This is a genomic window from Bacillus sp. ISL-47, assembly GCF_018613175.1.
Classification (GTDB): Bacteria; Bacillota; Bacilli; order Bacillales; family Cytobacillaceae; genus Cytobacillus.
The window spans coordinates 1-42,312 of record NZ_JAGGQS010000028.1; the positions used below are offsets into that span (position 1 = coordinate 1).

Genomic DNA, 42,312 nt, shown 5'->3' on the forward strand with positions numbered 1-42,312 from the left:
TAAAAAAGGTGCGAATTATGGTGCTAAAATACCATTACATTTATAAAAAGCCTTAATATTCAACAAAAAAGATGCAGTCCAATTCAGTTGCGAATTGGACTGCTAATTTGTTTGCTAATTAAGTTTTTGTACTCGAAAACCGAACCCGTTAATTAGAGAGTCTGGCGTTTTTTTCTTTTGCCTGTATTAAAGCTTACAGTTCAATTTAGACCATGTTGATTGGAGCGAATGGCCCGAGATTCCTTTGGCTTTCCCCATGGAAGGGAGCTCATGCATCGGAAATCAACAGGCTAATGTAACATAGCTTACTTTTTAAAGCTTTCTGCAGCTGTTAGCGGTCTTTCTCTTTTCGCCATGGAAAGTGCAGCCGTTCCAAGGGCGATGACAATAAAGACACTTCCGGCAGCTGCATTGAGTTCGACGGAAGTTGATTCAATCATGATTCCACCGATCATGCTGCCGAATGCCATTCCCATGTGAACAGCAGAGTTGTTCAAAGTTTGCTGAATATCTGATGTTTGCGGAGATACTTCAATCAGATAGCTGTGTATGGCTGGTGTAATAGCCCAGCTTAGCATGCTCCAGATGATGACGACTATCAGGAAGAGCGGTAATGAAAAGGCTGCGAACGGCAACGAAAAAATGGTTACTCCGAACAGCGCAATTAACGTTAAGATGACAGGCTTTGCACCAAAACGATCAGCCATCAATCCGCCAATTCCTCCTCCAATTACGGCCGCAATCCCAAAGATTAAGTACACGATGCTGACCCAATTGCCATCGAGCCCCATTTTCATTTTTAGAAATGGTGTTAAATACCCATAAAAAGTTAAATGGCCGGCCATCAATAAGAAAGACGTAGTCTGTGTAAGCGCAATTTTACGGCTTTTCAGCGTCCGAAGCTGTTCACCAATCGGCACTGCAGGCTTTGGAGCTACTTTTCCCATGAAGAAATAAACGCCTGCCATAGATAATACTGTCAATACAGAAATAAGGACAAAGGGTGCACGCCATCCGAACGCATTTCCAAGCATAAGTCCGATCGGCACACCCAGTACAAGGGAGGCACTGATTCCCATAAACACAATCCCAATTGCACGTGCACGGTATTGTTCAGTTACGATATAAGATGCCATTGTCATACATAAAGCTATCAACAGCGAACCGCTTGCGGCTGCCAGAATTCGTCCAACTAATAAAACACTATAGAATGGACTGAAAACAGCCACGATATTCCCCGCTAAAAACACGACTAAGGAAATCATCATTAAGCGGCTACGCTCCATTTTAACAGTTAAGGTAAGCAATATAGGCGCTGCTATGGCAAAAGCAAGTGAAAAGACAGTTATCAGAAGACCGGCCTGTCCAAGGCTGATACCAAGATCGTCAGCAACAAGGTCCAGCAGACCTCCAATAATCAGTTCCACCATACCAACAACAAACGAAATAATCGCCAATAAATAGATGCGTTTATCCAAGCTGAACTTCCTCTCTAGAAATCTATTTAATATCTTTAAGTAAGTGTTAAAATAAAATAATATCTTAACATATTGAAAGGGATAAGTTCAAAGAAGTGAATAGTCAAAAAACAGCAAAAAAAGTCTGCTAAAGCAGGCAGACTTTTCTCATTTATTCTTATTTAGCTCGTCCAACAGCGCAGGACGCCTAACATATTCCTTCTTTAACTTTGTTATTAAAGCTTCAGCATGTCCATCACCCATTATTTTCTTATAGTTCTTAATAATCTTGCAGGATTGCTTGTATAGACGCCTTTCGTTGGCATTTCGGACACTATTTTCAATATAGCCCGAATATATTTCATTAACTTCTTCAAAATACTCGTCAATCAGGTAAGGGTAGAGCTTTTCAATCATAGAAGGATGTGTTCGGCAATAATTCAATAAATCCTCGTTTAAGTCTTCATGTATCATGATTTCTTCATATACCATTGAAGTATAAGGACTCTTTTCAAATTTGGAAATGATCTCTTGCAGTACTGGTATCCATTCATCAGCTGAATAAAGCTTTTTCAATTTATAGAAGTATTCTGCACCTTCGTTGTAAACCAGTTGAAGCCCCAATTCTTTCTGACTATCAAGGTCACCTGACATTTCATATGTCTTATAAAGGTACTTTTTCCACTTGCTTATAAGCCCAGGATATTGATGATCTTTTTTTTCGCCTTCAATACAAAGGGAAATAGCTTTATCATACTCCCTATTCTCTAGAGCAAGTTTTACCGCTTTTTCTCTAAAATCGCTGTAATTAATGTTTTGAAATATGAAATCCTCAATCTCTTCTTCACTGTCATTCATGGCAATGAGATCAAATTGCAGGAGCTTAATTTCTTTATTGTGGTATTCAGCTCTCCACGGCACTGGGTTACTATGGTCTAATAGCTGTTCCAGCTGTTTTTCCAGCTTGTCGCGCAGTTCTTTTCTGTTAGTAAAATAAGAGCATGCTCTTAAAAGACTATATCTCCAATCTTCCAAGCCATCGTAGCGTTTTAGCATTGCTTCTTTAAGTATCATTTTAAAAATGGAATTCAGTTCTTTTTCATCGCTTTTGGATCCGGCATGTCTGGCTGCCTCTTCTATTTGGGATAAACTTTCGTGGATAACATCTCCTACAGATCCGTTGGAATCATCTGTGTAGCCAATGATTCCAACTACAATTGATAAAATGGCTATGTTTAGCCCGATTGCGCCCTGCAGATCACCTTGATCCAATTTCTTTTTGGCCTTTCCAAGTGTAATATTTGCTCCCTGGAGAGCATAATCGACATCCCGCCAATGGATGAATCCGCTTCTTTTAGCAGAATTAATATACTCTCGGATCAGTTTTTTGCTTGCTGCAGCTTCATCCTCCACCGGTGCATACTTGAATATGATTTCCTTCTTAATTTGAGGATTCTCTTCTGATATTTTTAAAATGATTGAAGCTAATTCTTCCTTTTGCAAACCAGCCAAAATCGTTTCCAATTCCGGCTCTTTTGATTTCCCTGCTTTAAATGCTTTTCTTTTTGGCTGCTTTTGAGCCGATTTACGATCTCTTAAGGCAAAAAGAGCAGCTCCAATGTGCTTGCAATAGAGTGACATATCATACGGACAATCACAACCAGCCGTGATGATTTTATCATTGTCATCCAGTTTTACAGTAACTGTGTATAAATCCGTCCCTTTTATAGTGACAATATATTGATTTTCTCCAGCCTTCTTCATCTCTAATACACGGCCTTTATTAAAGTAATCTTTCCCGCGCTTCAGAATGACATCCTTCATTTGGTTTTCGAATTTTGCCAAATTCATCATTTCGCCCCCCAGCCAAATTTCCCATCTATAATGTATACATTAATAACATAAAATCTCCTGCTATGGGAATGATAAAAATATCTCCCTTAAACAACTTCCAAAAATTACATGTTTGAATATATGTAATAAATAGGAAATAAAAAAACAAATATTGTAAAGGAGTTGATGATCTTGTTGGATAGCCGAGAAAAAAATGAACGCAGTCAAACTCCCCCAATAACTTCTGTGAATGAGGAAATGAATACCGCCGGGACAACTCCTAATTCTTCAAATGCCATGCAAAGCCTGGAGCCTGAATTTGACATAACAGGAACAGTGTTAAATGATTATAGCTGATTTTCTTTATTAAAATCCCCAGCGCAGTCAGCGCAGGGATTTTTTTATGGAAAGTTTGTCCCATTTGCAGCATACGATTGTAGTATTCCTTGTGCTTCACTTGGAAAATAACCAATTGGAGATAGATAATGATTATTGGTTTACTGGTTATTTTCATTGTCGTCCTGCTGCTGCCGTTTATCTCGGATCATGTGGAAAAAAACCTCGAGATGTTTCTGTTCGTGATGGGTCTGTCTGCTGCTTTTGCAAGCGGTGTGATGAATGACACACTCTTTTTAAAAGCAGCTTATGACCCTATAAATATTACAGCTGCCGTTTTTGTAGCCGGCTTGCTTTTTAAATGGTTTCAGGTAAAGCTGGAAAGCTGCATACTTTCAGTGAGCCGCAGGCTGCCCTTTCGCTTATTTGCAGCTTTGGTAGTCATTTTGCTTGGCTTAATCTCGAGCATCATTACAGCAATAATTGCCGCGTTAGTGTTAGTTCTAGTTGTCAGTGCCCTTCGCCTTGATCGGGCGTCTGAAATACGACTTACAGTCCTCGCTTGTTTTTCAATCGGGCTCGGAGCTGCTCTGACACCGATCGGAGAGCCGCTTTCCACCATTGCCATCAGCAAATTAAATGAAGACTTTTTCTTTTTGCTGGAGTTGGTGGGATCACAGATTGGGATAGCATTACTTTTTTTCGGGATTTTGGCAGCCCATTTTGTAAAACGGCCTGTGTCAGGAAGAGGGTCTTTCAGCAAAAAGCCAGCTGGTGAGAGCTATGAAGAGATTCTTGTTCGTGCCCTGAAGATTTATTTTTTCGTAATGGGATTGACTTTTTTGGGTGCAGGATTTGAAACGCTGATTAATCATTTCCTGATTGGTTTAAACCCGTTGCTGCTGTACTGGATCAATATGATTTCAGCCGTTTTGGATAATGCAACGCTCGCAGCCGCCGAAATCAGTCCATCTATGGATCATTTTACTGTAAAATCGATTCTGCTCGGACTTCTCATAAGCGGGGGTATGCTAATCCCCGGTAATATTCCGAATATAATTGCAGCAGGCAAGCTGCAAATTACAAGCAAAGAATGGGCAGCTTTTGGCGTTCCGGTAGCATTGTTGACAATGGGGGCTTATTTTATTTTTATGGTGGTTTGGGGACAATAAAAAGGACTGAAATTCAGTCCTTTTTATTTATTCTTCCGTAATTTCCCATGTGTTTTCCAGGTTTATTGCCCCCTTAAGAGTCTGTGCAACAGGACAGGCTTTTTCGAAGACATTTAGGGCCCGCTCTGCTGCTTCTTTTTTTCCTTTAGGAATTAGCAGCTTGAATTTTGTGCGTATAGTGGTAATTTTCAAGACTCCTTCTGGTGCCTCAATTACACCCTGTACGTCAGCCTGCAATTTTTCTCTCGTAATTGGAATTTCACGCGCCTCCAGCGCGCCTGCTAATGTTCCAACCAGTCAGCCGCCTGCAGCTGCAACAATATGGTCAAGTGTAGAGGGATACTCCACTTCCGGTTCAACACCATAAAATTGCTTGACGCCGCCGTGGACACCAAAATAAACAGGCTGCTGAAAGCCGCTTATGTACGCGCTTTTCACCTTATTCGCTGTATCTTCCGGATAAATAGTCATTTTGGTTAATTCAATGGGATCCTTTGACATTGGCTTCTCTCCTTTTAGCTGCATCCCTCTGGTCCGCATGCGAAACCATTGGAATCAGATTTACCATTTTTCCGAATCATCTCTTCTTCGATCGCCTTTTCAATCATTTCCTTTTGGCGTGCACCTGACAATATCGTATTTCCTATCTTAAAGGTTGGCACAGCCTGAATTTCCGCTTCATTATAGGCATGTCTGAGTGCTTCTTTATGGACATCCTTATATTTTCTTGTTTCCAGCGATACCTGAAAAGCATTCTGGTCCAAGCTCAATTCGGCGGCTACTTTTGTCAGGACCTCAATATTCCCTATATCCAGCTCATCCTGGAAAAAGGCTGTGAACATTCGATGGTTGTACTCATTACCCTTTCCATGTTCTTTGGCGAATTGAAAGCCTTCGAAAGCCAGGTGGGTATGGGGCTGCGGCGATACGTGCGGCAAAACTATTTTTACGCCGAACTGATCGGCCATAGGATAAACAAAGTTTTTCCAGGTAGATTGCAGGTAATCCCCTTCAGGCTTCAGCGTTTCATTCGGATATGGCCTTAACTCATAAGGCATCCATTCCACTTCCACATCTTTGCCTTTAATCGCTTCATTCAGCGGAACCTCCGCTATAAAACAAAATGGTCAAACATAATCAGAATAAACTCGAATTTTTAATGTCATGGAATAGCTCCTTTTGTAGTGGTCGTTGATACTTTTTCCTTAAAAAGAGGTATTCAAACGCAGAATGGCAGAATTGAGCGTTTTTCTTCCTGAGAAATTCCGTTGCAGGTTGAATTTTATAAAATTGCTGTTTCGCAAAAATTATTGCTTTTTAAACAATAGTGAGGAGAGGTTGATTTCNNACCTGTCCCACTCCTCCCGCTGGAGTCCCGCACCTTACGCTCCAATCAACCAACCTTATTTATCATTGTTTTATTAACAAATCTATTTAAAAACAAAATAACATTCTTTTTTATAAAACAACCTAAGATTTAGTTAGAATAAGCTAATGAACGTCTTGAGCAATCCTCTTTTCTGCGAAAATGTGGATACAATCCCGAAACAGCAAATTAAGCTAGATATTAGGAGCACCCTCTTGGTTTACATAATATATTTATCGTATATCCAAAATGATCTTTCCGGTACTCAGCCTGCTTTCTATTAATTGATGGGCAGCTGCTGCTTCTTTCAATGGAAAGGTGTGGCCAATTTTTACGTTTAGCTTGCCGTTTTTTAAATATTCCATCACCTGATTCGCCGTTTCCCTCAATGTTTCCGGCCGTTTTTTCCTTGTAGTACCCAGGCTGTAGCCTAAAACAGAGCGGCAGCTTTTATGAAGATCATTCGTTTTAATAACGCCAGTTTCACCAGTTGAATTACCAAACTGGATCATCCGTCCATAATCGGCAAGGCAGTCGAAGCTTTGCTGTGTAATGGGTCCGGCTAATGAATCCAAAATAATATCTGCACCCTTGCCTTCTGTAAGACTATTGACCAGATCAGCAAAATTTTCTTTTTCATAAACCACCACATGATCCGCTCCTGCCTCCAGAGCAACAGGAACTTTTGCTTCCCTGCCAACCGTTCCGATTACTTTTCCTGCACCTAAGATTTTCGCCATTTGGATTGCTGTGGTTCCAACTCCCCCGGCTGCAGAATGAACCAGAACGGTTTCGCCTTTTTCAAGACGGGCAATATCAGCGAGCATCTTATAGGATAAAAAAGAAACCGTCGGACAGGCAGCGGCCGTTTCAAAACTGACTTCATCCGGAATCGAAAATGTCAAATTCTCATCCGCAGCCACGTATTCTGCATACGAGCCCTCGGCGGGAAACGCAATGACACGGTCACCCTTTTGAAACCTTGAAATTTCTGTACCCGTTTCAACAATTACTCCTGCCGCATCCAAACCTGGAATAAAAGGAAAACGGCCGTTTCCGCCTTGTCCATATCTGGATTTCACATCAGCATAATTGACGCTTGTTTTTTCAACTTGAATCAATACCTGATTCGGTTTGATTTTTGGAATATCTATATCCATGTAAGTTAGTACCTCTGGCTTGCCGTATTCTGGAACAATAATTGCTTTCATTCACATAGCCTCCAATTAAATATTCTTTACAAACATATTCTCTTTGGATCCTGTCTACGCCTTTTTTTCTGCAAAAAAAGAAGCTGCACTTCGCAGCTTCCCACCTAAAATCTTATTTACCCATTTTCAAAGTAGCCGCGATGTTTCTAGCCGCTCTTTCCATGTAAACTGCTGCATGTTCAAACGCATCAGGCAGCGAAATAACGCCTGGCACAATACTGAAAAGCGAATCAATCCCATGTTCATGGACGATGTGGTTATCATCCGATAATGAACCGGCAAGGCCGATTACAGATACCCCGTATTTTTTAGCTGCTTTTGCCACACCGATCGGCGTTTTTCCGTAAATGGTTTGGCTGTCAATCCGCCCTTCGCCAGTAATGACCAAGTCAGCATCTTGAACTTCAGCTTCGAAATTTACTGCGTTAAGGACAATATCAATGCCTCTTTTTAAATCAGCATTCAAAAAGGCGAGTAAGCTTGCACCAAGTCCCCCTGCAGCGCCTGCACCCTCTAAATCGCGAAAGGATTTGCCGAGCGCTTTTTCTACCACATCCGCATAATGGGCAAGGTTATCATCCAGCAATGTTACCATTTCAGGTGTGGCACCTTTTTGCGGTCCGAAAATCGCAGATGCACCTCTTGGTCCGGTTAACGGGTTATCCACGTCACAGGCTACTTCGATATGAACGTCTTTCAATCTAACATCAAGATCGGATAAATCTACTAAAGAAAGTTGAGAGAGAGAACCGCCGCCAGGGCCAATTTCTTTGCCTGCTTCATCTAGAAGCTTTCCTCCCAATGCCTGGACCATTCCGGCCCCGCCATCATTTGTAGCGCTTCCGCCAATTCCGATGATAATATGTTTGACGCCTAAATCCAATGCAGCTGATATTAACTCGCCTGTTCCTCTGGTCGAAGTGATTAGCGGGTTCCTTTTTTCAGCAGGAACGAGATGCAAACCGGAAGCTGCTGCCATTTCAATGACCGCTGTTTTTCCATCTCCCATTAAACCAAAGAATGCTTTAACCGGTTCTCCCAGCGGTCCCGACACAGTCCGTTCCTCGATTGCTCCATTCGTGGCATCAACCAGGGATTGGACTGTACCTTCTCCACCGTCTGCCATAGGCATTTTCATGTACTCGGCATGAGGAAAAATGGCTCTGAATCCTCTTTCAATTGCATTAGCCGCCTCGAGAGCCGATAAACTTTCTTTAAAGGAGTCAGGCGCGATTACTATTTTCATAATTGAACATCTCCCTTTCTATTAACCTGCGTTAACGGCAGTGCAGCTCCGTTACAAGCTTTCAAAGACAATTTGTTTCACCTTATCCAAAAAGCTTAAAGACTCCAAATACGATAATTGAGATGATTGCGAGTGTCAGACCGACAAGAGACTCGTATGGCATCAGTTTTAAGCGTTCTTTTATGTCCATATTGACACTGCCTGCTGTTGCGTGGAAAAAGCTTCCGTGGGGCAAGTGATCAAGTACGGTGGCACCAGCATGGATCATGGCAGCTCCAGCCAATGCAGATACGCCCAATCCTAAAATCGTGCTTCCAAAGACTCCGCTCGCTACAGCTGTACCAGCCGTTGTTGAAGCGGTTGCAGCAGACATGAAAATACCGGAAGCAGGAGCCAGCAGATAAGCTGGAAGACCTGATGAGCTTAATGCGTTAATAATGACATCTTTTAACGCTGAGTTGGCAATGATGCCGGCCAATGTTCCAGTTCCCAATAACATAATGGCAACGCCGGACATTTTGCTTAGCCCGGAAACAGCATAGTCATTGATTTTTCTAGTTTTTCTCATGGCAATGGCACCCGCAATACCTCCGGCAGGGAGAGCAACCATGGGGTCAATATTTATTTCAAATAATGGGCGCAGCGACAAAAGAAAAATCGTAACCAGCGGTGCAATCATAGCTGTGAAGAATAATGGAAGCTTCGTGTTATCTGTGATTTCCACATCTTCAGTCATCACGGCCGAGCCTTTATTTACGAGTTTCTTGGCAATAAAGTACGTAACAGCCAGTCCAAAAATAGCTGGAATGATTCCCGCAGCCATGACGGAAGTAAGTGAAACACCAAATGCATCTGAGGCTGCAATGGCATTTGGATTTGGTGACATAATGTTCCCTGCTTTACCGCCGCCGATCATCGCAAGCAGGATGGCCATTTTTGAAAGCTTAGCTCTTTTGGCAATGGCCAGAGCGATTGGTGATACAGTTATGACGGCTACGTCTACGAAAACGCCAACCATTGTTAAGATCATCGTCGCCACTGCCAGCGCAAGCAGCGCACGCGTTTCTCCGAATTTTTTTACGATGGTTTCAGCAATGGAAGATGCTGCACCTGATTCAATCAGGACACCTGCCAGAATACCTGCAGCCAGAATTCTTAGGACTGCCGGGATAATTCCTTTGGCGCCTTCCATCATTAGATTCACTGTATTCGTAATATCAACGCCGCCTATCAGCCCGCCGATTAATGCACCGGCAACCATCCCATACGCAGGCGGCACTTTTTTCAAGATTAATAGAATAGCAATAACCAAGGCACTAATGGCCCCTAAAGCGCTTACAGTAACATCCATATGAAAACCTCCCCAGGTGCTTGTTTGCTTATGAATTTATTGTAAGCGTTTTCGTTGCTTTTTACATTGTGTATGCTGCTAAATTTTAAGCAGTGAATTTTCTATAAATTGTGCATCTGCACAATCAGCGAAGATCATTTATTAATTTTGCCATATACAACTCAATTAGATTTTTAATATTTCTTGGGTCCTTTCCTGTCAGTTCTGTGACTTTATCCAGCCGGTATCTGAGGGTATTGCGATGAATAAATAGGCTCTCCGCAATTTTGTTCAGTTCTCCGCCTTCTTTTATGTAAAGATCCAGGGTATGCGCCAGCTCCCCCTTTTTATCCTGCTCAAGCAGCCGGTCGTAAAAAGAGAAAGCATTCTCAGGCTGCCCAGTTTGTGCCAGTTTCGATAGCATAACTTCCAATCGGTACTCCTCGTAACGGTAAAAACCTGCATCTGGGTTAAGCTTTTGTCCAACAGCGAGAGTTAGTTGTGCCAAATGAAATGATGTCTTGATTTCATTGATGGTTTCAGACATATTGCCGATTCCAATAACGATCTTCTCCTTTGGAGCGTTTACCAGACGTCTTACAAATGCAGTACATTCAGATGGAGATCCCGCTTTAAGAATCACAACTTCATTATTAAAGGTTACACCAATTAGATCTTGTTTTTCGAGTTCAAAATGAATGGCGCTTATGAGCTTTTGTATGGCTGCTTCAGGACGCCTGCACTGTTTAAGTATGATAGCTGCTCTCGGCTGTTCAAGATCGATGCCAAGAAATCCTGCACGCTCTTTTATCCAGGCTTCATTTAGATGTTCATCAGATATAAGCTGATTAACAATCTCGCTTTGCAGACGCTGCTTCCATTGCACTCTCTCCAGCAAAAAAGATTGCTCTAACACGAGTTCTGCCGCCATTTTAACAAGCTCTGCATAATTGCGGATTTGTTCCGGCTCGCCCGTTATGCCGACTACTCCAACGATTTGGCTATTAAAACGAATAGGCAAATTGATTCCGGGCTTCGACCCTTTTAGCTTTGAAGCCTTTGGTTCATCAATTTCGACACTTTCCGCTTTTTTCAGGACAAGCAAAGCACCGTCATGAAGCTGATTAATCCTTTTGCGATCGCCCGATCCAATGATAATGCCTTCCTCATTCATCACGTTTATATTTTTATTTAGAATTTTCATTGTCCGCTCCACTATTTCCTGTGCAAGCTCATGAGTTAAAAGCTCCATCTATCTGCCGCCTTCCTGCTTCATTGGTTTTAATGTACCATAGTGTATATGCACAATAAAACAAAATAAAAAACCGTGTGCGAAACACACGGTTTTTGCATCAATTAGCTAAGTTGTAATGATTGCAGATGGTTCCATTTTTCCTGGCGGATATCTTCATGGACACGATAGCGGTCATCAAGCAATTCTGCCAGAAGCTTATTTTTTTCATCGGAAGAGATTGGAAGCTTTCGGATATACTCGCGGCATTCTGCCAAAAAACCAGTATATCCGGTCCAGCTATCATTAAATTGCTCCTCCAATTCTTTTTTCAGCTTGCGGGTAAGCTTGGGGCTGGCACCGTTTGAAGTGACAGCAACCTGCAGATGGCCTCGGCGGACAGTAGCCGGAAATGTGACATTCCCATCGCCGGATTCATCTACAACACACACGAGCTGTGCAGGGGCAAGTGATTGGGCCAGGGCCTGGTTTATTTTCCGATTATTGGTGGCCAGGATGGTGAGGAATGCATCCTCAAAGTCTTCTGGATATGCTTCACGGTGAACAAGATCATACCCTCTCTGATTGGCAAGCCCAATGACATCTTTTGAAAAATCAGGCGCGATAAATATAATATCTGCCTGTTCTGTATCCAGCACTTTCGCTTTACGGAAGGCTATCCTGCCTCCGCCTGCGATAACAATTTTTTTATCAGTTAAATTAATGACTAGCGGCTGCACTCGCATTCTCCTTTCCGTTAGCTTTTTCGATGACAATATTCTGTATAACCTGCTGGCTTCCCAAAGCATCCGTTAGTAAAATCGAGTGTCCCCTGTTCTTCTTCTTTTCTACTTCCCTCTTAATCTCATTCAATAGAAGACCTGCAAATAAAAGATATGGGATAACAATGATTCTGCCTTTTGCTTTTTCACATATGGAATCCAGACTTTCTTTGAAAGATGGGGACGCTGCAGCCAAATAACACACACGAACCTCATTTAAGCCAAGCCGCTGGCTGATTCCTTGTGCGATTGAGTCGAATGATTCTTGTATAGATGGGTCGCTGCTCCCTCTGCCGACGATAAGGATGGAATCATGAGTGTTAACTGGGTGAGCTACCGTGGTTACCAGCTCAGCAATAGCGTCTAAAATCCGGTGTTGTACACCGAAAGGATCTGCTGTTGTTACGTTTATAGTAGGGTGTTTTTTTATTAAAGGGTCAAGTGCGTCAGGAATATCCTGCTTAATATGGCCTGCTGCCAGCAGAAATAGAGGAACTATTGTTATGTCGGTAGCTCCTTTAAGGACACAGTGCTCAAACCCTTGTTCTATGGACGGTTCTGTGAGTTCGAGAAAGCTCAGCTGCTGAATGGGATGTTCAACCTTTTTCATGACATTTTCTATAAAAAGTTTTGCTTCCGCAGCCCCCTGTTTTGAACGGGTTCCATGGCCGATATATAAGATCGCTTTCATATGGGTCCTCCTTTCCTGGAAGATAGAGATTAATAAGAGACGTTGGTAATTATTTTAAATTAGCAAAAAAGAGTGCGTAGTTTAGAAGAACTTAGTCTGCAAATACTTTCCTTGTTGAACGGCAAAAACATAACCTTAGAGCTGCCCCTCAAATGGCTCATTCCCGCGCCAATATACTTAAATAGCGCACATACTTCCAGTCTAGCCGCGCCTAACCTGATTTTAGCGAATTAAGAGAGAGCTGCACACGAAACAGCTCCCTCTCTCCTATACCACAAACACCTTAACTTAACTCCTGCATAACCGGCAAATTCGGTAAAACTTCTTCTTCAAACCAATTAATTCTATCGTGGAGCTTAACGACATCACCAATAATAATCATACTGGGGTTTGCGATATGAGCCTCTTTTACATTTTTTTCAATGCTGGTAAGAGTACCTGTTACAGTCCGCTGTTCTCCAAGGGTTCCCCAGTGTACTAGTGCAATGGGAGTCTGCGGGGATTTTCCATTGTTCAGTAAATTTTTCACGATGTTTGGCAAATGCGATACACCCATGTAGACACAAATGGTATCTACCGCATGAGCCAAATGGCCCCATTGGTGCTCGGCTTCTTCATTTCCGGCTTGGTGGCCGGTGACAAATGCGAAGCTCTTGCTCAAGGTTCGGTGTGTGACAGGAATACCTGCATAGGCTGCAGCTGCAATTCCAGCAGTAATACCCGGGACGATTTCAAACGTGACGCCATTTTTTACGCATTCTTCTGCTTCTTCACCGCCTCTGCCGAAAACAAAGGGATCTCCGCCTTTTAAGCGGCAAACCTGCAGGCCCTTTTTAGCATATTTCACGAGAAGATGGTTAATCGTTTCCTGCTTCATAACGTGATGATTTGGAAGCTTTCCACAGTATACGAGCTGCGCTTCTTTTTTTGCATGCTTTAAAAGTTCCGGGTTCACGAGACGATCATAAAGAACAACATCTGCCTCCTGAAGGCAGCGCATTCCTTTGACAGTCATTAAATCGGGATCTCCAGGACCTGCACCCACTAAATAAACTTTTCCCGTCATTTTCATGACCGCCCTTTCTAAAATGTTTTTATGTTTTGGCTGTTTTCTCATTGATTCTTGTATAGTTTGTAAATGATGCCCGTTGATTTCCGCTGCGGGCACGCAGCGAACCCGCGGGGAGGAATGAGAGCCTCCTCGGCTTCGCCTGTGGGGTCTCTCACCCCCTCTCCTCCCGCAGGACATTGGAAAAGCATCCTTGAGTAAACATCGTACGAAGAAAATGCGAATGCATTTTCGAGGAGTCAAGTGCCCTCCGCTCCAATCAACTCAGAGGCTATACTCAGTTAACCACCCAAAAGCAACAAACTATACGAAAACAGTTTTTGTTTTTATATATGCTTATACAGTCATTTATTAAGCTATTATTCTAATTGATTTTTATAATACCATTTTTCGGAGTGAAATAGTAGGAATTATTTTAGAAAAGGAGCCTCTTCTGTAAAAGAGACTCCTGCATTTTTATAAAATATTATTTTCGCGCAGATAAGTTAAAATCTGTTCCACCGCTTCTTCTACTGTGAATTGATCAGAGCGAATGGTTACTTCTGGATGATCTGGTGCTTCGTAAGGGGAATCAATTCCTGTAAAATCCTTGATTTCCCCGCGGCGCGCTTTTACATAAAGCTGCTTTGGATCGCGGCGTTCGCACTCTTCCAAGGGGCAGTCGATGAATACCTCAACAAATTCCCCTTCTTCAAAAAGCGCTCGCACGCCGTCTCTGTCAGAACGGAATGGGGAGATAAAGGCTGTTGTGACAATTTTTCCGCTGTCGACAAACAGCTTGGCGACTTCCCCAATTCGGCGGATATTTTCATTCCTGTCACTTTCTGAAAAGCCAAGATCCTTATTTAATCCATGGCGGACATTATCTCCATCAAGGACATATTCATTGATTCCCTGGCGAAAAAGTTCATGTGATACAGCATTGGCAATGGTCGATTTTCCTGAGCCGGATAGGCCTGTGAACCAAAGCACGACACTGCCATGGCCGTTTTGTGCGCGTCTCTCTTCCTTAGATATAGTGGCATCATGCCAGGTTATGTTTGTTGCTTTTGTCATTTTGCTGCCTCCTCAAACGGTTTCTTTCTCTCTCATGCCTTCGATTAATACCTCAACAACCTCTTTCCGGCTAAAAGTGGATGGCGGCAATTCACCGTTCCGCAGCATTTCCCTTACTTTTGTACCCGAAAGAATCACGCGGTCTTCTTTGCTGTGAGGGCATGTTTTATCTGAAGCCATGCCTTCGCATTTGCTGCAATAGAAGCTATGTTCAAAGAATAGAGGCTTAATGCCAAGCTCCTCTTCGGTAAAGTTGCTGAAGATATGCTGTGCATCATAAGTACCATAGTAATCTCCTACACCGGCATGGTCCCTTCCCACAATGAAATGCGTGCATCCGAAGTTTTTACGGGCAATCGCATGGAAAATGGCTTCGCGTGGGCCAGCGTATCTCATTGCAGCCGGATACACAGCCAGCTGGGTACGATCCTTGGGATAATAATTTTCCAAAAGGACGCGATAGCTCTTCAGGCGCACATCCGCCGGGATGTCATCTGATTTTGTTTCACCGACAAGCGGGTTCAGGAAAAGTCCATCTACAGTTTCCAGCGCTGCCTTTTGGATGTATTCATGGGCACGGTGCACGGGATTTCTTGTTTGGAAGCCAACAACGGTTTTCCAGCCTTTTTCTTCAAATAACGCTCTAGTTTTTTGAGGCTCAAACCAAACATCTTCTGCTACACCCTTACCAGGCTTTTTAACAAGCGTTACTTCACCAGCCACATACACCGGTCCGCGATCAAACAGCCTTTTTACACCGGGATGCGCAAGTTCTTCAGTCTTGTAGACTTCTCGTGCTTCTTTGCTTAAGTCCGGTTCAAACCACTCGGAAACCGTAATCACTCCATATACAATACCATCATTTACAAGCTTGAATGTCTCTCCAGCTGTAAGCTCTTCTGCTTTTTCATGTGATACAGGGAGCGTAACAGGGATTGACCAAACGGTTCCGTCTGCTAATCTCATTTTTTCCACAACAGATTCATAGTCCGCTTTTCCAAGGAACCCTGTCAGAGGACTGAATAATCCAACGCCGATCAGCTCTAGATCACTCAGTGCGATGGCATCAATCGTGATTTCTTTTTCAATTCCTGCAAGATTGTAATTGGAGTCAAAAGCTTGAACTAGTTTTCCCCCATGAGGTTTCGGTAAAGCCATTTTTTCATCAACCTTTCTTGTTTGAATTTACTTTTTTTCAGTTAGCGGCCTTGCACTTGATGGTGCCTGTGTCATTAAAAATTTCACTCCGAAAACGGAGATGAGTACACCCAGCATCGCAATGACCGGATACACATTCTGCTCAATCACCAGCTGGATGAATGTGTAGGAAAGAACCATGGATAACACTGGTGAAACAACCCATACAACCAATAGCTGGACAACAATATCCTTTTTTAGGACGGAGCGGCCTTGTTTGGCAAATCCGATTCCGATAATGGATGAGGTCGTGATTTGTGTTAACGGGACCGGAATTCCAAAAAGAGATGCTGCCATGACGATTCCGGCACCTGTACCCGAAATGACACAGCCTTCTTCCAGCCGGATACTGGTAATCTTTTTGCCATTCGTTTCCAGAACCTTTTTTCCGAGAAAAATCGCTCCTATTGCAACGAATAATCCTCCCCAGAAGATTCCGTTAGAAGTGCTCATGATTCCTGCGCCAACCAGCGGTCCAACAGCATTCGCGACATTATTCATGCCAGCAGAGAAGGCTTCAAACACGCCCATAAAAATGACAAGGACCGTTAATATCGGGATTGACTTTGGAGTGCTGACCCATTTTTGCATGAAGGGCTTCTTCAACAGTGTTGCTGCTAAAATAGCAATAATAAAGGCAACAACTGGTGTAAGGAGCCAAAACATGACAATCCATGCCAGCTTTCCTGCGAATACCGATTGATACACGATTCCTGCTCCGACTACTGCACCGACTGTTACTTCGCTGGTTGACAGCGGAATCCCAAATACATTAGCCAGAAACAGGGACAGTGCTGCAGAGGCGATGACAATGAGGGCAATCGCCTCTGTGAATGTACTCTGCGGTACAATTCCGCTTCCCATCGTCTTCACAACTTCCCCTCCACCCAGCCATGCCCCCAAAAAAACGGCCATTCCGCAAAGGATGAGTGCCAGGATCCGGTTTTTAATAACACCTGAGCCATAAGCGATCCCCATTGAAGCTGCTGCTCCGCTGGCACCGATATTCATGGCAAAAAACAAACCAACAGTGACCGCTATAATCGTGAGCATGGTATCCCTCTCCTTTTAGCGGGTATGAAGTCCGCATTCAGTCTTGCCGCTTCCTGACCATCGGCCGGCACGGGAATCCCCCTTTTCACCGACTGCCTGTGTACAGGGGAAGCACCCAATGCTTGGATAGCCGTGATCATGGAGTGTGTTATAAGGAAGATCCTTTTCCTTGATATAGGCCCAAACCTCATCCCAGGTCCAGTGAATCAGCGGGCAGATTTTGATATTTCTGAACTTTTCGTCCCTGTTGAGAAATTCCGTATTGGCTCTCGTAGGCGATTGCTCCCGGCGGAGACCTGAAATCCACGCATCCTTTGGTGTTAGTGCTTCTCTTAAAGGGATAACCTTGCGGATCTGACAGCATTGGTTCGGTTCCCTTTTCCATAGGGCGGAACCGAATTCTGCTGCTTGCTGGTCCAGTGTTAACGCTGGCTCCTTCCGTTCAATTTGAAGCTTTGGGAATCGGGCTTCAATCTTTTCAATCACTTCATACGTTTCAGGAAAATGCAGCCCAGTATCCAAAAATACTATGTGTGCATCAGGCTGAATTTCTTGTATTAAATCAACTAGGACAATTGCTTCGGCTCCAAAGCTGGAAGCATAGACGATTTTATCTTGCGCGTAGTTTTTGTATGCCCATTCAAGTACATTTCGGGCGCCTTTCAGTTTATCATCGAAGGCAAATGTTTCAGATATCTGTTTCCAATTTTCATATGTTACCGCAGTGCTCATCTTGCAGTACTCCTTTCATCCTGTAAAAATCTTGCCTATTCTTCAACCAAAAAAGGCCGCCTTTTCGCCTGAGATTTGTTTCAGGTAAAAAGACCGCCTCTAGTTTGTCTAGTCAGCGCGCTTATTCGGTTGAAGACGAACCTTTTCGTTCTTCTCAAGTTGTATCACTTTGCCATCCTGGACGACCAATGTGATCGATCCGTATTTGATGCTCTGCAGCATCTGCTTCAAATGAGCAGATAATTCTTCCCAGTCAGCCTGTTTCAGTGCGGCTCGCCTCCTTTTCATAGTCTAGGAAAATACATATTAGGGTTGGGTTTTAACTTAATTTTATATTATGTTGAGATTAATCCTACCATACCTATAGGAATTGTCAACAAGTTATTGGAAGAAAATTTTAAAAATCTGATAAATGGGCTTTTCTTCACTAACGCGGACTATGAAAATACTTTTTGAATAAGAAAATGGAATGATTTTTTCATTAATAAGAGGAGTTTTGTGATGAATGAGGACTTATTTTATAAATTATTCGATTTTCTGATACAAAGGAGCAAACAGAGTTCTAAATTAACTGCAGCTTTGCTCCGTAGCCGCAAGTTTTATTTTAGCTTTTTCACAAAAAAACATCCCCGACCAAAGTCACGGATGACAATCATTTTATTCGTCTGCTTCCTCACCTTGTCTGTTTTTCTGTTCAGGCAATGTGTCCCAGAAGCTAGTGTCAGCAGTTTCAATGGAACCGTCTGCAATCGCTCTTGCAGTGGCATCAAGAGTAGTGATCGTCTGTTTAATTAGGTAGCCATTACTCTTTTGGCCAAGTGCATAATCTTCTCTGGAATGGTCGGACATTCCACGCATTTCAAAAAGAAGTGTAGAGATATCGTATCGGACTGCAGCGCCGTTTCGGCCGATATTTTTACCAGTTCCGCCCACATATTTGCCGATATGGCCCCAGCCTGTATCATGTAAGGCATTGAACACCACAGACCCTAATTTTTTGGAACCTTCCAGCACTTCAGGAGCAACGTTTGGATTTGTTGGATAAAGAATTGAACCGGATACAAGCTGTCCTTCTGTTTCACTTAAAGTACCCTGATGATGAAGGTCGATCATGTAGTCGATATCATATTTCATAAATACATTTTCATGAAGAGCACGTGCTTCCTGCTCCATTTCGCTAGTTTTTTATCATGTTCACGATTAAATTCTGTCCCATTGAAATTGTAACTTAATCGTGTTAATAGAGTAAGATGCCTAGTCTTCTGACAAATTTCGTATAGCAAAATAAGTATAAAGGTCGGAGTTTAAAAAGATAAAAGTCAGGTTTGTGAATGTAAAATTAATCTAAAATCCCCAAAGGGCTCATTATATTACAAAAAAACCCAATATATCCAGGTGTAATAGGATCTACACATAAAAAAAGACCAAACATTGAATGCTTGGTCCTTTACTCTTATTTTTGATCAGCCGGATAGACAACACCAATTTGCCTGCGGGCTTCCTCGGTAATCTCCATGGCAATCATCGAGTTGGCAAAAGAATTTATATTAGATTCAGTCTTTCCGGACTTAATCAAATCGATAAATTCTTTTGCTTCGTAATACATACTGTCGCTCATTTGCTCCTTAGTCAGATCTTCTCGATCACCGTTGCGATAATGGATTTCAACCTTCTCAGGAGTATTTATTTTATCTATAAAGATGTTGCCATCTTCACCTTGGATTTCTGATGGCAGATTTGAATTGGCTATTTTACTGTACATGACTACTGCATCTTTGTCTGGATATTTCAGGACAATGCTTCCTTCTCCGTCAACACCCGATTCGAGCATATAGCCTGTTGCCTTAACCTCTTCCGGTTTTCCGAAAAGCGCGACAAGCGGGTAAACGCAGTATATGCCAATGTCCATTAGCGAGCCATTTGAAAATTTAGGGTCAAATGCATTTAACACTGTACCCTGCCTGTATGCATCATAGCGGGAAGAGTATTGACAATAGCTAGCGAAATATCTGCGGACTTGGCCAATTTTATGTAAATTCTCCTGGACTGCCTTAAAGTTTGGCAGGAAGGTAGACTTAAGCGCCTCCATTAGCAGGACATTATTTTCTTTGGCCGAATGAATCATTCTTTGAAGTTCCTTAGTATTAGATGCAATTGGCTTTTCGCATAATACATGGACCTTATGCTCCATGAAAATGACCGCCTGCTCTGCATGCAAGGAGTTTGGACTCGCAATATAGACGGCATCTATATCACCGCTGCATGCCATTGCTTCTAAATCCGTATAAATTTTATTTACACCATATTTACCGGCAAATTCTTTTGCCTTTTCTTCTGTACGCGAATATACAGCTGATAATTGAAAATCTTCTATCTGATCTGCTGCTTTTAAAAATGCTTCTGTAATCCAATTGGTGCCTACAACGCCGAAACGAACCAAAATAATTTCCTCCGTTTTCTTATGTAAAAATATTATTTTTTAATGATGAAGGAGATTTCAGTAAAAAGCAACCATTATCCTTTTTAAAAATAGGCTGTGTTGAAGCTCATTTATGACTTTAGCAGCCCTTTGATTGGAGCAGAAGGCTTGGGACATCCAGTGTTAGGAATGTAAAAAGTGTCAGATATAATTTTCATGATTTCTTAGCTCTTTACTGCATCTTTTATATATGGAATTGTCAATGGTCCAAGTGGAAGGACAGCAATCCTTGTATTCTCTCCGTTTTTTTCTATAAGTTCTTCAACTGTTTTTTCGATGGAGTCCGTCGGCAGGAACATGGCATTTTCAATGTCCTCATTTGAGAGGGTGGAATAAACATAGACATCTGCCCACACTTGGATAAGGGCCTGTTTTTGTACCTGCCATTGATCAAATATCGAAAACTCAGGATTATCGATCATTTCTAAAATCTCTTGAGGTGTTGGTTTCATTTTTAAAATTTCAGCATAGTTGCCATGGTTCGGAAGTCCATCACTGCACTCTGCCGCACAAATAATGGCGCCCCCTTTTCTCACGATCTTTTGGGCCGCACTCATTCCTTTTACAGCCTGGTATAAATTTTGATCCAAAGGGTAGCCGCTATTACTGGTGATCACAATATCGAATGGTTCTTCACAAGCCGCCATCGAATGTTCCCTGACATATTCACAGCCTGCCCTATGGGCTTTGATGACATCTCCTGCAAAGTAATTTGTAATTTCCTTATCACCGTTTAAAGTTACATTCAACATGAAATCCGGTTTTGCCATTAACGCGGCTTCTGTTGCTTCACCTTGTACAGGGTTCCCCTCAATTTTTCCCCAGGTGCTGTTTTGATCGCCAATCATTCTGGCGTTGTGAAAATGCATAATGGTATCGATACCGGCTATGCCTGGCATGATCCCCTTTGGCCCTCCGCTAAATCCGGCAAAAAAATGCGGTTCGATAAATCCTGTGACAATTTTAATGTCACTTTCACAATACTCCTTATTCAAATAAACCTCTGCACCATATGATGTAGTCCCCAAATAGCTTTGAGTACTTTTGTCAAAAGCATTGTTATTAATAATGCGGACGCTATTTACCACCTCTTCGCCGAGCATTTGGATGAGCTCTTCCCGGGTATTATCCCGATGGCTCCCGGTGCCGTTGATAATGACAAACTGTTCTTTTGGGACGTGGTTTAATTCCTCCAAAATCCAGGGTACAAGCTTGTGATTAGGTGTTGGCCTCGTCAAATCACTAATGACAATGGAGACTTTATCTGTTGTTTTAACCATTTCTTTTAATGGTCCGGTTCCGATCGGATTTCGCATGGCCTCAAAGGCCTTTTCCTTTTCATTTGCCAATCCGGGAATATGTACTGGTTCAATCACTGCTGTGCTGTTAGGAAGGTTGACGTGCAGGCCTTCCTTTCCGTATGCCAATTTTACTCTCAATGGTCTTTCCTCCTTCGATTTATCATGTGCCTGCTTTCATCGTTTCTTGCTGCGATTTGACGCGGATCCATGGCCGTTTATTTTCCCATTCCAAAGAAACAGGGACTTTAAAGGTCTCTGCCAGCAATGGCTCTGTCACCGTTGCCTTTTTGCTTCCCTGGGCGATCACTTTTCCTTCCTTCAGCAAAAACGCATGTGAGATGGAAGGGACAATTTCCTCAATATGATGGGTTACATAAAGAACAGTGGGACCATCTGACTGTGTCATCATCTTCTCAATCGAAGTTAATAATTCTTCCTTGGAGTAGATATCCAAGCCGTTGCAAGGTTCATCCAATATCAATAATTTTGGGGATGCCATTAAAGCTCTGGCAATCATGGCTTTTCTTTTTTCTCCCTGCGAGAGGGACGCCACTGTTTGATTTTCCACATGGCGGATATTGAATTTCTCCATTAATTCAATGGCTTGATCTAAATCCTTTTGCTTGATGTCCTCATACAAACCAATGGAAGCAAATTTGCCGCTCAAGACAATCTCAAGGGCTGTATCGGAAGGGCGAAACTGGAATTTGTCATCCAAAGAAGTGCTTACCCATCCTATGGACCTTCTCAATTCAGGAATATTTGTTTTCCCGTAAAGATTCCCTAACACAGATACCTGTCCTCCATTTGGCCACTCATATCCAGTAATCATCTTAAGCAGAGTGGTTTTACCGGACCCATTCAAACCTAGAATAGCCCAATGCTGGCCCTTCTCCACTTCCCAGGAAACATGATGTAGAATATCTTTTCCGTTCCTTATCCAGCTGATGTTATCTAAGCAGATAACATGGCTGGCATCTGCTTGATTCATGGCCATCACTCCTTCTGATCTTCATAAAGTTGACTATTATTACCATATTAGTTATTTAAAAATGAAAGAAACAGTATTAATTGATTCCATATCATTGCCATGAAATCCTGTGTTTTAGCTCATTCTTTTTCTTCTGCCTTGTTTTTCACATAGAATGATAAAGCAAATTCTATTCCTGTGAGTTGGATGGTGGATAAGAAGTATTAGTGTTAGATTTGAAGACGAAATAATTCAGGATTGGATATATGATCGTCATTGATGAAGACGAAATCCTTTGATGGAGCGGATGTATGGTCGTCATAGTGCACTTATGAAGACCAATTCCTTCAATGGAGCGAATATTTAGTCGTCATAGAGCTCTTATGGAGACGAAATCTTTCAATGGAGCGGGTATATGGTCGTCATAGAGCTTTCATGAAGACGAAATCCTTCGATGAAGCTGATATATGGTCGTCATAGAGCTTTTATGAAGACGAAATCCTTCGATGGAGCTGATATATGGTCGTCATAGAGCTTTTATGAAGACGAAATCCTTCGATGGAGCTGATATATGGTCATCATAGAGCGTTCATGAAGACGAAATCCTTCGATGGACCGGATATTTGGTCGTCATAGAGCGTTCATGAAGACGAAATCCTTCGATGGAGCTGTTATATGGTCGTCATAGAGCTCTTTTGAAGACGAAACCCTTCGATGGAGCTGTTATATGGTCGGCATAGAGCTTTCATGAAGACGAAATCCTTCGGATGCAGTGGTTAAATGGTCGTCATAGAACTCTTATGAAGACCAAATCCTTCGATGGAGCGGATAAATGGTCGTCATAGAGCTCTTTTGAAGACGAATACCTTCAATGGAGCGGATTCTTGGTCGTCATAGAGCTCTTATGAAGACGAAATCCTTCAATGGTGCGGAAATATGGTCGCCATTGTGCCTTTATGAAGACGAAATCTTTCAATGGAGCGGAAATATGGTCGCCATAGAGCTCTTATGAAGACGAAATCTTTCGATGCAGTGGATAAATGGTCGTCATAGAGCTCTTATGAAGACGAAATCCTTCAATGTAGCTCAAATATGGTCTAATAGTGCCTTCATGAAGTCGGAATCCATCTATCCAACGGAAATATGAACACCAAAAAGCTTGTTTTCATATAATTGGTTTTAATTCTTTTCCTAAAACAACAAAAGGCAGCCCCGTTCTTTGGAACAGGCTGCCTTTTTACACATTCAATTGTCGGCTAATTACGAAATCTTTTTTAATTCATCTGTTAGGCGGATAAATTCATCCTTGTTTCGGTTCGTGAGAGCTTCATCAATTTTTTCGCGAAGCTTCTCTTTGCGGTATTCCATAAGAGCTTGATTTAGGACCTGTTCTGCTAACTGTGACACATTTTCCTCAGACTGTTGCGGCGAGTTAAGTAGACGTTTTTCCATTTGAAATCAACCCCTTGACCTTTTTTCTATTATAACAAAAGTTTTCTGATAATTCAAACCATTATTTTCTGGAAATTATTTAGCAGCTGCTAAGCTTGTATCTTCAATGTACCCGGTCAAGGCGAGGTTTAAACAAAAGGTTAGCAATTAATGGGTAAACATCCCTTCAGCCACCCTGCCTTTCCGCCCTTTCGTTGTCTTCGCCTGGGATAGCGAATTAAGAATGGCTTCTTCGGATGCTTCAGCTGCTCCTTGAAAAAGCTGGTTCATAATGGGGTGGTCGTCTCTGATATATTCAGCAGTTTCGATCATTTCTTTGCTTTGGTGGGAGACTTTATTAGCGGTTGAAAAGGCAATGACAATGTCGCCGCTGCCGTTGCTGAAGTGGCTTCCCGTCCTGCCGAGGCCGATTCCGCATCTTTTTGCCAGTCTTTTTAGCTGTCTGTCACTGACGGGGGCGTTTGTTGCCAGGACGATCATGATGGATCCATCCGGCGTTTCCTTAACCTCTTTTATTTTCTCTGGAGACAGCCCATATTTACTGAATGGGAATTCGTCTTTATTGCCAAAATTGGAGACTACCAGACACCCGATTAAGAATTCTGCCGATTTTTCCCCCTCGCTAATGACGCGTGAGGCTGTTCCGACGCCACCTTTATAACCAAAGCAGATCATTCCTTTGCCAGCGCCCACTGCCCCTTCTTCAGCCTTGTCCTCTTTTGCATTTTCGATAGCTTCAATGGCATGCTCTGGTTTAACAGGGAATTCCCTTATGGAATTTAAGTACCCGTCATTACATTCTCCAACGACTATATTGATGGTTCCGGTTGTATCGCCAATTTCGGGAGTGTTTCTGAGCATATATTGCAAAGTACCTTGAGTGACAGCCGGAACGCCAAATGTATTGGTCAGCATAATGGGTGATTCAAGCAGACCTAATTCTTCTACCTGTACCAAACCTGTTGTTTTGCCAAAGCCATTTAGGACATAGCTGGCTGCAGGGATTTTTTCATGAAAAAGATTTCCGCCATGCGGCAAAATCGCGGTCACTCCTGTGCAGGCATATTCGCCTTCACCCTTGAGGGGATAATCCAAGGTGAGATGTCCTACCCGGACTCCATCAATATCTGTAATACAATTCTTCCTCCCTGGCAGCAGTCTTCCTATTTTAATTCCTCTTTCTCTTATTTTCATATGTATCCTCCAAACTAAATGATTGATTCAAACCCGAATACCTGGGTATTTTATTTAAAGAGATCCAAAAATTAGAATTTCCATATGTTTTCCTTTATAATAGGTGGATATTTAGGTTTCCTAATTACTTTATGATGGTTTACAGAGATTTTGGGAGGATTTTATTATGAGTCAGTCTATAGCAAAAGAGGCTCGCAAGCAACATGAGGCTTCCGAAAAAATATGGTCACGGGATTTCGTACTGATTCTGATGTCCAATTTCTTTATTTTTCTCGGATTTCAAATGACACTACCAACCATCCCCCTGTTCGTTGAAGAATTGGGCGGAAATGATCAGCTGATTGGTATCGTGGTAGGAATTTTTACTTTTTCTGCCCTTCTTTTGCGTCCTTACGCAGGTCATGCCCTTGAGTCAAAGGGCAGGCGTTTTGTCTATTTACTTGGTTTGGCTATTTTCGTTGTGTCTGTAGGCTCTTTCGGTTTTGTGAACAGCTTGATTTTCCTATTTCTTTTAAGGGTTGTCCAGGGATTTGGCTGGGGTTTCTCCACAACTGCCTCAGGCACAATTGCCACTGATTTGATCCCTGCAAAACGGCGCGGGGAAGGCATGGGCTATTTTGGACTTTCGGGAAATATTGCCCTTGCCTTCGGGCCAACCCTGGGACTCGCTTTAACTGGGATTATTTCTTTTAAGCTCTTATTCTTATTTTGCGCACTCCTGGGATTGGCCGCCCTTTTGCTATCTTCTAGAATACAATATAAACAAGTTGAAAAGCAGGCTGTGCCTATGAAAAGATGGGATATTTATGAAGAGGGTGCTTTAAAACCATCGCTTCTCTTATTTTTTATCACTGTTTCTTTTGGCGGTATCGCTTCTTTTCTGCCGATTTATTCAGCTCAAAAGGGAATAGGCGGAATACACTGGTACTTCCTTTTATTTGCCATTGCACTAATGATTTCCCGGACATTTGCTGGGAGATTATATGACCAAAGAGGACATCAGGCAGTATTTATCCCTGGCGCTGTTTTAATTTTAATAGCAATGATATTGCTGGCCTGGCTTCCGAACAGCAATGTTATGTACTCAGCAGCCATCCTCTATGGTCTCGGTTTCGGCTCCGTCCAGCCCGCACTGCAGGCATGGTCAGTAAAAGAGGCTCCTGCTAATCGCCGAGGCATGGCAAATGCAACGTTTTTCTCCTTTTTTGATCTTGGTGTAGGGATTGGTGCGATTGTTTTCGGACAAATTGCTCACCTATTTGGCTACAGTACCATTTACCTGGCAGCAGGAGGATCGGTTTTCATTTCAATCCTTCTTTATATAGGCATTCTGGTAACAAAACGGGGCTAAAAAAAAGACGATTTCCTTTCTCAGGGAAATCGTCTTTTTTTATGTAAGGCCTCGTTAAACTGGCCTGTTGATTTCTGCTCCTGATCCTCAGCGGGCCAACAGGCGAACGAAGCAGATTTGCGCATCCGGGGTCTCCCTTTGACACGCTCCTCTGGCTGGAGGTTGAATCACCACCTCGAATGACCACCGCACGAAGGAAATGTGAATGCAATTTCGAGGTCTCTCGCCTTCCACAAAATCAACAATAAGCATTAACACAGCCTTTTGTAAAAGCTTATAATGCCTTCACCATGCCGCCATCCACAAGTATGGAGCTTCCGGTAACATAACTGCTTGCATCAGATGCAAGGAAGGTAACCACATTTGCAAACTCTTCCGGTGTTCCGTATCTGCGCAATGGAATCATGCTTTTTGCTCGTTCAACAATTTCTTCCTTGGAGACGTTCTGTTTATCGGCATTGTGCTGGTCCAGATAATCTACCCGGTCTGTAGCAATGCGTCCCGGAGCTACAGTATTGATTAGAATATTATATGGTGCCAGTTCTTCTGACAATGTTTTGGTCATACCAACGATTCCTAAACGGAATGTATTGGATAAAAGAAGGCCTGGGATCGGCTGCTTAATGGAAGAAGAGGCAATATTAATAATTCTGCCGCCATTTTTCTTTAATTCAGGAAGAGCTTCACGAATTAGTCTTACGTAACTTAACAGATTTAATTGAAAAGCTTTTTCCCAATCTTCGTCTGTAAAGGTTTCGAATGTACCCCCAGGAGGGCCGCCTGCGTTATTGACAAGAATGTCAATTCCCCCAAGTGTTTCACTTGTATGCTTGACTAGCTGTTTAATATCTTCCGGATTGGTGATATCCGCTCTAAAATATTCAACCTCAATACCACTTTCACGGAATTCTGTTTGAACGGACTGCAATTTTTCTTCATCACGGCTTGTCATCATCACCCTGGCGCCTTCATTTGCCAATTGAGCAGCCACTGCTTTTCCAAGGCCCTGACTTGAAGCAATAACAAGGGCGTTTTTATTTTTAAGATTAAGATCCATTTTCCGTTCCTCCTAATTTTTTTGACAGAGAGCCATCCACTCATCAACCATTAATGATTGAACCTGGCCATCTTTTAGTGTGACATTAAAATAATTATGGGCGTGTTGTTTTGCTTGTAAAATAAAATCCTCCACAGATTTTATTTGCTCATTGCTCTCAGTTGTTCTCCTCACCCATGTGGGGAATTCGTATGTTTTCTTTCTGCCTTTTGAGCATGTTTCCTGTAACCCTGAATCCGCAAATAATGTTCTCCATTCTTTGATCGAAAGGCATTTGAAATGACTATCATCCCGCAGTTTCTCCACCGTGTTTATAAAATCACCGAGTTCTCTTTCTTCAGGAGCGACGTTATCAATCAGGAGAAAATGTCCGCCTGGCTTTAATACCCTCTCCGCTTCTTTAATGAATTTTTCCGGATTTGGAAAGTGATGAGGTGCGATCCTGCAGGTGACCGCATCAAACGAACCATCCAGAAAAGGCAAAGCCTCAGCATCAGCGACCACGTACCAGATATTTTTAAAATCCTTTAAATGCCGCGCTGTGTTTGCTAACATGCCTTTTGTTAAATCTGTTGCAAAAACTTGTGCTGCATGGGGAGAAAGGCTTTTTGCAACATGTCCGCCGCCTGTTGCGATATCAAGAACCACCCAATTTTTGTTTGGTTTCAGCCATTGCACAAGCTGGTTCAGTTCGCTTGCATCAGCATGTATCTTGCTTTGAACATACTTTTCAGCGTTTTTTCCAAAAGTATTAATGACCTTTTGCTTTATTTCTTCCTTCTCCAAACAGACTCACCTCAGCTTATTTGAACTCTGCTTCTCTTTTCTCCAAAAAAGCTGAAATCCCTTCCTTGCCTTCCGGACTCTTCGCCCTGTCCGCAAGGAAATCAGTTTCCATGGCCATTTGGGATTCAAGCGTTTCATGCAAAGAATGATAGAATAGCTTTTTAGTAGCCCCAAAAGCATTCATTGGCCCTTTTGCGAGATTTTCAGCCAGGCTGATGACAGCCGGCATCAGTTCTTCTTCAGGAAGAACTTGGTTGACAATCCCCCACTCTTCAGCTTCTTTCGCCTTTAACATTCGGTTTGTATACATCAGCTCAAGTGCCCGTTTCATGCCAACTGCTCTCGGTAAAAAGTAGCTGCCTGAGCCATCGGGAGTTAAACCGATTTTATTATAAGCCATTACAAATTTTGACCCTTCAGCCGCATAAACAAGATCGCAGGAAAGAGCGAGGCTCATCCCTGCACCAGCAGCCACACCATTTACCGCTCCAATAAAAGGCTTGTTCATTCTGGCAAAATGCGAGACAGCCCCATGCAAGTAAGCGGTTACCATTTTTAAATGAGCAGGCATCTCCTCCCCTTCACTTGAAAAGCTCTTCAAATCGCCGCCGACAGAAAACTTATTTCCTGAACCTGTTATGACAACTGTCCGTATCTCCTCTTTTTCAGAACAGATAATAGCCGTGTCCATCAGTTCTTTTGCAAGCTGCAAATCAATGCCATTGCCTGCATGCGGACGGTTTAATGTCACAATCCCAACGTTATTTTCGATGGTTAAAAGCACATTTTTATTTTCCAATTTCTATCCTCCTCAATAAATGCTCCTAATAAATTCTATTTTATACGCCTGTATTCCTGTATGTTTTATTGGAAAAATAAAATAAGCCCGCCATTTGTATATGGCAGGCTTCCTATTACCTTGTTGGTTCCAGGATCAATTTTCCCTTTGTTTTTCGCGCCTGCATGAGTGTGTGAACCTTTGCGGCATCCTCCAAAGGGTGAACTTCGCCGATTGTAAGCTTTAGTTTCCCTTCAGCCACAAAGGTCATCAATTCTTTCATACTAGGCTGCACAAGTTCAGGCTTTCTCATAATTTGCGGAAGGAAAAAGCCGATAACAGACTGGTTCCTTGCCATTAAGGATGATGGATAAAATCTGCTTTGCTCTCCGCTTGCTACGCCATAAATGACAAGCCGGCCAAAAGTGGCAAGGCACTTTACTGTTTTATTAAAAATCTCTCCGCCGGCCATTTCGAGTGCAACATTGACACCTCTTCCGCCAGTGGCTTCGAGAACTTCGTTTTCCCAGCCTTCTTTCGTATAGTTAACAAGCACATCTGCTCCCATCTCTTTTGCGAGCTGAAGCTTTTCCTCTGAGCTGGCAGTGGCAATTACTTTTCCTGCCCCAAAGAGTTTGGCAAGCTGGACTGCTATGGTTCCCACCCCGCCTGCTGCTGCATGGACAAGAACGCTTTCCCCTTTTTCAAGCCTGCCCATCGTTTTTAAAATATGATACGCACTCAAGCCCTGCAGCGGAAGTCCAGCGGCAAGCTTGAAATCCAAACCTTCCGGCAGCGGAATCAGTCCTCTTTCATCCGCTGTCACATATTCAGAATAACCACCGGATTCGATTAAGGTAACCACTCTTGTTCCTGGTGTGATGCTCGCTTTTTCACCAGCGGCTGCGACTATGCCTGCCACTTCCGCTCCCGGTATAAAAGGCAGCGGAGTCGGAACTACATATTGCCCTTCTCTTCTGGCTGTATCGGCATAATTCACGCCAATTGCATGGACTTCAATTAAAACTTCATGTCCTGTTGGGACTGGTTTCTCTTTTTCTATTACGTTAAGAACTTCCGGTCCTCCGTATTCTTTTAGCTGAATGGCTTTCATTTTTGTACACTCCTTTTTATAATGGCTCCTTAAACTGTTTCACTGATAAAATGAGAATTTAGGGGATATTATTTTTTTACGGATAAAATGAATTTTTTGCAGTTACATTATCCTGGTTACTTAAAAATTTACGCTAAAAAATAGCTATGAATCTGTATTCGATATCGATTTACCACTGCAAAACTAGCAAGTATACTCCGCACGGTCGTAAAGCTTCTCAGCAATGCTTCTATTTCTTGCAATTCCCTTTCCAAAAGAGCCAAATCGGCTGCATTCGCGAATAACCAAGCCCAGCAGCTGATCTCTCTTGTCCTCAGACGCCAGTTCTATGGCCAGCTGGCGGGAAAGGCGTTCTGTACCCCAGATGGCGCCCTCAAGAAAGGTCCTAGTTAAATAAATCTTCAACTCTTCTTTTTCTTCACCATTTTTCTGAATCGCTTTAAAAGTCCGGTAGACAGCCGATTCTGCGGCAAAGAGCGCAATTGCCAGGTCGGCGAGCTTCATTAGTGTTTCCTGTTCATGAACGAGTGAGCTGCCGAATGCTTCATAAGCGAGTCCGGCGTTTAATAAGAATAGGTTTCTCATCGTGTCGATGGCTGCTTTTTCTTTTTCAAAAATTGTGTTCTCGGCTTTTTCCGGTTTGCTTAACTGAATGACCGCTTCCTCAACTCTTGCTGCCAGGCTGATTTCGCCTTTCATTGCTTTTCTGAATAGATGTGTCGGGATCAGCAATCGATTAATCTCATTGGTTCCTTCGAAGATGCGGTTAATACGTGAGTCGCGGTACATTTGTTCAACACCGTATTCCTTGATGAATCCGGCTCCGCCATGCAGCTGCAGCGTTTCATCTGCCACATAATCCAGCGTTTCGGAACCAAACACCTTACAGATGGCACATTCTGTAGCATATTCGCTCATCCTTTTTCCGATCAGCTTTAAATCAGAAGTATCGTTTAAATCGCCCAGAGAGTCTTCCAGCAAACTGGCAGTTCGGTATTGAAGCGATTCGGCCGCATAGATTCGGGCTGCCATCTTAGCGACCTTTTCCTTCGTCGCTGGAAAATCAGCAATTGCCTTTCCAAATTGTTTTCTCTCCTGCGTAAATTCCAGAGCTTTTTTCAATCCGGTTTTAGAAGCTCCCATACAGGCTGAACCTAAATTGAAACGTCCCAGATTTAAAACATTTAGGGCAATCACATGTCCTTTTCCCACTTCGCCCAGCAGGTTTTCAGCAGGTACCGGAGAATCTTCAAATATCACTGAGCGGGTGGAAGAACCTTTGATGCCCATTTTATTTTCCTCAGGACCGAAAGATAATCCTGGTGTATTTCGCTCCACAATAAAGGCAGAAAAATACTGGCCATCCACTTTGGCATAAACGATAAAAGTATCCGAAAAAATGGCATTGGTAATATAGATTTTTGTGCCATTTAAAATGTAGTGTGAGCCTTCCTTATTCAATACAGCTGTTGATTGTGAAGAAAGAGCATCAGAACCGGCGTTAGGCTCAGTCAGGCAGTAAGCACCGATATACTCGCCTGACGCAAGCTTCGGCAAGTATTTTTCTTTTTGCTCCGGCGATCCAAAATAAGTAATCGGCAAAGTGGCAATACAAGTATGATTGGAATGAGCGACACCGTAACCGCCTGATGACGCAATGTTTTCGCCGACGATTCCCTTGCTGATTTTATCAAAGCCAAGGCCGCCGTATGCTTCAGGAATGCTGTGGGCAAGCAAGCCTAAATCCCCGGCTTTTCTGAGCAATTCCGTCACAAGCTCAAAATCCTGGTTTTCTATACGCTCCTTTTCAGGAAGTACATTTTTTTCAACAAATTGCTTTGCTGTTCTTCCGATCATGATGTGCTCATCTGATAATTCCTCGGGTGTAAAAAGAGTTTCGAAATCCAGTTTGGAGAATAAAAAACTGGATCCGTTATTGGCTGTGTTCACTTTTTCCATAAAAAGGCCACTCTCCTTTATGCGTGCTTGCAGGCTGATGGATCACCACTCTGCCATCTTTCAGTACCGGAACAACGGAAGACGTACCAGCTCCTGCAGCAAACTTTAATTCTTCCAAAAATCCATGCAGATAAAATAACTGCCCTACACGGGACTCAGATAATATTTCAAAGGCACTTCCCTGTGCTCCGCGGTAAAAATGAAGGGCTGCTTTTGCCGCGTCTGTCAGCACCCATTCATCCTTCTGTACTAAACAGTCAAGAAAATGGCCGGCACCATAAAAGTCTTCAAGACTTACTTCTCCGGAATTACCGGAACAGACGACAATGATCGTCTCGGCATTACTCTCTTCTCTAATGGTCTTGGCAACGGCTGGATTATTTAAAAGGCAGCCTATATAAACGTTTCCTGCTCCCTCCGATTTTCGCAATGCAACGGTGCCATTGGTTGTCGACAGCACCAGCTTCTTGCCTTTTATCACACTGCGTATATGTCCAGGGCTCGGGTAGACAAACCCATCAATTGGCCTGGCATGGTTCTCGCCAGCCAGCACGCAAGTATCCGGATCCATCCCTGCAGCCACATGAAGTCCTTCAGTTACATTCTGTACAGGAATGACTTCAGTGGCTCCATCTGCAAGGGCGGAGGTAATCGTGGTGGTTGCCAGCAGCACATCCAGCACCACCACCGCTTTGGAGCCTTCTCTCATTTTTTCTTGCGAAATATCTTCTTTTTTTAAGATCACATGCACCTTTCTCATATTAATTTTTCCCGTTTGCAACTTGTACTCCATATCTTAGAAGCACCTTCACGAATTGGTTAAATTGCGAAAAACGTGCATCGTTTGTCTGGCCTTTTTTATAGCGGTAATAGATTTGCTGGCAAATGACAGCAAGCTTAAAATAGGCAAAGGTCAAGTAGAAGTTCATATTGCTTACATCCCGGCCAGTTTTCCTGGCATATGCTTCAATAAACTCCTGCCGGGTGTAAAACCCTTTTTGAACAGTAACAGGCGGTTTGCCGAGTCCGAATTTCAGCAGATCCGGATCATCCTCCTGTATCCAATAGCTCATCGCTGCCCCAAGGTCTGCCAGCGGGTCGCCAACGGTCGTCATCTCCCAATCAAACAGACCAACCATTTCCTGCAGATCCTCACTGAACATCGTATTGTTCAGTTTATAGTCGTAATGGATGATGGCTGGTTCCCCGCTGAAAGGAATATTGCCGGTCAGCCACTTTTTCAGTGTTTCTGCTTCCATTACTTCATCTGTTTTCGCCCGCTCATAGCGGCCAATCCAGCCATGCACCTGTCTTTCCATAAACCCGTCCGGATTGCTGATTTCGTTTAAAGCGGTTTTTTTGTAGTCAATCGAGTGCAGCTCAGCCAGCCTATCAACCATGGTCTGCGATATCTGCCGGCATGTCTCTTCTCCAGGTGTAAACCCTTCTGGAAAAGAAGTATCCAATACAACTCCTTGCTTCCTTTCCATAATAAAAAATGGGCTGCCGATTATCTCCTTATTATCAGAAAACAGCAGCGGTTTTGGCGCCTGTTTGAAAAATGGGTGAATTTCTGAAATAACACGAAATTCCCGTTCCATATCATGGGCTTTCGGAGCAACCGGTCCCAGCGGAGGCCTCCGCAGAACCGCTTGCCACTCTCCTATCTTTAACTGGTACGTTAAATTGGAATGTCCTGCTGAAAACTGGAGAATTTCTAAAGGCTCGCTTGGGAGGCCATCAAGGTGATTCCGCAGATATCCTTCCAATGCTGCTTCGTTTAATTGCTCGCCTTTTCTTATGGGGATAGTATCCTGGCTCATTTGCCGCGGCATATTGTTCCTCCTCTTTATATGAAGATTCAATTATCTTAATCTATTATTCAATCAAATTCTGCCTTAAGCCTTCGCGGAGTAAATCCGGGATGGTGGCACTTTCCTGTTTGTTAAAATCGAAATAAACGACAATCGCATGCCCCCTGGCAATCACTTCGTTTGTCTGGGAGCAGACAATTTCATGATCCAGCTGAAAGCTTTTGCCTCCTACTCTGGATACCCAGGTTTTAATCGTAAGAATTTGATTGAAATACCCCTGGCTTAAAAAATCGCACTTGGTGGAAGCGAGTATGAAAGGCCATTTCTTCACGTCCATACTGTAGCCAAGCGTTTCAAAATACTTTACCCGTGCTTCTTCAAGGTAAATAAAATAACTGGTATTATTGATATGCCCTAGTGCATCTGTCTCGCCAAACCGGACGTTTACTTGCAGCTCATGCATGTCCTCACCCTCTTAACTCTTCACCTTTATTGTGTTGTATTCATACCAGCCCTTGCCTGTCTTCCTTCCAAGCTCGCCTTTCTCCACTTTCTCCGCTACACAAGCGAATGGTTTATCGGCAGGGCCGCCTGTCTCGCGGAACCGCTGATCCATTACATAGTAAGCTACATCAAGCCCTGACAAATCCATCAGCTCAAAAGGTCCAATCGGGTGGTTTAACGCTTTCCGGCAGATAATATCGATATCTTTATAATCAGCAATCCCCTGTTCATATAGAGCGACTGCTTCTTTCTGCAATGCTCCCAGAATCCGGTTGGCAACAAACCCGGAAATCTCTTTTTTCAACAGTACGGCAGTCCGGTTCATTTGCTTGCAGACATCCATGGCAATCTGTGCTGTTTCTTCAGATGTCTGCTCACTCATCACTACTTCCACACAATCCATCACAAGCGGCGGGAAAAAGAAATGCATGTTAACGACTTTGTCAGGACGGTTTGTTACATCTGCTATTAAACTATTAACAATCGTAGAACTGTTGGACGCGAAAATGGCATGTGAAGGGGCAAATTGTTCAAGCTTGCTGAACACGTCTTTTTTAACATCAAGCTTTTCGGTTACGGCTTCAATGATCAAGTCAGAGTTTTTCACACTTTCCTCCAGGCTTTGTGAAAAACGCAGTCTTCTAAATGCAGCTTGTTTCCCGTCTTCAGATAGCTTTCCTTTTACAGCCCATTTATCCATAATCTCGTGCAGCTTAGACTCGGCCTCTCTTAGTGCAGCTTCATTTACGTCCTGAATAACCGTTTCATAACCGCCCAAAGCACATAGCATTCCGATTTGATGACCCATTTGACCGGAACCGATAACCGTAATTTGCTTTACATCGTTTGCATTCATACATTCTCCTCCTTATACTGACCAGTTGGTATGTTTTGAGTGAGAGAGGAAACAGTTTATCCTCTCTCTGGATATTTGTTTGCTGACAATACCAATTAGCCGTTAAATTCAATATTTCGCGGATATAATCGGATTTTCGCGGTTATTTCTTAATTCTCGCTGATAAAAAGATGATTTTCGCGGATATCTCCTTTTCTGCAACGTCTAAACTCTAAATATTTACATTTCAATCCCTTTTAGAATCATTTCCGTAAAAATCTCTGCGACTTCCCGATCAGAAACCTTGCCTCCCGGATTGAACCATTGGTAACTCCAGTTCGCGATCCCTAAAATGCCAAATGTGACAATCGAGGTTTTTAAATCAGCACGAAACTCGCCATCCTGTTTGCCTTTTTCAAGCAGCTTTTCAATATTGAGCCTGAATTGATCCCTTTTAGGAATGATCTCCGAAAGCCTTTCATCACTGAGATTACGCATCTCCCGGAAAAACACCTTCGCGCTGGCCCCCTGTGTTTTAATGTTGCTGATCAACATGTGGACAATCGCAAAAAGCTTGTTTTTACAGGTCTGCGATTCATCCTTTAAAATTTCCTCCTGGTTTGCCAGCAGATCATCAATATAGCGAAGGTGAATATCCATCAGGAGCTCTTCCTTGCTTGAAAAATAATAATAAAACGTACCTTTCGTCACACCGATGCTGTCGACAATATCCTGAATCGATGTCTCGCTAAAGCCCTTTTGATCAAATAGCTGGATACTCTTTTCAGTAATTTTTTCTTTCAATGTTAGTCCTCGCTTCTGTAAGAAAATATCGACAGAATTATATCATAAATACTAGTTTTTCCGGAGCTCTTCCCGTAAAGCCCTTCTCAGGATTTTCCCGACATTGGTCTTCGGAAGCTCATCGCGGAACTCGACTGTAGCCGGAACCTTGTACGTAGCCATGTTTTGTTTACAGTAGGAGATGATGTCTTCTTCCGACGCTGTTTTGCCAGCTTTTAAAACAAGTACTGCTTTTACGGTCTCACCGCGGTAAGCATCCGGTACACCTATGACAACGGCCTCCTGGACAGCAGGGTGTTCATATAAAACCTCTTCAATATCACGCGGATAAATATTATATCCGCTTGCAATGATGAGATCTTTTTTTCGATCAACAATATAAAGGAAGCCGTCCTCATCCATACGTGCAATATCACCGGTATAAAGCCAGCCGTCCCTTAATGTATGGGCTGTTTCCTCCGGCATGTTCCAGTATCCCTTCATAATCTGCGGACCTTTTATAATGACCTCACCTAATTCACCGGCTGGCACCTCTTTCAACCCGGTTGCCAAATCAACTACTTTATAATCTGTTGATGGATACCCGATTCCTACGCTGCCAGGCTTTCTTTCTGAAAAAGGAGGGTTGCAATGAGTAACAGGCGATGCTTCAGATAGACCATAGCCTTCAAGAATTTTTGCGCCTGTTTTCCGTTCGAAATCACGCAGCAGTTCAACTGGCATTGGAGCACTGCCGCTGTTGCACGTTTCGATGCTATCAATGCCATATTCCTCTGCACGGGGATGATTGGTAATTGCCACATACATCGTCGGCACGCCAGGGAAAACGGTCGGCTGTTCATTTTTGATCGTATTCAACACTTCCTCCAGATCAAAACGAGGCAGCAGGATCGATTCGTTCGCTGTATATATAGCAAAATTCATGCAGGCAGTCATTCCGAACACATGAAACAAAGGAATGACGGTTAAGTATCTTTCCTGCCCGATTTTAGTTCTTTCTTTAAAAAATTCATACGACTGAATGACATTAGCCATAATATTGCGGTGGGTAAGCATGGCGCCCTTTGAACGGCCTGTCGTTCCCCCAGTATACTGGAGGACAGCGATATCATGCTCAGGTTCGATATTTACCGGTGTGTATTGCCCTTTTCCTTCCTGTAAAAAAGCATCAAATTTCCTATCAGGCGAAAAATCTGCTTCAGATGGCTGGAGGCTCACAACAAGTAGATTCTTCAGCTTTGTATTGCTTTGGACACTTTTTACACGCGGATATAAAGCATCAAAAACCACAAGAGTCTCGGCGCCTGAATCATTCATAATATGTTCGATTTCACGCTCCACCAGCATCGGGTTTACCTGGGTAACAATAGCGCCGGCAGCCAGTGTGCCGTAATAAGCAATCACGTATTGAGGACAATTTGGAAGCATAATAGCGACGCGGTCCCCCTTCTGAACCCCGTTCTTTTGAAGAGATGCAGCAAAGCCGTAAACCGCTTTCTGCAGCTCCCCGTAGGTGACTTTCCTTCCGTAAAAGGATAAAGCATTATTTTGCGGATACATCGCTGTGATATCCTGCAGCATCTCCGGCATTGATTTACTTGGAATGTTCACTTCTGCTGCAATTGATTCAGGGTAGTGGGCAAGCCAGGCTTTTTTCTCACTCATTAAAAATCCCTCCATAATTTGCATTCTTTTGCCAGTCATTCTATAGACATTTCTTGGGAGTCTTTAATTTAGTTAGCTTGCGATATCCTCTCCTTTTTACATGGCATGTGTTCCGCCATCGACGATCAGGATATCGCCGGTTACATAGTTTGAGGCATTGGAAGCCAGGAATAGAGCGGCACCCTTCAGGTCATCTTCAGAACCGAACCTCCGTAGAGGGGTAGCATCCAAAATTGGATTTTTGCCATGCTCAATAATGGCTTTTGACATTTTCGTCGGGAAAAAGCCTGGCGCAATCGCATTGACGTTAATATTATGGCGCCCCCATTTTACTGCCAGATCCTTTGTCATCGTAATGACTGCACCTTTGCTTGTGTTATAGCCAATTGTGTCCATCACTCTTGGATCTGTTCCGCCAAGGCCGGCAACAGAAGCGATATTGATAATTTTGCCTGATTTTTGCTCGATCATCACTTTACCGACAGCCTGGCTCATTAAAAAGGTTCCTGTCACATTTACGCTGATTACTTTTTGCCAGGCTTCAAGCGGCATCTCTTCGGCTGGTGCACCCCAGGTCGCACCGCTGTTATTGACGAGAATATCGATAGAACCGAAATGTTTTACGGTCTCCTCAACCACTTTTTGAACATCTTCAGAATTGCTGATGTCGCATGGCAGAGCCAGTGTTCTTACACCCAGGTTTGCCAGACGTTCAGCAGTCTCCTGGCAGGCTTCCACCTTTCTGGAACAAAGGACTACATTGGCGCCCGCTTCCGCAAAACCTTCTGCAATTTGTGCACCAAGCCCGCGGCCGCCTCCTGTAATCAGTGCAGTTTTTCCCGTTAAATCAAATAAGTCTAAGACCTTCACATTTCGTTCCTCCATTTCTATTAAAATAGCGATTGATATTTCTTTAATTCCAGCTTGGCAACCTGTGCGCGGTGCACCTCATCGGGACCGTCTGCCAATCTCAGTGTTCTTGCGTTCGCCCAAAGTGCTGCAAGCGGGACATCATCCGAAACACCGGCTGCTCCAAAACCCTGAATCGCCCGGTCAATGACTTTCAAGGCCATCGATGGCGCTACCACTTTAATCATGGCTATTTCCGTTTTCGCCACCTTGTTGCCGACCGTATCCATCATATGGGCAGCTTTTAATGTTAAAAGCCTGGCCTGTTCAATTTCAATGCGGGAATCGGCAATCCATTCGCGGATCACTCCCTGGCTTGATAAGGAATTTCCGAATGCGACCCGATTTTGTACACGCTTACATAATTCTTCAAGCGCACGTTCGGCGGCGCCGATCAGCCTCATGCAATGATGGATCCGGCCCGGTCCCAGCCTTCCCTGCGCAATGGCAAAGCCTTTTCCCTCTCCCCAAATAATATTTTCTTTCGGAACCCTGACATTTTCGTATGTAATTTCGGCATGTCCATGCGGGGCATGGTCATAGCCAAACACCGGAAGCATCCGTTCAATTTTGACACCAGGCGTATCAAGCGGTACCAGAATCATAGATTGCTGTTCATGGCGGTTTCCAGAAGGATCGGTTTTTCCCATGACAATAGCAATCTTGCATCTTGGATCTCCTGCACCTGACGACCACCACTTCCGCCCATTAATAATGTATTCGTCACCATCCCTTTCAATGCGCGCTTCGATATTCGTGGCATCGGAAGAAGCAACGTCCGGCTCAGTCATCGAAAAACAGGAGCGAATCTCCCCATCCAAAAGCGGATTAAGCCAATTTTGCTTTTGCTGTTCAGTTCCGTAGCGGACCAGCACTTCCATATTGCCTGTGTCTGGAGCATTGCAGTTAAAGACTTCCGGGGCAATCATCGAACGGCCCATAATCTCGCACAGCGGAGCATACTCCACATTCGTCAGCCCTGCCCCGTACTCACTCTCAGGTAAAAATAAATTCCATAAACCAGCTTCTTTCGCTTTGGTTTTCAGCTCCTCCATAATCGGGGGAATCGCACTCCAGCGGTCTGTTTGTTCATTCAGCTGCTGCTCGTACATTGACTCATTGGGATAAATATATTCCTCCATAAATCTAGTTAATTTTGCTTGCAGCTCCTGCACCTTTGTTGAATAAGAAAAATCCAATGTTGTGTCCCTCCTTTACTAACTAACCGGTCGGTATGTTACTACTTTAGTATAAACAATCTTGGGATTTATTCAACTATTTATTCTGAAAATTCTTGATTCTGGTTTGGTGGATTCGTTTTTATTCGGTTATGGCGGGGCTTAGCTGATAAATGTCTTTTTTTAGGTTTGTATTCTATATTTATGAATTAACTTTTTTATTTTGTTCGTTAATTTTAGAAGTTTATTCGCGGGTTTGGGCGGTTATTCGTAAGAGATGAGGCTCTTTATTCGCAATTTAATAAGGTTTGTTCGCAAGTTTTTAGATTTTATTCGTAAAGTTCATATTAACAAAAAAAGCCCCAATCAGGGCTCCTTCTATTTTTGTACAGAATTTACAGCTGTTTTGTATTCCTCATACCATTTTTCCCATTCCTCTTTACGAGAACCAATACTATTGCCATCGAGCAATCGGCTAATCACATCGAGGCATACATGCCAGCCGGCAAGATCCCTTGGCGTATGGTCGGTTATTTCATTTATTTTTTCGATCAGCTTTAATTTAGTTCTGCCGTTTTCCTCATCTAATTCAAACCGGACTATATCATCGCCCCATGTATATTCAAGAATCGCTAACTGTTCAAACCCCAAAATCTCCATCTCTTCAAAACTGCCATCCCCCATATCAAACTTGAACGCTCCACCTTTCTTAAGTTCATCTGCTTGAAGCTCAGGGAACCATTTTTTCAATTGGTTATTATCTGTTAGCATCTCCCACACTTTTTCCCTTGGATGTTCCAGATTTCGTACAAAAGTGGCCGTATAGCCGTTTGCGTTTTTATCAATTAAAGCTAACAAGGTTAAAAACTCCTTTACAATCACGTTTTCATTTAGGATATACAAAATGTATTTGCCTCAACATTTTAATTCAATTTTCACTGAAGAAAATCCTTTAAAGTTTCCAGTATGATCCGCTGTTTTAAGAAGAAACCGCACCATTACCCCAAATCGGAAAGAAAAAAAAGAAATGCCTGGTATGCTTTGAATGACCAGGCACTTCTTTTATTCAAACCGCCATTTCCCTTTTTTTCTTCATATCCCGCTCTTTTTCCTTTATTAAAGCTGCACCAATGATGCCGATCAGTGAAAATACAACCGGGATCATAAATCCATATCGGTAGCCGTCTTCGAAGCTGTCGAGCACTTTTCCAAAGATAAATGGCAGCAAAACCGCGCTTAAAAATCCGCCGGTATTGGCAAAACCCGAGATAACCCCAACATCCTTAATGTCAAAGGATTGGCGGACAACAGCAAAAGTTAGCGTACTGGCTCCAGTTCCATATCCCATGATCAAAAAAAGAATGATCAGCAGCGGATACGGCGGCTGGCCATTAAATACAAGAAAAGCACACCATCCGAAGAATACGATAAAGTGGGAAATAAGATACGGACGTTTGATAGAATCAAACCTGCTGGAAATTGAGCTCATTAATGGAGCGCCAATAATGGCACCAATCAATCCAATCATGATGAGCTGGCTTGATTCAGACCGGGTCAATCCATACATATCCATCCCATATGGAACAGCCCATGACCCAATAAATCCTACATAAGTGCCGACTAAGCCAAAATGGCAGAAAAACGTTGCCCAAGCCTGCCTGTCGGATAAGACTCTTCTCAATATGGAGCCCGTTTTTTCCCTTGGATTCTTTTTATGAGAAGAAACCTTTGCAGTAATTCCCATGCGTTTAGGCTGCCAAATTAAGATAAAATACAGCAAAACACCGAGAATTGTAAGAATGACTCCAACTGCAAAAAATGGCGCACGCCATCCCCAATTCGAAATCCAAATGGAAAAAGGCACGGTGGCAAGCAGAAAGCCAAAGCTGCCCACCATTCCTGCAAACCCAAGTAATTTCACAAATTCATTCACTTTGAACCATTGACTTAATATGATCACAACGTTTATCCAAATGGTTGCATCACCAAAACCGACGAGCAACCGGGCTGCAAATAATACATACTCATTCGGTGCAAAGCTGTATAGAAGTGTACCTGCCCCGTTTAAAAGAGTACCCGCAATAAGGAAAACATTTGGGCCAAAACGGTCCGATAGAATTCCAATAGGAACCTGCAGGCTGGCATAAGCAAAAAATTGAACACTTGTCAGAAGCCCGATGGCAGCAGCAGTTACCCCGAAATCCTTCATTAATTGATCTGTTATTAAACCTGGTGCTGTCCTTTGACTTACGATTAAAAAGTACGCAAATAATACTGTTGAAAAGACAACCCATCTGTACTTGCTTTTATGTTTCTCCAATGCCCTCTTCTCCTGTGTCTATTAATGCCATTTATTATACGCTAAAAAAAAGCACCTGTCCCACTGGCCTTGCATCTGTT

40 protein-coding genes and 1 pseudogene are annotated in these 42,312 nt (G+C 43.0%); 3 read left to right on the plus strand and 38 right to left on the minus strand.

Features of this window, described 5'->3' with window-relative positions; genetic code table 11:
* Positions 1-305: 305 nt before the first annotated feature.
* Both J7I93_RS10785 and J7I93_RS10790 read right to left on the minus strand, forming a co-directional pair.
* Positions 306-1,478, minus strand: coding sequence for an MFS transporter (locus J7I93_RS10785; protein WP_214725868.1), 1,173 nt, complete (start codon positions 1,476-1,478; stop codon positions 306-308).
* A gap of 147 nt (positions 1,479-1,625) precedes the next feature.
* The gene (locus J7I93_RS10790) at positions 1,626-3,311 is read right to left on the minus strand and encodes an SWIM zinc finger family protein (protein ID WP_214725869.1); all 1,686 of its coding nucleotides are present in this window, start codon (positions 3,309-3,311) and stop codon (positions 1,626-1,628) included.
* A 171-nt stretch (positions 3,312-3,482) separates the two neighbouring features.
* Here J7I93_RS10790 and J7I93_RS10795 point away from each other — a divergent pair, with 171 nt between their 5' ends.
* Together J7I93_RS10795 and J7I93_RS10800 are read left to right on the plus strand one after the other, a co-directional pair.
* A complete protein-coding gene (locus J7I93_RS10795; protein WP_214725870.1) occupies positions 3,483-3,647 on the plus strand; it encodes a hypothetical protein in 165 nt (54 codons plus the stop codon).
* A gap of 128 nt (positions 3,648-3,775) precedes the next feature.
* On the plus strand, positions 3,776-4,798 hold the full coding sequence (locus tag J7I93_RS10800; RefSeq protein WP_214725871.1) for a DUF1646 family protein: 1,023 nt from the start codon (positions 3,776-3,778) through the stop codon (positions 4,796-4,798).
* Between the two features lie 27 nt (positions 4,799-4,825).
* Here J7I93_RS10800 and J7I93_RS10805 read toward each other — a convergent pair whose 3' ends face one another.
* The 21 genes and pseudogenes from J7I93_RS10805 to J7I93_RS10905 form a co-directional block, all read right to left on the minus strand.
* Positions 4,826-5,095 (minus strand): OsmC family protein, encoded by a 270-nt coding sequence (locus J7I93_RS10805; RefSeq protein WP_214725905.1) that lies wholly within the window; start codon positions 5,093-5,095, stop codon positions 4,826-4,828.
* A complete protein-coding gene (locus J7I93_RS10810) occupies positions 5,096-5,299 on the minus strand; it encodes a hypothetical protein (RefSeq protein WP_110062934.1) in 204 nt (67 codons plus the stop codon).
* Between the two features lie 14 nt (positions 5,300-5,313).
* Positions 5,314-5,964: a DsbA family oxidoreductase gene (locus J7I93_RS10815; RefSeq protein WP_214725873.1), complete on the minus strand. Its 651-nt coding sequence runs from the start codon at positions 5,962-5,964 to the stop codon at positions 5,314-5,316.
* 433 nt (positions 5,965-6,397) lie between these two features.
* A complete protein-coding gene (locus J7I93_RS10820) occupies positions 6,398-7,375 on the minus strand; it encodes a quinone oxidoreductase family protein (protein WP_214725874.1) in 978 nt (325 codons plus the stop codon).
* 112 nt (positions 7,376-7,487) lie between these two features.
* Complete coding sequence (locus J7I93_RS10825) at positions 7,488-8,621, minus strand: glycerate kinase (RefSeq protein WP_214725875.1); 1,134 nt, start codon at positions 8,619-8,621, stop codon at positions 7,488-7,490.
* 82 nt (positions 8,622-8,703) lie between these two features.
* Positions 8,704-9,972 (minus strand): GntP family permease, encoded by a 1,269-nt coding sequence (locus J7I93_RS10830; protein ID WP_214725876.1) that lies wholly within the window; start codon positions 9,970-9,972, stop codon positions 8,704-8,706.
* Positions 9,973-10,096: 124 nt separating this feature from the next.
* On the minus strand, positions 10,097-11,203 hold the full coding sequence (locus J7I93_RS10835) for a sugar diacid recognition domain-containing protein (RefSeq protein WP_214725877.1): 1,107 nt from the start codon (positions 11,201-11,203) through the stop codon (positions 10,097-10,099).
* Between the two features lie 104 nt (positions 11,204-11,307).
* Positions 11,308-11,922, minus strand: coding sequence for an NAD(P)-dependent oxidoreductase (locus J7I93_RS10840; protein WP_214725878.1), 615 nt, complete (start codon positions 11,920-11,922; stop codon positions 11,308-11,310).
* Positions 11,903-12,685: a sirohydrochlorin chelatase gene (locus J7I93_RS10845; RefSeq protein ID WP_353050267.1), complete on the minus strand. Its 783-nt coding sequence runs from the start codon at positions 12,683-12,685 to the stop codon at positions 11,903-11,905. The genes J7I93_RS10840 and J7I93_RS10845 overlap by 20 nt, the downstream gene beginning before the upstream one ends.
* A gap of 253 nt (positions 12,686-12,938) precedes the next feature.
* Positions 12,939-13,721, minus strand: coding sequence for a uroporphyrinogen-III C-methyltransferase (gene cobA, locus J7I93_RS10850; protein WP_214725880.1), 783 nt, complete (start codon positions 13,719-13,721; stop codon positions 12,939-12,941).
* Positions 13,722-14,180: 459 nt separating this feature from the next.
* Positions 14,181-14,780 carry an adenylyl-sulfate kinase gene (cysC, locus tag J7I93_RS10855; protein WP_214725881.1) on the minus strand — a complete coding sequence of 200 codons (600 nt, stop codon included), beginning with the start codon at positions 14,778-14,780 and terminating at the stop codon, positions 14,181-14,183.
* 12 nt (positions 14,781-14,792) lie between these two features.
* Positions 14,793-15,938, minus strand: coding sequence for a sulfate adenylyltransferase (gene sat / locus J7I93_RS10860; protein WP_214725882.1), 1,146 nt, complete (start codon positions 15,936-15,938; stop codon positions 14,793-14,795).
* A 27-nt stretch (positions 15,939-15,965) separates the two neighbouring features.
* Positions 15,966-17,030, minus strand: coding sequence for a sulfate permease (locus tag J7I93_RS10865; RefSeq protein ID WP_214725883.1), 1,065 nt, complete (start codon positions 17,028-17,030; stop codon positions 15,966-15,968).
* Between the two features lie 15 nt (positions 17,031-17,045).
* Positions 17,046-17,762, minus strand: coding sequence for a phosphoadenylyl-sulfate reductase (locus J7I93_RS10870; RefSeq protein WP_214725884.1), 717 nt, complete (start codon positions 17,760-17,762; stop codon positions 17,046-17,048).
* A 108-nt stretch (positions 17,763-17,870) separates the two neighbouring features.
* Complete coding sequence (locus J7I93_RS10875) at positions 17,871-18,050, minus strand: YezD family protein (protein WP_110062946.1); 180 nt, start codon at positions 18,048-18,050, stop codon at positions 17,871-17,873.
* Between the two features lie 369 nt (positions 18,051-18,419).
* A pseudogene (locus J7I93_RS10880) lies at positions 18,420-19,003 on the minus strand (M14 family metallopeptidase); the annotation flags it as partial.
* Positions 19,004-19,215: 212 nt separating this feature from the next.
* Positions 19,216-20,202, minus strand: coding sequence for a Gfo/Idh/MocA family protein (locus tag J7I93_RS10885; RefSeq protein WP_214725885.1), 987 nt, complete (start codon positions 20,200-20,202; stop codon positions 19,216-19,218).
* 203 nt (positions 20,203-20,405) lie between these two features.
* Complete coding sequence (gene larA / locus J7I93_RS10890) at positions 20,406-21,680, minus strand: nickel-dependent lactate racemase (RefSeq protein ID WP_214725886.1); 1,275 nt, start codon at positions 21,678-21,680, stop codon at positions 20,406-20,408.
* Positions 21,681-21,702: 22 nt separating this feature from the next.
* The gene (locus J7I93_RS10895) at positions 21,703-22,533 is read right to left on the minus strand and encodes an ABC transporter ATP-binding protein (protein WP_214725887.1); all 831 of its coding nucleotides are present in this window, start codon (positions 22,531-22,533) and stop codon (positions 21,703-21,705) included.
* Between the two features lie 1,239 nt (positions 22,534-23,772).
* Positions 23,773-23,964 (minus strand): IDEAL domain-containing protein, encoded by a 192-nt coding sequence (locus J7I93_RS10900; protein WP_214725888.1) that lies wholly within the window; start codon positions 23,962-23,964, stop codon positions 23,773-23,775.
* 147 nt (positions 23,965-24,111) lie between these two features.
* On the minus strand, positions 24,112-25,158 hold the full coding sequence (locus J7I93_RS10905; RefSeq protein WP_214725889.1) for a DmpA family aminopeptidase: 1,047 nt from the start codon (positions 25,156-25,158) through the stop codon (positions 24,112-24,114).
* Between the two features lie 166 nt (positions 25,159-25,324).
* Here J7I93_RS10905 and J7I93_RS10910 point away from each other — a divergent pair, with 166 nt between their 5' ends.
* A complete protein-coding gene (locus tag J7I93_RS10910) occupies positions 25,325-26,509 on the plus strand; it encodes an MFS transporter (RefSeq protein ID WP_214725890.1) in 1,185 nt (394 codons plus the stop codon).
* A gap of 274 nt (positions 26,510-26,783) precedes the next feature.
* Here J7I93_RS10910 and J7I93_RS10915 read toward each other — a convergent pair whose 3' ends face one another.
* The 15 genes from J7I93_RS10915 to J7I93_RS10985 form a co-directional block, all read right to left on the minus strand.
* Positions 26,784-27,566 (minus strand): SDR family oxidoreductase, encoded by a 783-nt coding sequence (locus J7I93_RS10915; RefSeq protein ID WP_214725891.1) that lies wholly within the window; start codon positions 27,564-27,566, stop codon positions 26,784-26,786.
* 12 nt (positions 27,567-27,578) lie between these two features.
* Positions 27,579-28,352 (minus strand): class I SAM-dependent methyltransferase, encoded by a 774-nt coding sequence (locus J7I93_RS10920; RefSeq protein WP_214725892.1) that lies wholly within the window; start codon positions 28,350-28,352, stop codon positions 27,579-27,581.
* 16 nt (positions 28,353-28,368) lie between these two features.
* Positions 28,369-29,151: an enoyl-CoA hydratase/isomerase family protein gene (locus J7I93_RS10925; protein ID WP_214725893.1), complete on the minus strand. Its 783-nt coding sequence runs from the start codon at positions 29,149-29,151 to the stop codon at positions 28,369-28,371.
* 115 nt (positions 29,152-29,266) lie between these two features.
* Entirely contained in the window at positions 29,267-30,244 is a 978-nt protein-coding gene (locus J7I93_RS10930; RefSeq protein WP_214725894.1) for a quinone oxidoreductase family protein, read from the minus strand.
* Positions 30,245-30,427: 183 nt separating this feature from the next.
* Positions 30,428-32,203, minus strand: coding sequence for an acyl-CoA dehydrogenase family protein (locus J7I93_RS10935; protein ID WP_214725895.1), 1,776 nt, complete (start codon positions 32,201-32,203; stop codon positions 30,428-30,430).
* Positions 32,178-32,996, minus strand: coding sequence for a 2-phosphosulfolactate phosphatase (locus tag J7I93_RS10940; RefSeq protein ID WP_214987822.1), 819 nt, complete (start codon positions 32,994-32,996; stop codon positions 32,178-32,180). The genes J7I93_RS10935 and J7I93_RS10940 overlap by 26 nt, the downstream gene beginning before the upstream one ends.
* Positions 32,965-34,038 carry a phosphotransferase family protein gene (locus tag J7I93_RS10945; RefSeq protein ID WP_214725896.1) on the minus strand — a complete coding sequence of 358 codons (1,074 nt, stop codon included), beginning with the start codon at positions 34,036-34,038 and terminating at the stop codon, positions 32,965-32,967. The genes J7I93_RS10940 and J7I93_RS10945 overlap by 32 nt, the downstream gene beginning before the upstream one ends.
* A gap of 43 nt (positions 34,039-34,081) precedes the next feature.
* On the minus strand, positions 34,082-34,480 hold the full coding sequence (locus J7I93_RS10950) for an acyl-CoA thioesterase (protein WP_214725897.1): 399 nt from the start codon (positions 34,478-34,480) through the stop codon (positions 34,082-34,084).
* A gap of 12 nt (positions 34,481-34,492) precedes the next feature.
* Positions 34,493-35,377, minus strand: a complete 885-nt coding sequence (locus tag J7I93_RS10955; protein ID WP_214725898.1) for a 3-hydroxyacyl-CoA dehydrogenase family protein — start codon at positions 35,375-35,377, stop codon at positions 34,493-34,495.
* A gap of 219 nt (positions 35,378-35,596) precedes the next feature.
* On the minus strand, positions 35,597-36,160 hold the full coding sequence (locus tag J7I93_RS10960; protein ID WP_214725899.1) for a TetR/AcrR family transcriptional regulator: 564 nt from the start codon (positions 36,158-36,160) through the stop codon (positions 35,597-35,599).
* Between the two features lie 51 nt (positions 36,161-36,211).
* The gene (locus J7I93_RS10965; RefSeq protein WP_214725900.1) at positions 36,212-37,825 is read right to left on the minus strand and encodes a long-chain-fatty-acid--CoA ligase; all 1,614 of its coding nucleotides are present in this window, start codon (positions 37,823-37,825) and stop codon (positions 36,212-36,214) included.
* A 96-nt stretch (positions 37,826-37,921) separates the two neighbouring features.
* Positions 37,922-38,695, minus strand: coding sequence for an SDR family oxidoreductase (locus J7I93_RS10970; protein ID WP_214725901.1), 774 nt, complete (start codon positions 38,693-38,695; stop codon positions 37,922-37,924).
* A 20-nt stretch (positions 38,696-38,715) separates the two neighbouring features.
* Positions 38,716-39,933 (minus strand): acyl-CoA dehydrogenase, encoded by a 1,218-nt coding sequence (locus J7I93_RS10975; RefSeq protein WP_214725902.1) that lies wholly within the window; start codon positions 39,931-39,933, stop codon positions 38,716-38,718.
* A gap of 357 nt (positions 39,934-40,290) precedes the next feature.
* Entirely contained in the window at positions 40,291-40,770 is a 480-nt protein-coding gene (locus J7I93_RS10980; RefSeq protein WP_214725903.1) for an SRPBCC family protein, read from the minus strand.
* A gap of 208 nt (positions 40,771-40,978) precedes the next feature.
* On the minus strand, positions 40,979-42,232 hold the full coding sequence (locus tag J7I93_RS10985) for an MFS transporter (RefSeq protein ID WP_214725904.1): 1,254 nt from the start codon (positions 42,230-42,232) through the stop codon (positions 40,979-40,981).
* Positions 42,233-42,312 lie beyond the last annotated feature (80 nt).

Bases quoted from the DNA above. Each gene is read 5' to 3' on its own strand.
- J7I93_RS10790 (WP_214725869.1), bottom strand. From the start codon at position 3,311: ATGATGAATTTGGCAAAATTCGAAAACCAAATGAAGGATGTCATTCTG.
- J7I93_RS10800 (WP_214725871.1), top strand. From the start codon at position 3,776: ATGATTATTGGTTTACTGGTTATTTTCATTGTCGTCCTGCTGCTGCCG.
- J7I93_RS10810 (WP_110062934.1), bottom strand. From the start codon at position 5,299: ATGTCAAAGGATCCCATTGAATTAACCAAAATGACTATTTATCCGGAA.
- J7I93_RS10820 (WP_214725874.1), bottom strand. From the start codon at position 7,375: ATGAAAGCAATTATTGTTCCAGAATACGGCAAGCCAGAGGTACTAACT.
- J7I93_RS10825 (WP_214725875.1), bottom strand. From the start codon at position 8,621: ATGAAAATAGTAATCGCGCCTGACTCCTTTAAAGAAAGTTTATCGGCT.
- J7I93_RS10830 (WP_214725876.1), bottom strand. From the start codon at position 9,972: ATGGATGTTACTGTAAGCGCTTTAGGGGCCATTAGTGCCTTGGTTATT.
- J7I93_RS10835 (WP_214725877.1), bottom strand. From the start codon at position 11,203: ATGGAGCTTTTAACTCATGAGCTTGCACAGGAAATAGTGGAGCGGACA.
- cobA (WP_214725880.1), bottom strand. From the start codon at position 13,721: ATGACGGGAAAAGTTTATTTAGTGGGTGCAGGTCCTGGAGATCCCGAT.
- cysC (WP_214725881.1), bottom strand. From the start codon at position 14,780: ATGACAAAAGCAACAAACATAACCTGGCATGATGCCACTATATCTAAG.
- sat (WP_214725882.1), bottom strand. From the start codon at position 15,938: ATGGCTTTACCGAAACCTCATGGGGGAAAACTAGTTCAAGCTTTTGAC.
- J7I93_RS10865 (WP_214725883.1), bottom strand. From the start codon at position 17,030: ATGCTCACGATTATAGCGGTCACTGTTGGTTTGTTTTTTGCCATGAAT.
- J7I93_RS10870 (WP_214725884.1), bottom strand. From the start codon at position 17,762: ATGAGCACTGCGGTAACATATGAAAATTGGAAACAGATATCTGAAACA.
- J7I93_RS10875 (WP_110062946.1), bottom strand. From the start codon at position 18,050: ATGAAAAGGAGGCGAGCCGCACTGAAACAGGCTGACTGGGAAGAATTA.
- J7I93_RS10895 (WP_214725887.1), bottom strand. From the start codon at position 22,533: ATGAATCAAGCAGATGCCAGCCATGTTATCTGCTTAGATAACATCAGC.
- J7I93_RS10900 (WP_214725888.1), bottom strand. From the start codon at position 23,964: ATGGAAAAACGTCTACTTAACTCGCCGCAACAGTCTGAGGAAAATGTG.
- J7I93_RS10905 (WP_214725889.1), bottom strand. From the start codon at position 25,158: ATGAAAATAAGAGAAAGAGGAATTAAAATAGGAAGACTGCTGCCAGGG.
- J7I93_RS10910 (WP_214725890.1), top strand. From the start codon at position 25,325: ATGAGTCAGTCTATAGCAAAAGAGGCTCGCAAGCAACATGAGGCTTCC.
- J7I93_RS10915 (WP_214725891.1), bottom strand. From the start codon at position 27,566: ATGGATCTTAATCTTAAAAATAAAAACGCCCTTGTTATTGCTTCAAGT.
- J7I93_RS10930 (WP_214725894.1), bottom strand. From the start codon at position 30,244: ATGAAAGCCATTCAGCTAAAAGAATACGGAGGACCGGAAGTTCTTAAC.
- J7I93_RS10935 (WP_214725895.1), bottom strand. From the start codon at position 32,203: ATGGAAAAAGTGAACACAGCCAATAACGGATCCAGTTTTTTATTCTCC.
- J7I93_RS10940 (WP_214987822.1), bottom strand. From the start codon at position 32,996: ATGGAGTACAAGTTGCAAACGGGAAAAATTAATATGAGAAAGGTGCAT.
- J7I93_RS10945 (WP_214725896.1), bottom strand. From the start codon at position 34,038: ATGCCGCGGCAAATGAGCCAGGATACTATCCCCATAAGAAAAGGCGAG.
- J7I93_RS10950 (WP_214725897.1), bottom strand. From the start codon at position 34,480: ATGCATGAGCTGCAAGTAAACGTCCGGTTTGGCGAGACAGATGCACTA.
- J7I93_RS10955 (WP_214725898.1), bottom strand. From the start codon at position 35,377: ATGAATGCAAACGATGTAAAGCAAATTACGGTTATCGGTTCCGGTCAA.
- J7I93_RS10965 (WP_214725900.1), bottom strand. From the start codon at position 37,825: ATGAGTGAGAAAAAAGCCTGGCTTGCCCACTACCCTGAATCAATTGCA.